This is a genomic window from Legionella rowbothamii (assembly GCF_900639985.1).
In the GTDB taxonomy this organism is placed as follows: domain Bacteria; phylum Pseudomonadota; class Gammaproteobacteria; order Legionellales; family Legionellaceae; genus Legionella; species Legionella rowbothamii.
Genome location: NZ_CAAAIM010000001.1, coordinates 519,045 through 576,715, shown reverse-complemented (window position 1 = coordinate 576,715; position 57,671 = coordinate 519,045). Strand labels below are relative to the sequence as shown.

The following is a 57,671-nucleotide window of genomic DNA, read 5'->3' as shown; positions in this document are numbered from 1 at the left end:
TTAGCCTCGACAGTTAAAATGATAGGTGATAAGGCAATCCAGGCAAGGCAGGGAATGCCCACGGTACCTATAGCCAAAGTTCCCATGACAAATACTTTATTGGTAAACAAGGCCTTGTAATTAGCAAAAACACGCTTAGCTGAAATCTTGGTTTTAGGAGTCAGCTCACCATTTGTCTTTTTTTGTCCAATAGGCTCTGGCATATAACGCCATAATCCCCACAGAGCAATCAAGGCGAATAGAGCAATAGAAATAAAGATATAACGCCAGGACATATAATGGATGACTACAGCCCCCAAAAGCGGTCCTAATAATGGTGCGAGAATCGTGGCATTGGCCATAATAGAAATAAGGCGAATAGCATCCATTTCGTCAAAAATTTCTTGAATGGTTGCATAACCAATAACACCAATAAAACATAGCCCCATGCCTTCAAAGAAACGGGCGGTCATAAATTGGCTCATTGAGTTTGAGCACGCAATAAATAGGGTAAAAATAAAAAATAAGCAGGCGCCAAGCAACATCATCGGGCGACGACCATATGCATCTGATATGGGCCCTAAGAATATTTGTAAGCTGGCTCCACCAAGAATATAAATGGTAAGCGAGGTTGCAACGGCAGATTCAGGCGCGTTAAATGCATGAGTAACACTAATCATACCGGGCATAATCATGTCATTAGCGATATACGTTAAGAACTCATACAGTACGAGAAAACATGCAAAAAGAGTGGCCTGTTTTTTAGTAATCGGAATTAATGGTTGGGACATAAAATAAGCCTTGTTTTGATGCTGCTTTACTGTTTTGATTAAGTCTTGGATGCTTTTATGTTGCGTTATACACTCATTATTTGGTGGTGGATATCAAGACTAAATGATTACTTAATGAACTAAAAGACAGTTTACTCGATTCTTGTCAGTAGATCAATGTGCAAATACTCATTCTCATGGTCTATTAATATCGCAAGGTGGCCTTTGTTGTAATCACCTGCTTCTTTTTTGTATCATTAGAGATTTTTCATCAAAAGGTAATCTCATGAAATGGCTTTTCTTTACCAGCGATAAAGGCGTTAAATATAGACTTAAAACAGGTTTAGCGGCTTATATTCTAAGCTTTCTTGATGCGGAGTCTTTGCAGAATGTATCTGCTATTTCTGAAGAATGGGACGAGTTAGTGATCTTAGCCCAGAACTACATGCGCTTACTTCCTCAAATCAACGAAATTCCCATGTTTTCCCAGCTAACTTTGGATATTTTAAGTCTCAAATTAATGACAGGTGGGATGACCAATGCGACTTACAAGCTTACGGTAGGTACTAATTATGAGTCAGAGAAACGTAAACGATGGGTGGTGCGTTTTCCTGGAGATGTCTCTTTATTTTCTGTTGACAGAAAGCATGAGCAAAATAATGCGCAGCAAACTTCTGAGTTAAAATTGAATGTTCCTGTTGCTTATTTTAATGGGGATTCCGGCGTGCAAGTGACTGAATTTATTGCAGGTGTAAAATCCCTTGATAAAAACAGGTTAGAACGCGCAGAAATATTAAAGACTTTGGCAGAAAAAGCAAAAGTACTGCATCAATCAAAGCAGTTTTTAAATACTACGGATGTATTTATACGTAATGCAGGTTTGTTAGCTACTTTGGAGGAAAAAAAATTTCCTTTTCCAGAGCGAGTAAATTTCATTGCTAAGAAAATGAATGAACTGCAAAAGCTTTTCTCCTCTTACCAAATTAATAAAGTACCTTGCCATAATGACTCAACTCCACTGAATTACATGCTGACCGATTCCGATCAGGGTGAAGTGATTTATCAGATTGACTGGGAATACTCAAGCAATAATGATTTTCTGTGGGATTTAGCTTATTTTGCAATTGAAGGCAAGTTATCGAAAGAACAGGAGCTAATCTATTTAGAGGCTTATTTCGGTGAAGGAATGGTGAACGAATCTTTTCTAGCTTGGTATCAGGTGTATAAACCCGTGATTGAGTGGTGGATTACTTTATGGGCCTGGATGCAATTAGCGTTTGAAGCTACTGCTGTAGATGTAAGTGAATATGCTAATTTAGGTGCGGAGCGTTATTTGCGCACTTTGGAGTATTTGGATAGTTCTGCGTTTTTACGAGCGTTGGAGTTTATTGAGTTAGATCATGCGATGGGTGAGTCGCCTGTCCCCAGATCTTTTTAAGCTAACAGCAAAATTGTAGTGTGAAACGTAGGCTGGGCTGTAAAGCCCAGCAAAAAGAGCTCATGCAAATTCCGAGGCTGGTTTTTACAGCCCAGCCTACATAAGGCAGGTGTAGAACTTTCCGAGATTTTTATGCCATATTCCCCAAAAACTCTTGTAAATGCAGCTTTTCATTCTCCGAACCTAAATATGACTTTAAGCGCTCAATCGAGTTTTGATATTCATCCTGATTAATTACACCACGGATTAATTCAAAGCGTAGAAACACACAAAAAGTATTGAGCACATCCGTTTCACAATAATCACGAATGCTTTTTATGTTTCCAGCAAAATATTGCTCCCATACTTTGGAGCCACTCATGCCCATTTTTCCCGGAAAACCTAACATACTGGATATTTCATCTAAAGGTGCAAAGGCTTTATTTTGATAACCGGCAATAAGGTCCATAAGGTCCATATGACGGTAATGAAAACGACTTAGATAATTATTCCAGCGGAACGCCTGATTATTTTCTCCAGACTCCCAATAGGTCGGGGCGGGAATACCATGGAGTAAGGCACGATAATGCAATACCGGTAAATCAAATCCGCTGCCATTCCAGCTAACTAAGGTAGGTGTGTGCTTATCAATTCCTGCAAAAAAACGAGTAATTAATTCTTTTTCATCCGATTTCTCATCACCTAGTGACCAAACCTTAATATGAGCGCCTTGGCTAAGAACTAAAGAAATAGTGCATATTCGTTGTAAATAGTGGGGAAGAAAATCATTACCTACTTTGGCACGTCTTAGGGCAAACATGGCCTGGGCAGTATCCTCATCAGATAATCCATGTAAATCATATAGCTTACGTCCAGATTCAATGTCCGGAATGGTTTCAATATCAAATACCAGAATGCTCATGGAAATTACTTATTCTTTTAGTGAGTTACAAAGGCAAATAGTATCATGCAAGCTAAAGGAGGCAACAGTCATTTAATTTATATTTGCATAGATTGTACGAATTAAATTTGTTAAAATCTTCCTTTTTCTTATTTGATCGTTTATGGAATCTTTGTTTCAATTTAAGAAGTTAAACCTTATATTGTTGCCTTTATTTGTTACAGTGCTGACTGCTTGTGTCAGTAGACCTCCTTCAGATTTGAATAATGTCTGTAACATATTTAGAGAATATCCAAAATGGTATACTCATGCTAAAGATGTTGAGTATCGATGGAAGGTTCCCGTTCCAGTGCAAATGGCTATTATTCATCAAGAGTCAAAATTTGATGCACATGCAAAGCCACCACGTAAAAAATTACTTGGATTTATTCCTTGGAAGAGACCTACCACAGCTACAGGCTATGCCCAAGCATTGCATGGAACCTGGAATGAATACAAACAGAATAATGGTGGATTATTATCTTCCCGTCATAATTTTTCTGATGGAGTTGATTTTATTGGTTGGTACGCTAATCAGGCTAATCGACGCGCTGGAGTTAATCGAGCAGATGCCTATAATCTTTATCTCGCTTATCATGAGGGAGTAGGGGGTTATATGCGCAAGTCTTATTTGAGAAAAGGATGGTTAATGCCGGTGGCGCGTAAAGTTAAAGCACGCTCACAACTTTATGCAATGCAGCTGCATTCTTGCCGGGGAAGCCTAGAGAGGCGTTCCTGGTTTTAATTTTATGGTAAATTTTGCTTTATTTTTGAAGCAGAATTTAAAAGAGACCCAATATTTCAACTAGTCTTGGGTATAAACGTATAAAAAGTGATGTATACTCAGATGAATCAAACTGAGCTATATCCTAAGGAGTTTTTTGATGCGATTAATGCTTTTGGGTGGTCCAGGGGCCGGAAAAGGGACCCAGGCTTTACGAATAATTGAACGCTATAAAATCCCACAAATTTCAACGGGTGATATGTTGCGTGCAGCTATTGCGCAAGGTACCCCATTAGGTTTAAGCGCTAAAAAAGTTATGGAAGCAGGTGGTCTTGTTTCCGATGACATTATCATTGGTTTAGTCAAAGAGCGTTTAAAGCAGAGTGATTGTAAAAATGGCTTTTTATTTGATGGTTTTCCTAGAACTTTAGTGCAAGCTGATGCGTTAAAGCAAGCAGGGATTCATTTGGATCATGTCATTGAAATTGCGGTAGATGATAATGAAATTATCCGACGAATTAGTGGGCGTCGTATTCATCAACCATCTGGCCGTGTTTACCATGTCGTTAATCAACCACCAAAACAAGAAGGTTTGGACGATGTTACTGGTGAGCCCTTAATTCAGCGTGAAGATGATAAAGAGGAAACCGTAAAAAAACGTTTGGACGTATACCGAAAACAAACAGCGCCGTTAATTAATTATTACAAAACCTGGGCAGAAAGTGGTGATCACGATGCTCCAGCTTTCCATAGCGTTTCTGGTAGTGGTAATGTAGATGATGTATTTCATAAAATTATTAACTCTATTGAAGCTAAGGAAGAGCTATGCCCTGCGAAAATGTAGTTAGTGCTGATTTTGAAGCATTAGTTAATGAAAACAAAATTGTATTTGTTGATTTTTGGGCTGGTTGGTGTGCTCCTTGCAAGCAGTTTGCAACGATTTATGAGCAAGTTTCGAGTCAATATCCACATATTAAATTTGTTAAAGTGAATATCGAAGCAGAGCAAGAGTTAGCAGATTTTTTCGAAATCCGCTCTATTCCACATTTGATGGTGTTTAAAGAAGGTATTGTTATTTACTCTAATGCGGGAAGCATGCCCGCATCAACCTTACATGAGTTAGTTGAGCAGGCTGTTGCTGCGGATGTTAGTGCAATAAAGGCTCAGTTTGAAGAGGATGATAAGCAATAATACTTTCAATATAAGCAGCCAGTTCTTTTTTTCTGGCTGCATTCAGTGTTAAATCAAGCTTAGTTCGACGTATCAAGACGTCCTCACTACTGCGAGCCCATTCTTCCAATATTAGATAATCTACTTCAGCCTGGTACAAACCTGAACCATAGTTTTTTCCTAAAGATTTTTCACTTGTGCTCAATGAGAGAAATTTTTCCATGTGGCTTCCATAGGTATACAAATAGCGCTGTAGTAATTCTTTATCCATCCATGAATATTTCTTTTGTGCATATTGAATGTATTGGGAAAAATCCATGGTTCCAAATGTCGCTCCGGGTAAGGGGGCATTTGCAGTGATGGATGGTTTTAGATTAGGAAAAACAGCGCCAAATTGGTTAATTGCTTCTTCTGCTAATTGCCTGTAAGTGGTTATTTTTCCACCATAAATGGTAATTATAGGAGCAGGTTTAAGTTGAAATTCATAATTATAATCTCGGCTTAAGGAACGAGCTTCCTTACTTTCATTGGCTAATAAAGCGCGAACGCCACTCCAAGTGTAGACTATATCATTTGCGGATATTTTAGTTCTGAAGTGTGTATTCACTAATTTAATTAAATAATCAATTTCTTCATCACTAATGCGAATCTGTTCCAGTGGTTCATCTAGCGGCACGTCCGTCGTGCCTATCATGCTGTACCCATGATAGGGGATGACAAAAATAACCCGCTTATCTTCATGCTGTAAAAAATAAGCGTGCTCACCCTCATATAACTTAGGCACTAGAATATGACTGCCTTTAACTAAGCTAATTTGTTGCTGATCAGGGATATGTGTGAGTTGTTCGACCGATTTAACCCAGGGGCCCGCTGCATTGATTAGTGTTTTAGCCTGGATGGCGTAGGTTGGACCTGATTGCGGTTGTATGGTTACAAGCCATAAATTATTAACCACTTGGGTTTTGATGACAGTGGATTGTGTATGAATGGTTGCGCCGTGCAGTTTGGCTTGAAGTGCATTCGCAATGGTTAGGCGTGCGTCATCCGCCGCGCCGTCATAAAATAAAAAGCCGCGTTCCAGTCCTTCTTTTAAAGGGGAAAAATACAGCGGTTGTTTTTTTCTGTTGATACTTTTGCATTTAGGTAAGCGGTTTTTACTGCTTAAGTGATCATACAAAAATAAACCTAATCGCAAAAACCAAGAGGGCCGCATGTGTTTTTCATAGGGTAAAACCAGTGGCTGAGCACGCACCAAGTGAGGAGCTAAATCAAAAAGGCGCTGCCGTTCGGTCAATGCTTTCCTCACTAGGGTAAATTCGTAATTTTCTAAATATCTTAAGCCGCCATGGACCAATTTGGTACTATTAGAGGAGGTTTTGGACGCCAAATCATCTTGTTCTATAAGAACAACAGACAGGCCTCTTAAGGCCGCATCAGCAGCACAACCGCAACCGTTGATGCCGCCACCAATAATTGCAACATCAAAAACTTGATCCATGTTTTGGTCTCCATAAAAAAAGATTACACTTATTACTATAACTTAGTAATAAAAAACAAGGAATGCCAAGACGATGAACTATTTACTTGCTATTGATCAAGGAACCAGCAGTACACGTGCAATGATTTATACTTTAAGCGGCGAATTAATCGCTTGTAGTCAGTATTCATTAACACAGTATTATCCTGAGGCAGGGTGGGTAGAACATGATCCTGAGGAAATATGGTGTAAAACATTAACCGCATTACGTGATATGGTTGCGCAAGTACCTCTAGATGCTATTCTCGCCTGTGGTATTACTAATCAACGAGAAACAACGGTCATCTGGGATAAAAATACGGGTGCTTGCCTGGCTCCTGCAATTGTTTGGCAAGATCGAAGAACCGCCGAATATTGTCAGGCATTTTCGTCTGAAGCATCAGTGATTCAGGAAAAAACAGGATTGCTTCCAGATCCTTATTTTTCAGCGAGTAAACTTAATTGGTTATTAAAAAATAACTCGCAAGCCAGGCAGCTTGCTGAGAAAGGTGAGTTGGCATTTGGTACCATAGACAGTTTCCTTATTTGGCGATTAACGAAAGAGCATCGCCATTTAACTGATGTCACAAATGCCTCCAGAACCATGCTTTTTAATATTAAAACCGAGCAATGGGATAAGGATTTATTAACGCTATTTTCAATTCCTGAATCAGTGCTTCCAGAGGTTTATGCCAGTGATAGCCATTTTGGAGTAATTGATAAACAATGGCTGGGCATTGAGCTACCGATTACTGGCGTTGCTGGGGACCAACAAGCGGCTTTAGTAGGGCAAGGCTGCTTTACTTCGGGCATGGTCAAAGCAACTTATGGTACTGGTGGTTTTTTGCTATTAAATACAGGACCTAAACCAGTAGCGTCGCAACATAAATTATTAACAACCATTGCGTATAAAATTAAGGGTGAGACCATTTATGGTTTGGAAGGAAGCCTTTATCACGCAGGGACTACGGTAAAGTGGTTACGTGATGAGATGAAGATTATTAGCAATGCTGATGAAACAGAGGCTTTAGCTCGCTCTTTAGAGGGCAATGATGGGGTTTATTTAGTTTCTTCCTTTACAGGCTTAGGTGCACCTCATTGGTTATCAAATCCTGGTGCCGCAATGTTTGGCTTATCTCTTTCCAGTACGCGAGCTCATTTTGCACGAGCAGCGTTAGAGGGGGTCTGTTATCAAACGCGAGATGTCCTTCTCTGTATGCGCGAAGACAGTCACCTAGATTTGTCTTTATTATGTGTTGATGGAGGCATGGCCGCAAATAGCTGGTTTTTGCAGTTTTTAGCTGATCAATGCCAACTGCAAGTGCAAAAGCCTAAAGATATAGAAACTACGGCGAAAGGCGCTGCTTTATTGGCGGCATTAGGTTGTGGGATATTTAGCTCGCTTGATGAAGTACGTGCTACTTGGGCTATTGAACAGTGTTTTTATCCCGAACGTAGGCATGAAATCGTAGAGGCAGATTATCAGGGTTGGCAGCAGGCATTAGCAAAGCTAGGTATGTTAAAGGGATAAATTACCAGAGGGAAGTTAAGGCTATAATGGTCGTACCAATTTATTGATGAGAGTAGGCTGGGCTGTAAAGCACAGCCTACATCCTGGCTATTAATACGACTAAGGAACGTCGCGAGTTTTTTCGCCAGTATAAAGCTGACGTGGTCTGCCAATTCTTGATTTAGTGGCAACCATTTCCATCCAGTGGCTCATCCAACCTACAGTTCTTGCTAAAGCAAAGATTACTGTAAACATGTTTGTTGGAATACCAATAGCGCTTAATGTTAAGCCTGAATAGAAGTCCACGTTTGGATAAAGCTTCTTCTCAATGAAGTAATCATCTTCAAGGGCAATACGCTCTAATTCCATTGCTAGTTTGAATAAAGGCTCGTCTTTTGCTCCAACGGCTTCTAAAACATCATAACAGGTTTGACGCATTACTTTAGCTCTTGGATCATAGCTCTTGTACACGCGATGACCAAAGCCCATTAATCGGAATGAATCGTTTTTATCTTTAGCACGTTTAATGTAGTGCTCAATACGGCTTACATCACCAATTTCTTTAAGCATATTCAAACATGCTTCGTTTGCGCCACCATGAGCGGGGCCCCATAGAGCACCAATACCTGCAGAAATACATGCGAAAGGATTTGCACCAGTTGAACCTGCTAGACGAACAGTCGAAGTAGAGGCATTTTGTTCATGGTCTGCATGCAATATGAAAATAGTATCTAATGCTTTAACTAAAACAGGATCCGGAGTAATTTCTTCGGAAGGAACCCCGAACATCATATGTAAAAAGTTTTCTGCATAAGACATTTTATTTTTCGGGTACATGTAAGGCAAACCAGTGGAGTATTTATAACTCATGGCTGCTAATGTAGGCATCTTAGCAACAAGACGAATTGCAGAAATAAAACGGTCTTGAGCATTATTTAAGTCCATGGTGTCATGATAAAAAGCAGATAAGGCGCCAACCATACCTACCATAATAGCCATTGGATGTGCATCACGTCGGAAACCGTTTAAGAATTGGTACATTTGTTGATGTACCATAGTGTGGTTATTAATCAAACCGACAAAGTCTTTTTTCTCTGCTGTATTGGGTAATTCACCATTCAACAAGAGGTAGCAGACATCAAGGAAATCTTTCTTTTCTGCCAATTGTTCAATTGGATATCCTCTGTACAGCAAAATACCATCATCACCATCGATATAAGTGATTTTAGATTCACAAGATGCTGTAGAAAGAAAACCCTGATCGAAGGTAAAGACACCACTTGACCCTAATTGAGTAATATCGATAACATCATTACCCATAGTAGGTGTATAAATTGGTAACTCTAATGTCTCGTGGCCTTCAATGCTAAGTTTTGCTGTTTTATTAGTCATTGCTTCTCCTGTTTCTAAGCATCGTAATTTTTATTGTGCGCGGCACTATATACAAAATTAACACGTGCAGTCAATTTAAACCTACTCTAATCCACTATTATGGTAGAGTTTTATAAATAATGACAGGGAAAATATGAATTATATTTTACCGAGAAAGGCCCCATTTTTGTTTAAAATTACATTTTTTCAGCGCTTGATTCAATTACCTCCGACGGTATGTTATCCTTTACCGCAGAATTTATCATAAGGATACATCCAGACCATGGTTTATCTAGCTAAAGAAGTCTTGCCAGTTAATATTGAAGACGAATTAAAGCAATCCTATTTGGATTATGCGATGAGCGTTATCGTAGGTCGGGCCTTGCCTGATGTGCGTGATGGATTAAAACCGGTTCACCGACGCGTACTTTATGCGATGAGTGAATTGGGGAATGATTGGAATAAGCCCTATAAGAAATCTGCTCGTGTAGTAGGGGATGTTATCGGTAAATACCACCCCCATGGTGATACAGCAGTATACGATACTATTGTACGTATGGCTCAGCCATTCTCGATGCGTTATCTTTTGGTCGATGGTCAAGGTAACTTTGGGTCGGTCGATGGCGATGCTCCAGCTGCAATGCGTTATACCGAAGTAAGAATGTCAAAGGTAGCACATGCGTTACTCGCCGACTTAGAAAAAGAGACCGTTGATTTTAGTCCAAACTATGATGAGACTGAGTTTGCTCCTGTGGTTTTACCTTCACGAGTACCCAATTTATTAGTAAATGGGTCTTCAGGTATTGCAGTAGGGATGGCAACAAATATTCCCCCACATAACTTAACAGAAGTTGTTAATGCCTGTATCGCCTTAGTTGATAATCCTGAATTAAGTCTGGATGAAATAATGGAAATTATTCCAGGCCCAGATTTTCCTACTGCAGCGATTATTAATGGTAGAGCTGGAATTATCCAAGGTTATCGTACTGGTAAAGGCCGTGTAGTTATTCGTGCTCGCACTGAGATTGAAACGGACGAAGACACCAATCGCCAGGCAATTATTATTCATGAGTTACCTTATCAGGTAAACAAGGCACGCTTAGTTGAGCGTATTGCTGAATTAGTCCGTGATAAGAAAATTGAAGGAATTTCTGGTCTTCGTGATGAGTCGGATAAGCAGGGAATGCGAGTTGTTATCGAATTGAAGCGTAATGAAGTTGCCGACGTGATTCTAAACAACTTGTTTGCCCATACCCAAATGCAAAACGTATTTGGTATTAACATGGTTGCTTTGGTTGATGGTCAGCCACGCACATTGAATTTAAAAGAAATTCTAGAGTACTTCATTAGACACCGTCGTGAAGTAGTTACTCGCAGAACCTTATTTGATTTGAAAAAAGCAAGAGCACGGGCTCATTTATTAGAAGGATTAGGTATTGCCTTGGCTAATATTGATGAGATGATCGCACTGATTAAGCAATCGCCCACACCGCAAGATGCAAAAGTTTCCTTATTAGCTAAGGAGTGGCAGCCAGGTATGGTTAAAGCAATGCTTGAGCGCGCGGGTTCTGATGCATCAAGACCGGACGATTTAGCTGCTGAGTTTGGTTTAGGGGCTACAGGATACAAATTATCTGAAGCACAAGCGCAAGCAATACTTGAGTTACGTTTACATCGTTTGACCGCTTTAGAACAAGACAAGATTCTTGGTGAGTTTGAAGAGTTATTAAAAGTAATTAAAGAATTGCTGGACATTCTGGCTTCACCTGAACGACTGATGCAAGTGATTCGTGATGAGTTAGTTGATATTAAAGTCCAATTTGGAGATGAGCGTCGTACTGAAATTACCGCATCTCAAGAAGACTTAACGATAGAAGATTTAATTACTGAAGAAGATGTTGTGGTTACTTTATCGCATCAAGGCTACGTGAAGTATCAGCCTATAAGTGCTTATCAAGCACAACGTCGCGGCGGCAAAGGTAAGTCAGCAACGAACGTTAAAGACGAAGATTTCGTTTCACGTTTAGTGATTGCAAGTACTCATGATACCTTGTTGTGCTTCTCAAACCACGGCAAATTGTATTGGTTGAAGGCTTATCAGCTACCTTTAGCCAGTCGAATTTCAAGAGGTAGACCGATTATTAACATTCTTCCATTGGCAGAGGGCGAGGAAATTAATGCCATGTTGCCTGTTCGAGTCTATCAGGAAGGATTTTATGTCTTTATGGCTACTCGGAATGGTACGGTGAAAAAGGTTCCTCTCAATGCCTTTAGCAGACCACGTTCTAATGGAATCATCGCAATTGATTTAGAAGAAAATGATCGCTTGGTTGGAGTTGATATTACTGATGGTACCAAGGACATTATGTTGTTTACTGATACGGGCAAGGTTATTCGCTTTGATGAATCAAAAGTAAGATCTACAGGTCGTACTGCTCGTGGTGTACGTGGTATTCGTATTGAAGAAGACCAATCCGTAATCTCATTGATCGTTGCTCATCCTAATGGAACCATCCTAACTGCAACTGAAAATGGCTACGGAAAACGTACTGCAATCGAAGAGTATCGTGTTTCTGGTCGTGGAGGGCAGGGGGTTATCTCTATTCAAGTGACGGAACGTAACGGGAAAGTAGTTCGTTCGGTTCAAGTGAATGATAATGACGAAGCGATGCTGATTACTGATAAAGGAACCTTGGTACGTTTCCGAGTTAATGAATTGTCGATCATTGGACGAAATACTCAGGGGGTTCGCTTAATTAACGTCAGCTCCGGCGAGTCAGTCGTTGGTATGCAAAAAATTGAAGATTTAGGTGAAGGTTCTGAAGAGCTAGAGGATAATCTGGACGAGGAAGGTTCATTAGAAATCGAAAATAACGATGATCATGATGACAACCAGGACCTATAATTTCGGTGCCGGTCCTGCAATGCTTCCTGAGTCTCTGTTAAAAGAGGCCCAGGAAGAGCTTCTTGATTGGAATAATACGGGGATGTCGATTTTAGAGATAGGCCATCGAACCCCGGAGTTTATGTCTCTTTTAGAGCATGCTGAACACACACTAAGATACCTATTAGGTATACCACAAAATTATCAGGTTTTATTCCTAGGTGGTGCTGCTCGTACGCAGTTCGCCATGATTCCCATGAACTTTTTACATCCCGATGAGGAAGCTGGCTATTTGGACACGGGAATTTGGTCTCATATCGCACTTCTTGAAGCACAACGATTAAAAAAAGCTTATTGTGTGGCAAGTGATGAGGCAAATGGCTACAAGTCTATTCCCGACTCTAAGCGATGGGAGTTAAAAGAAAATACTAGTTATTTGTATTACACCCCGAATGAAACGGTTAATGGCGTTCATTTTCCTTTTGTTCCAAAGGCCAAAGGGCTTACTCTAATTGCCGATATGACTTCCTGTTTGTTGAGTGAGCCGATTAATATTCGTGATTACGGTTTGATTTTTGCTGGCGCACAAAAAAATATTGCTAATGCTGGCTTAACGGTGGTGATTGTTCGCGATGATTTATTAACAAAAATTCCAAATCCACCTGTTCCTACTATGTTTGATTATAAATTTCAAACGGAACAGCATTCACTGTATTCAACACCACCTGTTTTTAATTGTTATTTGGCATCCAAAATGTTTGATTGGGTTAAAGCCCAAGGCGGAGTTGATGCTCTGTATGAAGTAAATTGTAAAAAAGCAGCTAAATTATACCAATATTTAGATGCAAATGATTTTTATACTACTCATGTTGATAAAGAAGCACGCTCAATAATGAATGTCTGTTTTTCATTAAAGAATCCTGAGCTTGAGGATCAATTCATACATCAGGCACAATTGCATGGTTTAAGTGCTTTAAAGGGACATCGTTTCGTCGGCGGAATTCGTGCTAGTCTTTATAATGCCATGCCGATGTCTGGCGTTGATGCCTTAATTGAGTTTATGTCTGAATTTGCAAGGAAAAATTGCTCGTGAAAAGAATTAATTTGCTTAGTAAGCCATCGCATTCAATAACCGGTGAAATCCGCGTTCCAGGGGATAAATCAATTTCTCATCGTTCTATTATATTTGGTGCTCTTGCGAAAGGAACTACTGTAATTAACGGGTTTCTTGATGGCGAGGATTGTATGGCTACCCTACAGGCTTTTCGTGCTATGGGGGTGAATATTGAAGGTCCTGATGAGCAACAAGTTGTTATTTATGGTGTAGGCAAGCATGGGTTAAAGAAACCTACTCAACCGATTGACTGTGGTAATTCTGGAACGAGCATGCGTTTGTTGGCTGGATTATTAGCCGCTCAAGATTTTGACAGTGAATTAATCGGGGATGAAAGCCTAATGAGGCGTCCTATGCTGCGTATTAGCAAGCCTTTAATGCAGATGGGAGCTGATATATCTACGGTTAACGGAAAGCCGCCGATTAAAATCAAAGGCGGTAAGAACCTGAAGGGCATTAATTATGTTATGCCTGAAGCAAGTGCTCAAGTAAAATCCTGTGTATTATTAGCTGGTTTGTATGCAGACGGTGAGACGACTGTTACTGAAACGGGTATTAGCCGTAATCACACTGAAGTCATGTTAGAAAGTTTTTCTTATCCTGTATCTCGTAAAGAAAACTCCATTACAGTGGATTCTAAAAGCGAATGCATGGCTACAGAGATTTTCGTTCCTGGAGATATTTCTTCTGCAGCCTTTTTTATTGTTGCGGCTACTATTATTCCTGGTTCTGATATTCTTATCCGTAACGTGGGTATTAATGCTACACGCACTGGGATTTTACATATACTCTTAGAGATGGGTGCTAATATTACTCTATTAAATCAGGGCCAGCAGGGTGAAGAACCGGTTGCTGATATTCGTGTGCAACATGCTTCATTGAAGGGCATTAATATCTCCCCAGATCTTGTTCCACTTGCAATCGATGAGTTTCCTATTATTTTTATTGCTGCAGCATGTGCTGAAGGTCAAACTGCATTACGTGGCGCAAAAGAACTACGTTTCAAAGAGAGTGATCGCATTGCTGCGATGGTTGATGGGTTGAATCAGTTAGGAGTTAAAGCCCAGGCCTTAGAGGATGGGGCTTTGATTGAAGGAGGTAAATTACAAGGCGGGACAGTGGATAGTTTAGGTGATCATCGTATCGCAATGTCTTTTGCAATTGCTGGAGCAGTCGCCTCTGCGCCAGTAACAGTGGAAAATTGTGCCAATGTGGCAACATCATTCCCATTATTTGTTACAACAGCAAAAGAACTTCAACTTCAAGTAGAGGAAGTAGCTGAACATGTACGATAAAAAAATTCCCGTAATTACCCTGGATGGTCCAAGTGGAACTGGTAAAGGGACTTTATGCCATTTACTTGCCAAGCATTTGCAATGGAATATGCTCGATAGTGGCGCAATTTATCGAGTTTTGGCTTATGCCATTAGAAAAAATAATATTGATTTCCAGGACATCAACCAAATTGCAGAACTTGCTCGTACTTTAGACTTGCGTTTTGAATCTTCGGAGGATAATGCTTCCTTAGTCATCTTGAATAATGAAGATGTAAGTATGGCTATTCGCAGCGAGCAATGTGGGCAAGATGCCTCAAAAATTGCAGCAATTCCAGAAGTACGATTAGCTTTATTAGAGCGACAACGTAATTTTGCGCAGTCCCCAGGCTTAGTTACTGATGGGCGTGATATGGGAACTGTGGTGTTTCCTGACGCTGTTTTAAAGATTTTTTTGTATGCAGATGAGCAAGAAAGAGCAAATAGACGTTATTTACAGTTGAAAGAGAAAGGAAATAATGTTAGCCTCGCGCAGGTTGTAGAAGAATTGGTTAAACGTGATACAAGGGATACTGCACGTACTCACGCGCCATTGAAGCCTGCAGATGATGCAGTGAAAATTGATACAACAAGATTAACCATTGTACAAGTGTTCAATACTGTATTAAAATTAATAGAGGAACGCTTGAATAATGTTTAAGTAAAAGTCTGTTTTCATTTTGTTATCTTGGCAAGTTTGATCAAGATGGCAGGGGAGAACGGGCTTTGTTTTAGGGGGGGAGCTGAGTGGGACTCATGCTTTCATTTTTTTACTAAAGAGTTTATTAACATGTCTGAAAGTTTCAAAGAATTGTTTGAGCAAAGTATTGCTGGTGCTCAATTTTATCCTGGTGCCATTATCACTGCTAAAGTTATTGGTATTGATGATGATTATGTCATTTTAAATGCCGGACTTAAGTCCGAAGGTATTGTTGCCGTAGAAGAGTTTTACGACAAAGACGGAGCACTGGAGGTTAGCCTAGGCGATACTGTCGAAGTAGCATTGGATTCAGTTGAAGATGGCTACGGCGAGACGCTCCTTTCAAGAGAAAAAGCAAAACGTCAAGAAGCATGGCGCAAACTATCTAAATCACACGAAAACAATGAAACTGTTACTGGTCTTATCTCTGGTAAAGTTAAAGGTGGTTTCACTGTTGAAATCGGTACAATCCGCGCGTTCTTACCTGGCTCATTAGTTGACGTTAGACCTGTAAGAGATCCTTCTTACTTAGAAGGCAAAGAGCTAGAGTTCAAAGTAATTAAGATGGACTTAAAGCGCAACAATATCGTTGTTTCTCGACGTGCAGTTGTTGAAGAGGAAAGCAGTGCTGACAGACAAGCCTTGCTTGAATCATTACATGATGGCCAAGAGCTTCATGGTATCGTTAAGAACCTTACTGACTACGGTGCATTCATTGACTTGGGTGGCATAGATGGCTTACTCCATATCACTGATATTTCCTGGAAGCGCGTTAAGCATCCAAGTGAAGTATTGTCAGTTGGTCAAGACGTAAAAGTTAAAGTATTAAGCTTTGACAGTGAAAGAAACCGTGTTTCTTTAGGTATGAAACAATTAGGAAACGATCCTTGGGTTGACCTGGTTGAGCGTTATCCTTTACACAAGAAATTACAAGGTAAAGTTACTAACATTACAGATTACGGTTGCTTCGTGGAAATCGAAGAAGGCGTTGAAGGCTTAGTTCACATGTCTGAAATGGATTGGACTAACAAAAACGTTCACCCAAGCAAAGTTGTGTCTATGGGCGATATCGTTGATGTAATGGTTCTTGAAATTGATGAAGAGCGTCGTCGTATTTCTTTAGGTATGAAACAATGTGTTGGCAATCCATGGCAACAATTTGCTTCTACGCACTCTAAAGGCCAAAAAGTAACTGGAAAGATTCGTTCTATTACTGACTTTGGTATTTTCATCGGCTTAGATGGTGAGATTGATGGTCTAGTTCATTTATCTGATATTTCCTGGACTGTTGCTGGCGAAGAAGCTGTGAAACAGTTTAAGAAAGGTCAAGAATTAGAAGCGGTTATTCTTGCAATTGACCCAGAACGTGAGCGTATTTCTTTAGGCTTGAAACAATTAGAAGGTGATAACTTCACGAGCTATGTTGACGAGTTCACTAAAGGTGCGATCGTTAAAGGTAAAGTGACTGCAGTAGATGCAAAAACTGTTACTGTTTCGCTGACTGATGAGATTACTGGTACTATCCGTGCTAGTGAACTGTCTGATGAGCGTGTTGACGATGCAACGACTGTTGTCAAAGAAGGTGATGAAATCGAAGCGAAAATCATCAATGTTGACCGCAAAAACCGTTCAATTTCTCTTTCTGTGAAAGCGAAAGATGCTCAAGATGAAGCTGATGCTATTAAGAAGTACTCTAGAACTGAAGGTGCTTCTACAACTACTTTAGGCGATTTGCTTAAAGAGAAAATGGCAAGCAAAGAAGGCGAATAGTTTCCTTCTTAATTAATGAGTTAAAAAGCGTAGATTTTGTCTACGCTTTTTATTTTATTCTGAAGAGTTAATGTAAGTGTTTACGTAATCGCGTTAACATTATGATACGCTAATACTGCTATAATGCAGATGCCATTACGTAAACACTTACTTATAAAAAGTCCAGCACCATAGTTTGGGTATTCCCCCTAACTATGGTGCGAATAAGTAACGCTGTACTTATTGCAGAAATTGATTGTTGAGCGAAAATGCTCAACCAACAAAAAAGGAACAATTATGCGCATAGTAATGCTGGTTATTTATATACTGCTTATTATTATTGGCGTTAGTTTTGCAGCATTAAATGCTGCTTCTGTGGATGTTAATTTTTATTTTAATACAGTATCTATGCCTATATCGGTTCTAATAACCATTATGTTAGGGATCGGGATCTTGATTGGATTTATTCTCTTTATCGGGCGTTATTGGCGTTTAAAGGCCGAGTGTCTTCGAATAAGAAACCAATTAAAGTTGACAGAAAAAGAAATTAAAAATCTTCGTTCAATACCTTTACAAGATCAACATTAATTTTATTATGATGGAACTTAATAAAAAAGCGAGAGGGGAATATTAAATGATTGATTTGTGGCCATTACTATTGCCTGCTGCTGCATGGTCAGGCTGGTGGGTAGCAAACCGCAATAAATCGAAACCAGATCCCAATCTTTATAATCGCTTGTCTCGTGAATATGTTGTGGGGTTAAATTATTTATTAAATGAGCAATCAGATAAAGCCGTTGATATTTTTATTAAATTATTAGAAGTTGATAGCGATACAGTGGAAACCCATTTGGCACTGGGAAGCTTATTTAGACGTCGTGGTGAGGTTGATCGAGCTATTCGTATTCATCAAAACTTAATTGCCAGACCACAACTTAGTATTCAGCAAAGAAAAGAGTCCTTAATGGCCTTGGGACAAGATTATATGAGTGCAGGACTCTTTGACCGTGCCGAGCGGATTTTTCTAGAAGTTGTTGAATTAGGTGGATCAAAAGAAACGCGTAGTTTGCATGGTTTATTGGCAATATACCAACAAGAAAAAGCCTGGGAAAAGGCGCTAGATATTATTAAAAAACTGGAAATTTCTACAGGTACCAGTTTTCATATGCAAGCAGCACACTATTATTGTGAAATGGCGAATCAAGCTTTAAAAGCTAATTCGATTGATCGCGCGGCCTATTGCATCAAACAAGCAATGAATGTTGATTCAGATTCAGTACGTGCAAGCCTTATGCATGCTGGCTTGGAAATGAAAGAAGGGCGTTATAAACATGCTATTCGTTCTTTAAAACGAGTTCCGCAACAAGACGCAGACTTTTTAACTGAAATTATTGAGCCATTGGTTCGATGCCATATGGAGTTAGACTCCATGGCTGATTGTATTGATTACCTTGAAGACACCTTGGAACATCATCCAAGAGCGTCAGTAATTTTTGTAATTGCAGACTATTTAAGACAACACAAGAACATGGATGCCGCTATTGATTTTGTGGCGGATAATTTGAGCAAACATCCATCCATACGAGGTTTAAACCATTTGATTAATTGGCACCTTGAATCTGCTCATGGAAAAGTGCGCGACAAATTACAAATGCTTTATGATATTACAAGCAAGTTTTTAGATAATAAACCAGTGTATCGATGCAGCCATTGTGGTTTTGGTGGTAAGCATCTGCATTGGCATTGTCCCAGTTGTAAAAACTGGGGAAGAATGAAGCCGGTGCATGGCTTAGAAGGGTATTAGTGGTAACGTTTTGATAACGTAAAGGATAAACCTATCAAGGCGATACGATTAACGTTTATACACTATATGAAGAGATTAAGATGCAATTTATCGATTTGAAAACACAGTATTCCTTAATTGAGAACGAAGTTTTAAATGGCATACGAAATGTATTAAACCATGGTCAATACATCATGGGACCTGAAATCGCCCAATTGGAAGAACAATTAGCGGATTTTGTTGGTGTTAAACATGCTATTGTGAATTCAAGTGGAACAGATGCTTTATTAATGGCATTAATGGCTTTAGAAATTCAACCAGATGATGAAGTTATTACAAGCCCCTTTAGTTTCTTTGCAACATCAGAAGTAATCAGTCTTTGCCATGCGAAACCAGTGTTCGTTGATATTGATCCATTAACTTATAACCTGGATCCCCAAAAGCTGGAAGCGGCGATTACGAGCAAAACTAAAGCAATTATGCCAGTTGGTTTATATGGTCAATGCGCTGACCATGATGCAATTAATGCGATTGCTGATAAATACGGTATTGCGGTAATTGAAGATGCGGCACAAAGCTTTGGTGCTACCTATAAAGGCAAACGCTCTTGTGCTTTATCAACAATTGGCTGCACAAGCTTTTTTCCTTCAAAGCCTTTAGGTGGCTATGGTGATTCTGGGGCTTGCTTTACGAACGACGACATAATAGCTCAGAAATTAATTGAAGTTAGAATTCATGGGCAAAATGCGCGCTACTCCCATAGTCGTATTGGTATCAATGGTCGCATGGATACAATTCAAGCCGCAGTCTTGCTTGAAAAAATGAAATTATTCCCAGATGAAATTATCATGCGTCAAAAAGTAGCTAAGCGCTATGATCAGATGCTTTCTTCATTGGCCAGAACACCATTTATCCATAACCATAACACGAGTGTCTTTGCACAATATACCATTGAAGTGGATAATCGTGATGAGTTCCAACACGCTATGCAGGCGGCGGGTATTCCCACAGCAGTACATTACCCCTCACCCTTACATTTACAAGCAGCAATGGCTTATTTAGGCTATTCAGAAGGTGATTTTCCGCATGCAGAGAGAGCAAGTCGCCGTGTAATTAGCTTACCCATGCATCCTTACTTGCAAGAATCTGAGCAAGTCAAAGTTGTTGAGGCAGTTAAAAAAGCGTTAATGCCTCAAGAAGAAGAGGTTATGGCCTAATGTCATCCCCATTAATTGTTGCACTGGATTTTAATCATGAGCAGGATGCTCTTAATTTAATTGATCAGTTGGATCCAAACGAATGCTCCTTAAAAGTTGGTAGTGAGCTGTTTACCCTTTTGGGAACTCGGTTTGTGCGGCAATTAGTTGATCGGAAGTTTAAGGTTTTTTTAGATTTAAAATTTCATGATATTCCTAATACCGTAGCCAATGCCTGCAAGGCGGCCGCGGATTTAGGGATTTGGATGATGAATGTTCATGCCTCTGGCGGAATGAACATGATGTACTCTGCAAGACAAGCGCTAGAGTCATATGGAGTAAACAGACCTATATTAATTGCAGTAACTGTGTTAACCAGTTTTAGTCAGGAAGACTTGGCTTCAATAGGCATAACTCTTCCTGTAATGGAACATGTTAAGGACTTAGCGCGTCTAACTAAAGAATCTGGTTTAGATGGGGTTGTAAGTTCTGCACATGAGGTAAAAGAAATTAAAAATATCTGCGGATCGGACTTCATCACGGTAACTCCGGGTATTCGACTTGCGACTGATGCTCAAAACGATCAAACACGTGTTATGACGCCTGCAGAAGCAAGAGCGGCGGGTAGTGATTATTTAGTTGTTGGCCGTCCAATTACTAAAGCTAATGAACCCGAAAAAGTAATTGCTGCTATTCTAGCAGGCATATAATTCTCGCCAATTATCTCATAAAGTGTGAGTTGGAACTATGGCTTCATGGTGCTCTAAATGTATTCTTAGCAAATACTTCAGACCAAGAATTATCCTGGCTTAGAGCCAAAAATAGAGGAAAGCGAAGTTTCAGTAAACCCGCTCACCCGAAGCCACATACATTCATATTGAAAATTAAATTAGATTAGTATTTTTTTTTGAGATCATCATGAATAACCTCATCCATAAGTATTGGGGCAGGGATGTTAATTTCTAATTTGTTCCAAATGGTAGCAATACATTTATCAATAAAGCTCAATTCAGTACTATCTATCATTTGAGATAAATTTTGATTAATGTTTGTTAATCTTGTTATTTCTGTGTCTATTCTGGCGCGATGTTGGGCGTTAAATAAACTTACTATGTTAGTCCAATTCTGAAATAGGTATGTGAATGCAACTGGTGTTAAATTCGGAAAAGTATTTTCTCGAGTATTAAGTTTATCGAGTAGCTCTCTTAATGTCGCTTGTATCGAGATGTCATCAAAATTATCACATTTTTCAATCGCATCGGCGTAAATGATAATGGGGCCAGGCATACCCACGTTAACAAAAAATGCTATTCCGGCCGCTTGTAAGGCCGCTAATCTGTCTTGACTTGCATTTAAATTAGATATTTTTTCAAAAAGCATCAATGATGCGGCAAGGTTCACAATATTATACAAATTAGCGTCTATTGAATCGGGTACCTTTGATAGAGGAAAGTCAATGGAAGAATTGTTTAACAGTTGTTTAATAAAACATGATTTTTGTTGCTTAGTAAAACCATCTTTAGTTTTAGGTATCTTAAAATCATAGATTCCTTGGCTTATAGTCTTCACATATTGAATTACCACAGCGGCTAATTTGTCAGTATTTATTGGCTCCGCAGAAATATTTTTTTCCGACTTAAAAAACTTGTCTCTAGACATAGTTGTTTATCCTTTTGTAATAAATATGTTTTTAAAAGCAATATCATAATTTAATTTTAGCATTTTTGTTTTAATTATGGTAATACTGTTTAAAATAATTAACCTTGTTTGCTTTAAAAGCGATTACTATAAGAACTAGCAATTTCTATATTATCCTCTTCGCTAGACGATACGTGAGCTGTCATAGGAAGGGGTTTATTTTTAGCTTCCATGATATATTTTACAATCTCATCTGCTGCAGTAATACTCCATGCATTGCTAATGTGAAAAAAGCTCTCGTTGCAGTTTGGCAATAAATATTTACTTAATTCTTCGCCAGCAGTTTTTCCAGCAAGGAATGTTTGGTGCATCATCCCTTCTTCTTCTGTTATTAAATGCTTTTCATTCTTTTCTTTTTTTGCTGCGTTGAGCATCGCTGTTAATAATCGCATGTGTACTGGTGCCAAATATTCACAATGATCAATACCCAGATATCGAGCTTCTAATATTGAGTAGGAACCAGTTGCCATAGCGTATTTAGCATCATGTAAACCACGCATTAATATTTCCGTAGTTTCAGTACGAGGGATAGGATACAGGGGGAATAAACGTTCATTACAAAGATATTGCCATTCTGTATATGCGCGACTTTCAGTATCTGTCCCTACTAAAATAACCGGCCAGTTTTCTGGAAGCTCGTCAGTTTTATTAAGCTCTTGACTAATCTCTTGCAAGAATAATTTGCCTGCATCCCCAGGCGCATCTTTGCTACAATAAATAACAATCAATTTATCACTTTGTTTCTTACCCGAGGTCCCCGCCTTTTCTTTGAAGTCATTTCCAATATGGTTTAGCCAGGCTTGTCGAGTCTTTGGAGCTAGTATTTCTTCTTTGGCTAATTTGGATATCATGGGAAACCCGCCATTACCTCTAATTCCTGTTTGCAGAACATGTATGTTTCTAAAGTCTGTATGATTTATTAATCCAGTTACAAACTCAAATCCATTGATACTCATCCCAGGAACACAGCTGAGCAATATTCTACATTCTGTTGGTAGCTCAAATTCTCTCTTTAAATGTTTTGCTGTAAATTGATTTTGTAAATGAGCCCATCCGGCAAATACCAATGTATTTAATGAACGGGTTAGTTCCTTGAACTTATACCATTCCTCTATTTGCTCTAATACTTTGGGGGGAAACTGTAAATTGCTTTTGATTTCGTCCATTTCCTCTTTTGTAATCAGGAATTCATCAGGGAGAAATCCAAACTGAGCTTTTAGGTTGCTAATATGAGCGTCAGTTAACTTGAGTATATTATTATTCTTTTTCTCTAGATCTGATACAATACTCTTAATTTTCTTACTGTAGTTTAGTACAGGAAAAATCTCTGGGGACGTAACCCCAATATCATTATAATAAGCTAGTTCTCTTTTGGGATTTTTTTCATCTATCCCTGGCTCTTCTGTAAGCACCAGTAAAGGATAGTCTGCCGGGTTGTTCGATAGCTGCTTAGAGAAAAAACAAGTCTTTGCTGTTAATCTTAGTGAGTTACCTGTTTTAGGTAATTCTAGCTTCTGCTTGCTACCACTTCTGAGTAGATAGTACCTATCACTATCCATCTCATGAATGTACCAATCGATAGAGGGATCTAGTACATTTAGATTGTTTGCATTTACTTTCTTGAATTGTACATATTTGTTTCTTATTCCCGGGATGCTTTTTTCAAGAGAGCGCTCATTCGTCAAAAAGAGCCAGACCTCTCCAGTTAAATTTTTCTTTGATAACTCGTCCAGCCAACTTTTTTTAACTTTCTCTGCTCGTTCTTTTGATATCTCGTCATAAGTTATGCATAAATGAATTTGATGGTGTTGTTCTGTAATATTTTTTAACATATAGTCTTTAAAGACATTTAAGAATGCTTCATCGCCACCGGTGTTGCCTTCAAGTCTTGTATAAAATAATGTCTTCATATTTATGCGTATCCTTAATGACATTAAATAATTGATATATAATTATACACAATGATTATTAAGATTTTCTTATCAAGGCGGTTCAATCACTGAAACATAATGAAAAAATAATTTTCTTGGAAAAAAACACGTGATTAAAACCGTACATTTTGATACTTAAATTGCCAACGAATATTTTGTCTAGTTTGTAAACGAACTTAGACTTTTTTGGTCACCAAAATATGGTACAAAGAATAGTTTGTGTCATCATATTGTTTGTAATGCTAGCGCATAGAGCAAAATACTCCCATTCCAAAAAATGCAGGTAAGATAAGTAATACGGTTTTATTTTTGCATTGGACGGTGGGAAATGGGCAAGCCTTTTGATGCTAATAAATAACTTCAGGTCTAAGAATTAATAAGTTTGACGCATTACATAAAATCATGTTAATTATATTTTATACAGGATATTAGGCATGGGTTAACAAAGATATTCAGGAGAGATGTTTGGGGTTATAAATAAAACGTCTCACAAATAATTCATTATCAGGAGTCAGAGCCAAAAAAATTATCCAGATGTTTATGGAAAGGACTTTCATACTCGGGAGCTAAGCGATGACACCACAACACGTAATAAGTCAATTACTAGAATCGGATACCAAATACCCCAACAATCTGAACTTATTAAAAAAAATTATTATCACTGCTCAATTAGGCCGTTTACAAGTTAATGGATCGCCTCCTGATAATAAAATTTCATTAGCAAGCTATCTGTTTGATAATGAAAACATTATGTTTGATTTTACTCGTTTGAGCGAAGAAAAAAGAAAACAATTTACCCAATGGCTTTTGGGGCCACATCAGAAAGATAAGACACGGGCTCATTTTAGAGGTGCAACAGTTAATGAGTATCGTGGTTTTACGGCAGAAGTTTTTTTGAACTGGTGGGGGGTTGTTAAAAGTTGGATTAATAAACGATATTCAGAGTACTGGAAAATAACGGACTTAAATATTTCCTTAAACTACCAATTAATTGGAGTGGAAATGTGTCATGGTAAGCATGGCATTTTAATAGGTTTTGATCAATTTTTGGTTCCTAACAACGATACCAAATACCGCGATCCAAATGACTCGCAAAAAGATCCATTAGGTAATACGAAACGAGTCTTTATTACTGAACAGCTTGTCGATCAATTAATTCATAAAGATATTCAACACTTAGAATTTGAGTCTATTTGTAAAAATCCACATCCTCATTCTGTCTATGTTTCTAATCTGCAAGAGCGCTTGGCACAGATGTATGATTATCGAAATACACAGCGCTATTTGGCCCATCAGCCTTGGTATGCCCGTCTATGGAATTGGATAGTCCCTGGCTCTTATGAAGTTAACAAAACAAAAAGTAGTGTGGTTAAGGAGAATCATTTAATTTCTTTATACCAAGACGAGACAGTACAAATTGACTATTACAGCAAGACTCATGAAGTTCTGGTTAGGGAAAAAAGACCGGATATCGATAATATTGTTTACTGTGGCGGTGGGGCGAAGATTTATGGACACGTAGGCTTTTGGAAGGCACTCAATGAGGCAAAAATTCATCCCACAAAATTTGCAGGGAGTTCAGCTGGCGCGATTATGGCCTTACTTTGTTATTTAGGCTATACCGCTAACGAAATTACAGAGTTCTTCAAAAATTTTAAACAAGAACATTTAGTTCATTTTGACATAGATATAAATGGCATGTCGGATCCGCGCTCATTAAAGACCGCCGTTGATTATGCGATTACTTATAAATTAAACCAAATTGTTTCTCAATATGGTATTCCGTACCCACAAGGAAAAATTACCTTTGCAACACTTGAAGCAATAAGACAGCGCGCTCCCGATTGCGGATTAGGTCAAGAGCTTGTGGTTACGGCAACCAATAAACGGCTAGGAAAAACACGCTATTTTTCATTGCTACGCTCGCCCGATTTTGAGGTGAGTGAAGCCGTAAAAATTTCTGCGAGCTTTCCAATTGTTTATCGTTCAACTGTATTAGATGGTGATGAGCATAATGATGGAGGAATTTTAACTAACTTTCCAACGGAGGCGTTCTTTGATGATCATTCGACCTTATTGGAATCAGAATATGGCAATAATTTAAAGGTTTTGGCAGTCCAATTTGATAATGGAACTGAACGAACGGCAATTGATCGTATGATGGAGCGGGTTTATAAGGAACATTTCTTCATGAATTGGGGCTATCGCTTAATTACGGGGGTGGATGATCCAGCAAGTGGCTGGGAGCTGGATCGTCTAAAGTTACGTAAATATGCGGCTCAATCCATAGTGATTAATGTAGACAATGTTTCTACTACATCCTTTACAGTTGATGATGATAATAGAAATAAAATGATTCAAGCCGGTTATGATGCAACGATGAGTCATTTAAAGATGCGTTATATCTGTAATGAAGATGAGGAGTATGAAAACTATGAATACATGTATTCTAAATTTACCTGTTTAGGAGATTTATTATCTTATTGTTGTTATCGTGGTGAATTTCAGTGGTTTGAGCGAATTAGGCATATCGCGGTGGAGGCGAACATACCTAATAAAGCTGGAATATTAAGTCAAATTCAGGAATTAAGCACCTTATATTTTCATGCTAAAGCCAAGACCTCCCCAAAAAATAACAAGCCAGTAGACGACAATTCATTAACATTCTTTGGGAATACAATACCTCAAGAGCCACAGCCTATAATTCATAATGAGAATCATAAAGTGTTACTTGCTATGTACCCGGTGTTCTTAATGTTAACCTCCGATTTATTAAAAGATAATGCGGATAAACGGCTTTTTGAGGAAGCAAGGCATGCCCTAGCCTTACAAAATCCTTTTGCTAGCTTAGATTATTTGACAAAGCTAAAACAGCCAATTAATGTCATGCTGCATATAGTGATTAATTTATTTAGCGAATTGCAAGAAAACCCACGGCAAGAGGTTTATGATGCATTTACAGAAGTAGTCGCGGTATTTAAAGCTAATCGTTCTATTTATAAAAATGAATTTTATGCACATTGGGATTTATCGTTTCACCAAAGTTTACGTGTGTTACATGTATTGAATAATTGCCCAGCTCATGTAGCGACTGAATTGCTGAACTCTTTGAGTAGAGGGAATGAGCCTTTGCAAAAAGTCGTTGATGGAGAATACTGTGAGGATTATGAGGATTTTTCTGATGAGATGCCGCATTTAACTGGTTTTAATGTGTGAATGTACTGACTGAGTGTCTATTTCACGATATACTAAATTTTTTGTCTGAGCCTAGTTTATGTACAATAACCTGACGCTTTATTATCTAAATCAAATGGGAATTAGGCCTTGGATTAAGAGAGAGGCACAAGAGCAGTCTCAAGAAGTATCGAAGGCGGTAAAGCTGGTGGTATTTGTTTCATCAACTCTGAGTGCGAAAGCACAATCCCTGTTACAGCAGATGATAGGGTATCTGAATTTGAATGATGGTGAGTATACTGTCCTTCCTGCTCAAAAAAGTGAAGTGCGGAAACGTTATTCAGCCATAACATCTTTTGCAACATTGGTATTTGGTTTAAGCCCTGAGGAATTGTTTTCCAAAGAGCAAGCGCCAGTTTTCAATACATTTGATTTGGATTATTTGCTCAGTAATCCCAGTGAAAAAAGAACGGTTTTTAAGGTTCTTAGTGAAATTAAACAGCTAGTATCCTAAATTTTTGTATTATGAAATTAAAAGGATTTACACTACTTGAATTACTAATCACTATGATGCTATTAGTTAGCTTATCTATGGTTGCAATCGCATCTTACTCCTATTTTTTAAGAAAGAACGAACGGCAAACGCTTATTGATGAACTAAAAAACTCGGTGCAGTATGCGAAATCACAAGCGCTTATTTTAAACAGTAACGTTGTTCTTACTCCCCTAGATGATTCCCTCAATTGGGCTAATGGGTTGCGGCTGATTACTAAAAATAAAAAGACTAATAAAATAGAAACACTCTATCAATGGCAGTGGCATCATCCTCGGTGGCAGCTGTCTTGGAGTGGTGTACACCCGGGAAACAGGATTATTTTTTCTAATAATCCTGCTCACGCGATGTGTAATGGTCGTTTTATCCTGGCTAATCGGGATCAAGATGAACGTGCAGAAATTATTTTAAATCGTCTGGGACGAATAAGGGAATCATAATATAGGCTCGATCTCTTAATTTGTTTATTATCATATAACTGAGCGAGTAATTTGACCTGTTTATAAAAACAGGTTTCTTAATCGTCAAATGAGTAGCTTTTATCGATGATTTCATCTAAGCATTCTCTTAAGAATATACGCTATCATGATATTGTCTTTTTATTGCCCGAGTCTTCCTATTATACCAACTTAGCACTTTATTCCAGTAAGATTTTCCTCTACAGCTCTAACTAAAGAGCTGGTTTTTGTTTCTTTAAAAAACAAAAAGTTATTACCCTTGGTAACTACCAGATTAACAATACCTGCGGCCAGATACACCACGCCAAGTCCAGCAATTGCCAACGCAACATTGGCTAAAATATAGTTAATATTCCTATGATTCGCGAAATCCTCTTTACTGGTATTGATTAAGGTTTGGCAATCAGCAGCATATTGCTCAACGCATTGATTGTAGTTCGTGAGAGACATGTATTTTAGTTGATTCATCTTGGTTTCTAGATCAGTAGCCAGTAGGCTGAGTTTGCCTGCAACATCATCTGAGCCTCTATATATTAAATCACCTGCCTGTGCTCGTAATAGTTTTATCTGAGCCAAAATAGCCTCTATTCGCAGCATACTCTGAGGATGATACCTCGTAAGGATGGCCATATTCTCAATTTTTGGTTCAGTGGTCGCGACCAGATTAACATAGGGAGGATGCTCTCTATTCTTGTCAGGATTTTGTTCCGTGGTAGGGGATAGATTAGCATGTGGAAGGTTCTCTCTATTCCCGTCCGCATTTTGTTCAGCCCTAGGAGATGATAGATTGACATGAGAAAAATACTCTATAGCCTGGTCAATTGACAAACGTTGGTTACTGTTAGCACACAACATTCCTTTAAGAGTTTCTTTAATAATAGATTTATTTTCATTATCTAACTCATCGATACCAGTAAATAAAGTATCTAAACTAACATTGTGGGCATTATCACAGGCATAAGTAAACGAGTTAATCGTCATAAGTGTTGACACAGTCGTATCACGCCATAACTCGGCAATAATTCGTCCCATCGAAAAAACGTCTGCTTTGCTGGATTGCGAAACTCTATCCCAAAGCTCTGGCGCTTGATAAAGGGGAGTCCCGGGATATTCTCCATCAGGTTTGTCCGCGTTTGTACTGAGTCCGAAATCAATAATGTTTACAGTAATTGGAAAAGTACTCATATCAACCAAAATGTTTTCAGGTTTTATGTCTCTATGAATGATACTTTTATCAGTAACCTGCTCTTTAAGCGCTTTTAATAAGGCTTTAGTTAACTCACTACGATTCTCCAAGGTTAAAACGTTTTTACCTAATAAGTCATCTTGAAGAATTTGATCTAAATCTTTGCCTTTTAATTCTCGCATTACCGTATAACTCACCTGACCGGAAAATACAGGCTGTTTAATTGCTAAGTGTGAGGCTCTTTTTGAGAAATTATATTCTTCCCAAGCTGTATATTCAGGGTGATGATAATTATGGTGTTGTATTTTGACTGCCCGAGACTTTCCATTTTGCCCATGTTCTTTAAACCGAAAAGAAGTTTTATCGATTTTAAAGGTACCTTCGATTTCATAAACAATCCCGTAACTTCCTTTTCCAAGCTGACGATCACTTATAAACTCATAACGAACCCCAGTTTTACCTTCTTTAGGTTGACGCATAATTACTTGAGATGAAAATATAAAATCACTCCCATCGGCAAAAGAATAAACGCTTCCGTTTGACCAAACATGAACACCTTTTTGCAGTTGCCCCTCAAAAAATGCATAAAGTTTTTCGGCATTTTGTGGGGAAAGATTTTTTGGATTAATGATTTGGGGCATTGGTTGTCTTTGTGATGTATAGTTGAACACATTTTACATTAAATGATCTTTGATGAAAAGTATTTCACCAAAAAAAACTTAGATAAAAAGATATGCTGTGGCTTAGGGGCAAATAAGAGAAATCAATAGCTTGTCGCTAAATCATTAATTTTGTAAGATGGTGGCGAATCACTTTATCGCTGATCGAATTTCATGCCAATTAATACACGCCTTATTTTTTCACTAAAAGCTGAGTGCTCTAGAACGTTTTTAGAGTGGGTGAATTATAAACAATCACTAACCGATAAATTACGCGATATCCATGGTGATGCTCAGATTGAGCTGTTATCTCAACAATGGGTTAGAACCGACTTTTGGTCTAAAAGCCTGCTTGATGTGCGCGATGTTTCTGTTTTTCAGCGGGAAATTCTCATGAAAAGTCATGATGTCCCTTATTGGTATGCACGGACGATTATTCCGCAGCGTTGTTATGACTTAGACACAGAATTCTTTGGTCGCTTGCGCAAAGAGTCAGTTAAGAATTTGATTTTTAATATGGAGCAGGTGAAGCGTATTAATTCCATCAATTATCCTGTAGATGATCAATGTGTGGAGTTTTATTGGGTAAAAAAATATATTCCATCGATTCGAGATGTACTTTGGGTTCGCATTGCCGAATTTTTATTTAAGGAAAAAGAATCATTTTATTTAGTAGAAATTATGTTTCCTGAGTTAGGAGAAATTACTCCATGAAGTGGACTGCATACTGGCGCCTTATGCGTTTTGATAAGCCGGTGGGAATTTTATTGCTTTGGTTTCCTACAGCCTGGGCCCTCTGGCTGGCAAATAAAGGAATTCCCTCGTTTAAATTATTGGTTTTATTTTTAAGCGGTACATTATTAATGCGTGCGGCAGGCTGTGTGGTTAATGATATTGCAGATCGTAATATTGATAAATATGTAGCACGCACCCAATTACGGCCGTTAACCTCGGGGGAAATCAGCCTAAAAGAGGCTCTGGGCGTATTATTTATTTTACTGCTTGCCGCGTTGTTCATATTACTCAATTTACCTGTGGATTGTTGGTATTTAGGTGTGATTGCCTTATTCATTTCAATTCTTTATCCGTTTTGTAAACGATTTTTAAGCGCTCCTCAATTCGTTCTTGGCTTAGCTTTTTCTATGGGGATTCCCATGGCTTATGTGGCTTCTCATGTACCCTTAAATACTGAATGCACTTTATTATTTCTGCTGAACTTTGCTTGGATTGTGGCTTATGACACGATGTATGCGATGACTGATAAAGAAGACGACTTACGTATAGGCGTAAAATCTACTGCAATTTACTTTGCCAGCTATGATCGTTTTATTATTGGTTTATTACAATGTTTATTACATGGTCTATGGCTATATTGGGCATTAAGTAACAAGGTAAACAGCATCGGTTTTTATGGCTTATGGTTTGCAGCGGGTATGGTTTTGCTGTATCAGCAGAAATTAATTAGTAAACGTGAGCGGGAACAATGTTTCAGAGCATTTATCATTAGTGTTTATTATGGTGCGCTCATGTGGGTTGCAGTGGCATCTGTTTTTTAATCCTACAATTATATCTAAGTAAGTACGTTATGTTAAATACTTAATTGAACAGAAGTAGTCCATATGGTAGGATACCTTCTTTTTTTGAGTATTTATTTATCATGACGTATTATTTTGGTAGTAAAGAACAGATCAATGGCGATATTAAATATAATGAATATAATTTTGCCGAAGCATTAAAGTATTACAAAAAAGGTCTTGAGCACCTGCATAAAATTGCAGCACAAAGAAATTTTACTGCCAACAAACTCTATAACGATGCATTGGCTTATGCGCTTAGCGATGTGGTTATTTGTACGACTGATGTGCTTCGAGCATCACTTAAAGGTAAATTGGATTACTCTCAAATAACTGAAGCTTGGAAGGAGATTACCAGTACTCTTCAAGAGCTGAAGGTCGTTTATAATAGTGACAGTATTCAACGATACTCAGGCTCTCAGACTACTCCTGAACGAATGGATACTGTTTATTCTGCTATTGCTCTGGCAGCAGAAGCCGTTAGTGATCGCTTGGTCGATTGGCTTGACAATAGTAAAAAGAAACCAACTGAAAAACAATTTTTAACGGCCTTAACCTGGTTAACTCGTGCTATAGATAATCAGAGTCAAGCGGGTTTTGATGTTGAGATTGAATTACATATAGGCTATTTAAATCTATTAGAGCGTGCCTTTCATTGCGAAAAAAACAAACAAATTCTTACGCGAATCGCTAACTACATCAAGAACAATTCATTGTATGATTTAGAATTATCACCTGAGGAAAAACTGGAACTTCTAGGATATGAGCTTTTAGTTGCTGTGGAAAATAATGACCCCAGCGCTCATGAGCTTGCTAAGCAGTGTCGTGCACTTATAGATACGGATACGATGATTGACGAAGAGAGCGAGTTAATTACTGACCTTCGTAAATTAATGACTCGTTTACCACTCGTGGATGATGATGAAGATGTGGTAATCATTTGGAAGGAGAAAAAAAGAAAGCGCCGATACATTATCGAAGATGATGAGGAAGAGACTCAAACAGCTACGCCTACAGAAATCCCGGACACGGTAATTGAAAGTAAATCAAAGCATAAAAAAGCAAATGATATTGAATCAGAATGGCAAGCTCTTGTTAGTACAGCGGATGTAGAGGACTCCGAACCTATGTCTGATCTCAATATTCACATTGCAACCGCTAGTGAGTTCCTTGTTACTACCGAACGATTTGCGCCTGCACCAACTACTTCGTTATTAACGATGAGAAATACATTTTTTGCACCTGAGGCTATAACTTCCCAAGTCTCATCATTAGCTCCTATAGGACACCATAAAGCATTTAAGAAGGCGATGTATAGTATTGCTGAAAATTATAATAGTCCTGGATTCCTGGCGAATTTATTATCAGTTTTTGCTGATTTTTATTATAAAACCAGAGATTTACCTTTTAAAAATCTTCCTATAACTGCTTATTCATTATACAGCACGGTTTTAAAATTGAACCCTCAACATGAAGTTGCAATCAGTAGAATGAATGCTATCTATCAAAATAATCCACGAATGATTAATGATAATATGCATTTCGCTGCCTCTGCCCCATCTCTAGCTACAAATCCTCATGATATCTTCATTGATGCAATTAAAGATAATATTCGTGAAATTGAAACTTATCTGAGTGGGAAGCCGAAAGAATTAGATGATCTATTCACTCGGTTTATGCTTTTTGTTACCAAGACCATAAAGGAAGCTCGGATTGCAGGAAATCAATCTGCCTTAATCGCTGAATTGTTGCAGTCAAAATATGATAATTTTATTTTGACAGCGTCGTTAAGTCAGTTTTCCGATACTAGCCGAATGACCTTTTAAAGGCTGTCATTGCGAATAAAGTGAAAGTACGTCATCCCGAGCGAGGGATGACGTATTTTTTACGTAAATAGAAATTAAAACGTTTCGCTACCATTATCAGCAACCACTCGAGTGTGTTTGCCATAAATTACCAAAATCTTTTGCTTATTTTTTAACTTAAGATCTTCAGATTGAACAACCGAAATAATGCCCCCAGACTTTAATTTAATAACGTATTCAACCCCCCGTGTTTGATTGTAGCCATTATCAGCAAAGTCACTGCTTGAGGTGTTTTTTGCAGTGCTGTTTCGGTGCAAATTAACTGTACGTTTGGAAATTACGGTACCTGGAATAACCTTTTTTATTTTCCCTACTTCATTGGCATCATATTCTCCAGGAGGAGTGGTTTTACAACTGCTTAAGGCCAGTCCTAAAAAGGCTACTAAAATGAACTTAAATACGGACGTGTTTTTCATGGTAAATAAACTCCAATAATTGCTCATTGATTGCTTAGGCATTCTAGCGAATTTAGTTGTTTATTGCTATTAAAAGACAGAGAAGCAAGAATTATTAAAGCTGTTTCAGGCATATTAAATGCGTTACAACGGTTTTCGGAAGATGCTACAAGCTATTACTACTTTCAGCAGTACAAGATAATCAGCTCCCTAAGCCCTCCCACACACCCAACGCTTTTTTCTCTGCGTTTGATAAAAAATTGCTTAGGCGAGTCTGAATTATAACAACAGGTAAAGGGATACTGTAATAAATCAGCTTTTACCTCCGGAGGTGATGAATAAAGGCAATCTTATAAAATTTTAGACTATTGGTTTGCAAACAGGAGCTCTTTGCACTGATGGTGAATTGGCGAGAAAATGAAAATCTGATTACAAGTAACCAGACTACGTTGTTTTTCATTACGGTAAAGTAAATCTAGGGCATGAAACGAAATTAAACACAAAAATGGTAATGAGCGATTTATATCCTGGCAAACGAATCGCTTAATTCCGCTAATAAGCTACTTGCTCCAATACGAAACCAACTTTTATCAATCGGCTTTGCTAATACCAACTCTGCTAATTTCGCATAATTGACTGCTTGAGTTGGTGTTTTAACACCGCCCGATATCTTAATACCGCATTGTGAGTGTGAATCTTTTATCGCCGTTAAAATGGTAAATACTGCGGGTAAAGAGGCACCTTGGGGAATTTTTCCTGTGGATGTTTTTAGAAAATTACAACCTAGTTTATTTAACTGATTGCTTACTTCATAAATATTCTGGAGCTCAGAAAAAGCACCAGTTTCCAAAATTATTTTTAAGGTACGATCTTTTTGTTTACACAAATCAATAACTGTTTGGCATTGAGTTAATACATTCTCTTTTCCACCGTTCAAATACAACTTATAGGGAAGGACGTAGTCTATTTCCGTAGCATTTTGTTCTATTGCGGAATGAATTGATTCTAAAACCTGATTAAGCTCCTGGTTTCCTTGTGGAAAATTAACTACGGTGGCTAACTCAATTGCGCCCAGATGCTGGAATAGTGGTAGATGTTTGCTGTAGACACATACAGCTGCAACTTGGTTCTCGCAGGCATTATGTCTTAATTGAGATAAGGAGGCAATTGAAGCCTCCTCGTCTAATAAGGTGAGGTCAAGAGAGTGAATTAATCGCGCAGCGCTAATTACAGGTTGATTCTGGGCGTTAAGTAATAACTCGATAACCTCATTTAATGATGATTCTAAACTCACTTAAGTCCTGCAATATATTCTTTAATTAACTTATTAAGCTGTTTTGCAGCATTTGCAGCCATTTCAACAACCGCATCATGGCTGTGAGCTGTTTGTGTTAATCCTGTCGCATAGTTCGTAATGGTGGCAATAACGGCTACTTGCATGCCGCAGTGATTTGCTACTAATACTTCAGGCACTGTAGACATTCCTACCGCATCAGCTCCCCAAATTTTAAAGGCTTTAATTTCGGCGGCCGTTTCATAGTGGGGTCCTAATACCGAAATATAGACACCCTCTGCAAGCTTAATTGATTGTTTTTGCGCAATCGCAAGCAAGGCTTGGCGCATAGTTTTATCATAAGCATTGTCGAGTGGGTAGAATCGAGGGCCAAACTCATCATCATTTGGACCAATTAACGGGTTGTGTGGCTGTAAATTAATGTGATCGTGGATCAGCATTAACTCACCTGGCCCTACATCTTCTCTTAAGGAGCCGGATGCATTTGTTGCAATAAAATACTTACAGCCTAAGAGCTTTAAGGTGCGAACATAAGTCTTTACGGTTTCATAATTTTCTAAGCCTTCATAAGTATGGGCTCTGCCTTGCAAGCAAACAACCCCCACACCATTCCAATAGCCAAGAATTAAATTTCCGCCATGACCATGCACGGTGATCTTAGGAAAACCAGGCAGATCATCAAAGCTAATGCGAACAGAGTCTTGTAATTCATCAGCAAATTGACCTAAACCTGAGCCTAAAACAACAGCAACGGCTGGTTTAAACGATGGATGCAAATTTTTAATATAGTCCGCTGCTAAATGGGGATAGCTCTGCTTTGCTGCAGTGTTCATCATACAAATTATCCTATTAGGGGTTAAAATCAAAAGCTAATGGCAAGAGTTCTTTAACAGTGATACTACGAATGACCGAATCTTTAGTACACAGGTGTATCATTGTATCAGGAGTTGAAAACTCATAAATTCTTTGTCGGCATGCACCACAAGGAGAGCATAATGTATTCGTCCCAGCAAGTATTACTATACTTTTAATACGTTGCTCACCCGCTGTAACCATCGCTGAAATAGCGGATGTTTCTGCACAGACAGTTAAACTGTACGAACCATTTTCAACATTAGTTCCTGCGTAAAAATTATCATTTTCAGTACGAATACAGCATGCAACAGTAAATTTAGAGTAGGGCGCATACGAGTGCGCAAGCACATCATGTGCTTTGGAAATCATTTTCGCAATTACTGGGTCCATTTTCTCTTGCCTGCATAAAATTGAAAAGGCTAGATTATAGAGCAGAAGTTATTTTATGGCTAGGTTATTTGGCGCCATATTCTCCGCTACTATTGGATTTACACTCTCCTGAACCACAGAAGAAGCATCTTGGAAGAGTTGTTTTGTATGAATTGGCGCATGATTATTAGTGGGGTCATTTTGGGGAGATACGCCAGCGCCCAGACCTTTTTCCATTGCATCAGCTGAGGAGGTAAAAGTTGTGGGATGATCGCCAAAATTGTAGTCTAATAAATACTCGCAAGCTAAAACGCCAAAACCTGCGCAAACAAGGATGCTGAATATGGAAAGAGGCATGGTAATTGGTGGATATATAAACATTATTGTCGCTGAGATGGCGCTGACTACACTGATAATTGATGTAGATGCCGCGTAGGATGTATATGCTTCTTGTTGTGAATAAGAAAAATCTTGATCTTTAGGGGGATTATTTAGTTTATGGTATTCACCTATAGTCCAAAAGGTATTACCAAGAACAAAAAGCCAGGCGGCTGGAGGAAATAGAGCGGGTACAAAAATAGCAGCAACACTTACAACAGTTGCAATAAATCCAGCTAATGATGAAAAAAGAAATTGTTCTTTAATTTGAGCAAATCCGTACCATTCGCTATTAGCTCGTTCATGCTCAGGTTGGTTGTAGCTTGCGGCAAACCAGAAGCTGTAGGCAATAAGATAGAGACCTAATGATGCGAATCGGAAAGCAGCAGCTGCCGCAGCAAAGGGTACGTATTGAAGCTTAGATGCTATAAAGCCGGTAAAGAAAAGAGGGCCACTCGATTTTTCTAAATATTTTGTGTTCGGCATATAGTTCTTGGTCCAATTGTTCTATGTCTTGCATATTGTATCTTAATTGGACAAGGAAATCTAGAGGTTATAAGGACAGTATAGTGTAATTATGTGCGACAAGTATTTGTTTTTTAGGTTTAGTATTTTGAGCGTTTTAAGTAAAACTGGGTTGCGAGTAACCAGGTATGCCTGATGATTTTTAAAATCAAAATTATTGGTTTTTTATTCTTTAGTTTAGTTGTTTACTAGTAAAGCAAGCACCATCCCGGTGCAAGTACTAGGATATGATGTTGAACTATAACCACATTATTGCACTCTAAGTTTTATCCGCACTAACAAACCGCCATCTGAATTATTTTCAGCGCTGATACTTCCTTGATGTAACTGGATTGCACGAAACGCAATGGCTAAGCCTAAACCATAACCCCCCGTTTTTTTTTCGCGAGAGGTATCTACACGATAAAAAGGATTAAATATTTTTTCTAGTTGTTCTTCAGGAACGCCAGGGCCTTTATCACTAATTTCAATATGTATATGTTCTTTGCTTTCATCATAGCGTAGTGATACACGTATTTGTTCTGTGTCAGGGGAGTAGTGTAACGCATTACGCACGATATTCTCTATAGCTCGATGAATTAAGCGCTGATCAACTAATAATTGGCAAGGCTCTAACGTTTCTTCACGTACTCGATTTGTTTCGTGATTACATTCATAATTGGCATCTTGGACAATGCCTTTTAGTAGCGCTGGCATATCCACTAAAGACAGATGTAACTCAGTGGTAGATTTATCCAGTCGAGCGAAATCCAATACTTCAGTAATTAACGCATTTAATCGCGAGCATTCAAGTTCCATTCGTTTAAATTCAGTTTCAGCAAGTTGATTGGTTTTATTTCGTCCTAACTCTATTGCAATTTGCAGGCGTGCAAGCGGGGACCTCAATTCATGAGAAATATCCTGCAATAAGCGCTCTTTCGAGCTAACTAATGCTTCAAGTTGTTCTGCCATGCGATCAAATTCATCACTTAATTGCGCAATTTCATCTTTATGATGGCCTCTTAAATGCCCAACACGCGTATTTAGCTGACCTTTGGCAATAGACTTAGCTGCCATACCTAATGAGCGTAAAGGTTGGGTTAAGTACCGTGAGAGTAAGTAGCAAATCAGACCACTAATGAAGGTTGCCAAGATAAGACGTATTGCAAGACCTGCCCAGGGAATACCTACAAAATGAGAAATAGGTTTTTCACTTACTGCGGCTAAACGATAGAACCTCCCTGAGGTCGATAAGATTTCATGGCTAACAATAAGCTTCTCTGACTTTAAAATTCCTTCACTTAATTGATCTTTAAGTAAATTTTCCGCAACTTTTTTTACATTGTCAGGAGGTGCTTCTGTTCCGATAATTTCGCCTGTACTCGAAATTAAGAACATAGTCATATGCCGAGAAATCCCAATTTTATTTAGCCATTTTAGCAAAGCGGCGTGCTCTCCAGACTCAAAAGTAGCCACGGCAGCATTTGCATAGCTATCCATGAAAAGCTGTTCTTGAGCAGGTAGAGAAGATTTTTGGGCTACATGACTGATAACCCAAGCCGTAGTGATAATAATAAGAATGGTTGCTAACCAGAAAGAAACGAAAATTTTCCAGTATAAACTACGCATTAAATAAATATCCAAAACCTCTTACTGTTTTTACTATGGGTTCGCCTTGCGGGTTATCGCCCAATTTATTTCTTAAATTACTGATATGCACATCGATACTGCGATCATAGGCGGTGTATTTTCTTCCCAGAGCATATTCAGTCAGCTCTTCTTTAGAAAAAGCTTGCCCAGGTGATTTAATTAACATTTCGAGAATATTAAATTCTGCATTGGTTAATTCAAGATAGTGACCAGCCATAGTAACGTGGCGTTTAGAGCAATCAACAACTATATTATGATGCTCAATTATGGGTTTGCTAGCAGGGATTTTTTGGGTGCGTCTTAAAATCGCGCGTAATCTGGCAACCAACTCACGTGGGTTACAGGGTTTTGGTAAATAGTCATCGGCCCCAATTTCTAAGCCTACGATGCGATCAATATCATCGCCTCGTGCGGTTAACATTAGCACAGGAGTTTCAAGATGTTCTCGAATTGATTTTAATACTTCAAAACCGTTTAGTTTTGGGAGCATTACATCCAGAATAATGGCGTCAAAAGGTTGGTTTAATGCTTTTTTTACGCCACTTTCACCATCATGCACACAAACCGCATGATAGCCTTCCGGCTCTAAGTACTGGGCCAGCAAATCAGTTAATTCAGTATCATCATCGATTACAAGTATATTTCCATTCATGATATGCCTTGGTTTAAGAGCGTTTCTCAATGCACTCTATAAGCTTAATTCGGCGTGCATCTGCATTAATGATTTTAAATTCTAAAGAACCAATAGTTATGGTTTCTCCCCGTGTAGGTAAGTAGCCAAAACCATTCATTACAATTCCGCCAATTGTATCATAGGTATCATTGCTAAAATTAGTGTTGAGTTGCTCATTAAATTCGTCAATTGGTGTATGGGCTTTAACAATATAGTGTCCATTGTCATGAGCTTTAATGTAGGCGTCTTCATCGATATCGAATTCGTCCTCAATATCACCAATGATTTGTTCGATTATATCTTCAATGGTGACAAATCCGGAAACCTCTCCATATTCATCGACAACAATTGCCATATGATTTTTATTGCTGCGAAATTCACTAAGCAAACTATCAAGGCGTCTGCTCTCAGGAACAAAAGTGACTTGTCTGCAAATATCAAGTAAATCAAAGGAGTTGCTGTTATCAGCTTGATTGCGTAGCAAGTCTTTGGCATGCAGTATGCCGATGACTTCCTCTCCATTCTCATCAGTTACTGGAAATCGGGAATGCCCGGTTTGGGTCACCGTTTTGATAATCTCGCTGAATTCATCATTTTGCTTGAAGCAAACCATTTGGTTTTTCGGCAACATAATGTCACGAACACGCATTTTCGAAAAAAGAATAGCACCCTCTATCATCGCTAACGTTTCTGAATTGATAAGCGAGCGAATTTGAGCATCTCTTAATAAACTAACTAGCTCTTCTTGATTTTGTGGTTCACCTTGTAAAAAATGTTTTAAGCGCGAAAACCACGAACTACCATCTTCCTCTTTAGTCAAGTTGATTTCCCTCTGCATCGTAAGGATTAGTATAACCCAATTCTGCTAGCAATTTGATTTCAATTGCCTGCATCACGGCTGCATCTTCATCCTTAATATGATCATAGCCTAATAAGTGCAGTATTCCATGAATCAGTATTAAGCTCCAATGAGCATCTAAAGTCTTATTGAGCTCTTTGCATTCTGTAAGTAATACCTGCGGGCAAATAATTACATCGCCTAAAAGAGGGTATTCCAGTTGAATTTCAGGAGGTAACTCACTGGGAAATGACAGAACATTTGTGGGCTTATCTTTTTTCCTATATGCATGGTTTAACTGAGTGATTTCCTCTGGAGTAACAAAGCGAACTGTTAGTTCTGCTTCTTTTTTGTAGTCTCTCAATGCGAGTGATGCCAAACGCGTTATTTGATCCTCATCCATTGCCAGAGGTTCATCTGTTGCATTTTGAATATCTATGTAATAAGTCATAATAAATTATTTAGTTTTTCCTGTTGAGTCACGATCATAGCAATCAACAATTTTTGATACCAGAGGATGTCTGACCACTTCCCGACTTGTGAAGGTATGAATGCTAATCTCTGGAATTTTTTTGAATAATCCTACTGCATGGGCGAGTCCCGAATCAATACCTCGGGGCAAATCCACCTGAGTCATGTCACCAGTAATCACGGTTTTAGAGCCAAAGCCCATACGCGTTAAAAACATTTTCATTTGCATCACAGTAGTATTTTGGGCTTCATCTAGAATGATGAACGATTCATTTAACGTACGTCCACGCATAAATGCTAATGGCAATATTTCAATGATATCACTTTGAATGAGTTTTTGAGTCTCTTTAAAACCAATCATTTCATATAATGCATCGTAAATGGGTCTTAAATAAGGAAGTACTTTTTCTACTAAATCCCCTGGTAGGAAACCAAGTTTTTCACCCGCTTCGACCGCCGGTCTTACAAAGATAAGGCGTTGCACTTCCCCTTTCTCAAAACATTGAATAGCTTTGGATACGGCAAGATAGGTTTTACCGGTTCCAGCAGGGCCGACGGCAAACGTGATGGCATTACGATCAATAGAATCAAGAAATGCGGCTTGCTTGTCGTTTCGTGCGGTGATTAATTTACGCGAGAGCTTGACGTGGTGAGTCATCGCTTGTTGGTCATCCTCAAACATATATCGATAAAAAATAGGTAAATCTAAAACTATAAATATAGTGCAGAAAGCCTATATTTTGCAAGTGGAGAACTTGTTGGCATTATCTTACCCTATAGCTCACTTATTCCTATCCTACCAAAATTCCCACGGATTATCGCGCGAGCTCCATCAGTTGGGCGTGAGACTAGATAAGCCTGGGGCTAGGGCAAAAGGTTCATTGGGTGCAATTGTGAGCTACTGATTTTTGCGAAAAAGTGCATTTATCCCATAACCAATCTCTCTTGATTTCTTCAACGATGAGCGCATAATAATAATCCTTAAAAATCAAGGAGTGAGCGTTAATGGCTGGTTCTATGGGGAAAGCATTCAGGCAGGCAGTGCACGATAATAAGCCGTTACAAGTGCTTGGTACAATCAATGCCTATTCTGCAATGTTAGCGCAATCATCAGGTGCTCAGGCGATTTATCTTTCAGGTGCCGGAGTAGCGAATGCTTCTTATGGAATACCTGATTTGGGAATGACCGGCTTAGCCGAAGTTCTTGAAGATGTTCGCCGAATTACGGAGGCCTGTCCTTTACCACTGCTTGTTGATGTCGATACAGGCTGGGGACATGCATTTAATATTGCACGTACTGTTCAACTCATGGAGAAAACTGGAGTTGCTGCAATCCATATTGAAGATCAGGTGATGGCAAAACGATGTGGACATCGACCGAATAAAGCCATTGTTTCTATGAAAGAGATGGGAGATCGTATTAAGGCTGCCGTGGATGCACGTCAAGATGCTGATTTTGTGATTATGGCGCGAACAGACTCTTATGCAGTTGAAGGCATGAATGCTGCGATTGAACGGGCACAGCTGTGTGTAGAGTTAGGCGCAGACATGATTTTTCCCGAGGCCATGACTACGTTGGAGGAATATAATACCTTTAGTAGCGCAGTTCATGTGCCAATCCTTGCTAATATTACTGAGTTTGGTAAAACCCCATTATTTACTCGTGACGAGCTAGCCGGTGTAGGTGTCTCTTTAATTCTATACCCATTGAGCGCGTTTAGAGCAATGTCTCAGGCTGCTTTAACTACTTATCAAGCAATTATCCAGCAAGGTACACAACAATCCATGCTGGGTAAAATGCAAACTCGTGAAGAATTATATGGAGTTCTTGGTTATCACCTTTACGAACAAAAACTAGACCAATTGATGGAGGAAGAAGACAATGAGTGTTAAAAGTGGCGGTTTAGCCGGGGTTATTGCTGGGGAATCAGCTATTGCTACAGTTGGGCTGGGAAATGGTTTGAATTATAGAGGGTATTCCATCGATGATTTAGCAGAGCATGCAACTTTTGAGGAAGTTGCTTATTTATTACTCTATGGTAAGTTGCCAACGCAGAGTGAGTTGGATGTCTACACAAAAAAAATTGTAGGCTTACGTGCTTTGCCTGATGCATTAAAAACTGTATTAAAAATGATCCCTAAACAAACCCATCCTATGGATGTATTAAGAACAGCCTGTTCTTTCTTAGGAAATATTGAACCCGAACATAATTTTTCTGAGGAACACCAAATCGCAGATCGTCTTCTTGCTTTATTCCCAGGCATAATTTGTTATTGGTATAACTATAATTTTAAAAATAAAGAAATATCCGGTTTAAGTGAAGAGTCCACTACTGGTGGACATTTTCTTGCTTTATTACATGGTCATAAGCCCAGCCAGCTTGATGTCGACATGATGGATGTTTCCTTGATTTTATATGCGGAACATGAGTTTAATGCTTCAACTTTTGCTGCGCGTGTTACAGCCGCCACACTTTCTGATTTTTATTCAGCTATTGTTAGTGCTATTGGTACGTTACGTGGGCCTTTGCACGGCGGAGCGAATGAAGCAGCAATGGGAGTAATCGAGCGTTTTAAAACTCCTGAGGAGGCTGAAGCTGGTTTGAAAAAAATGCTGGAAAATAAAGAATTGGTTATGGGCTTTGGCCATAGAGTTTATACAACCAGTGATCCGCGCTCTGACATTATTAAAAAGTGGTCATTCCGTTTAGGTGAAGAAAAGAAACAACTTGATTTGTATAATGTTTCTGAGCGCATCGAAGAAGTGATGTGGCAAGAGAAGAAACTATTCCCAAATCTCGATTTCTACAGTGCTTCTGCATATCATTACTGTGGAATTCCGACCTTCTTATTCACGCCAATATTTGTGATGTCCCGTATTACCGGATGGGCTGCTCATGTGTTTGAGCAACGTGCGAATAATAAATTAATCCGCCCCTCGTCAAAATACACGGGTCCTGAGCCTAGAGAATTCCCTGAAATTAATACTAGAGGTTAATATGAGCAGTTATGTAGAAGATAATGTGAAGCCTGATTACGATCAGGTGATTATTGATATTGCTGATTATGTGTTAAATAAAAAAATTGATAGCGTTGTCGCTTATGAAACAGCACGTCTGTGTTTAATGGACACTTTAGGCTGCGGCATCTTGGCGCTTAACTTCCCTGAATGCACTAAATTAATGGGACCAATTGTTCCTGGTGCTACTTTGGCGGGAGGCGCACGTGTTCCTGGAACATCTTACGAATTAGATCCTGTTCAAGCGGCGTTTAATATCGGTGCAATGATTCGCTGGTTGGATTTTAACGATACTTGGTTGGCGGCAGAATGGGGACATCCATCAGATAATTTGGGCGCTATTCTTGCTGTAGCTGATTATATGTGTCGACAAAATTGTGCTCAAGGCAAGGCACCGATTTTAATGCAAGATGTTCTGACTGCAATGATTAAGGCACATGAAATTCAAGGTTGCTTAGCTCTTGAAAACAGCTTTAATCGCGTTGGTTTGGATCATGTCATTTTAGTAAAGGTTGCCAGTGCGGCGGTTGCTGCATTGTTATTTGGAGCCGACAGAGACATGATGTTGAGAACTTTGTCTCAAGTTTTTGTTGATGGCCAAAGTTTAAGAACCTACAGACATGCTCCAAATGCTGGCTCACGTAAATCCTGGGCGGCTGGAGATGCAACGTCACGCGCTGTGCGTCTGGCGTTAATTGCCAAGCAAGGTGAAATGGGTTACCCAAGCGCTTTAAGTGTACCTACCTGGGGTTTTTATGATGTTTTATTTGGCAAAAAGCCATTTAAATTCCAGCGTCCTTACGGTAGCTATGTGATGGAAAACGTGCTGTTTAAATTATCTTATCCTGCAGAGTTCCATGCGCAAACAGCAGTGGAATGTGCGGTGGCGTTACATCCTATGGTTAATCAACGGTTTGATGATATTGCACGAGTAGAATTAGTTACTCATGAATCAGCGATTCGTATTATCAGTAAACAAGGCGCGCTTCATAATCCAGCAGATCGCGATCATTGCTTGCAGTATATGGTTGCTATCGGCCTCTTATTTGGTGATTTAACCGCAGAGCATTATGAGGATGATGTTGCCACTGATCCACGTATCGATGCGTTACGCGCGAAGATGCAGGTGACTGAGAATGAGCGTTTTTCACGTGAGTACCATGATCCTGAGAAGCGTTCAATTGCTAACAGCATCAAATTAGTGTTTAAGGATGGTACTGAAAGTGAATTGATCACCGTTGAGTATCCGATTGGTCACAAGCGTCGGCGTGAAGAGGGCATTCCCGTTCTGTTGTCTAAATTCAAAAAGAACTTGAGCACCCAGTTTTCTGCTGATCGTGTGGAAAAAATAACTAAGGCAATGAGCGATACCAATTCTTTAGCCGCTATGAAGGTTGAAGATTTTATGGCAATGTGGGTGCTATAGGTCAAAATTTATGACATGAGGACAATGCAACTCAGGAGTTCAAAGCACTGAACCCTGGGTTGCTTCACGTCGTTTTTGTAGTTGCAGTGGGTTTGAATGGAGGAAGTTTATATATTCCTGTGGGCACATATTAAATCTTACGCTGTAAACCTGCTGAGGCGAGTATTTTTGTCGAAATTTCTTCAATAGAATACTTCGTTGAATTAATATAGGGTATTTTCTCTTTTTGATACATTGCTTCAACTTCAGCTACTTCCAAACGGCATTGATCAGTAGACGCATATTTACTGTTAGGTCTACGTTCTGAACGAATTTGTTGTAGGCGTGGTACGTCGATGGTTAGGCCAAAGAGTTTATCTTTATAAGGCCTCAGTATCTCTGGCAATTTAAAACCGAGCATTTCCTCATCGGTAAATGGATAATTTGCTGCTAAAATCCCATATTGCAATGCCATATATAAGCAACTTGGAGTTTTACCACAACGTGAAACCCCAATGAGAATAATATCGGCTTTTTCATAACCCCGGGTTTTAACGCCATCATCATGAGACAGAGCAAAATCTATGGCTTCTAAGCGATGGAGATACAATTGATTATCAACTACACCATGAGTCCGACCTACGGTATAAGAGGATTTCTCGTTCAACTCATATTCAAGAGGAGCAATAAAGGTATTAAATAAGTCAAAAACACAGGCCTTAGCTTCTTTAAAAAAATGGCTGCGTATTTCTCGATTAACGAGGGTCATAAACACTAGCGGTTTACTACCATGCTCCTGATACGCTTTATTAATTTGTTGCACTACTTTTTCGGCTTTTTCTATCGAATCAATATAGGGGATTGTTAGGCGTTCAAACGAAATATTGTCAAACTGGCTAATCAAGCTGTTTCCAAGCGTTTCTGCAGTGATTCCCGTTCCATCGGAGAGCATAAAAACAAAGCGTTTCATCATTTACCTTTTAAAGCGAGTAGGGGTTAATTCATTTTAAAATGAATTGGTTAATATCTCCAGCAAGTGTACATATTTATATGCATCTGCTATCTTATAAATTAAATGGAGAATTATCTATCAGAAGGTGGTTATGGAACAAAATCGCTTTGGTGGCCACGATAAGTTGTTTATTTTTGGAATGATTTGCCTAACTACAAGTTTGGGCTTGTTATTTTTTAGTTTATACATATTGCCTTATTTTTTATTTGAATGGAGTTACAATATCCCAGATTTTATTTTAGATCTGATGGCAAAGTACCAGGATGATTATCAGTATACCTCTGCAGGAAGTAAGGCCGTCATTTGGCTAATGTTTTTTATACCCTGTCTCATTACTGGCATAATTTCTTATTTTATTTCCCGTTACTTTGATAAACAAATGTATGGTCCTGAAATTAATCCAGAAGAAGAGCAGGAAAAGCAGCCAGGTGAATTGCAAAAACAAATTAAAGAATCTGCAAGCTTGGGGGGCAAAATTCTTGCATTAATGATTGTTATCGTGGTGCTAATATTTTTGCTGCAATATGTTATTCAATCAACTTCCTAGCCGGGGATGACAGGAGTTTTTTATGTTTAATCAATGGAAAATTAAAAGAATAGTAAAAAAGATAAAAGCAATGCAAGCGAACCGGGTCAATAATCAACCGGGCGATGATGTGATAAAAAAGGAAATTGCTTATTATCTTGAGTTAGCCGAAATCTATAAAAAGATGAAGTGCAGTAAGAAGTTTCCTTACGCACGCATCATGTATGAAGAGTGCTTGAGAACGGCAACTAGTATTGATGATGCTCAAGCCAATTATCAATTAGGAAAAATAATTTTAGATGAGGCAAAATTCAGAGAGCAGCTGGAAATTGAAGGCGTTTTCAAAAGCGAATCCAATAGTAAAAGTTGTCAGCGACTTTATGAAGAAGCCCATGCCTATCTATCGGCAGCGGTGAATTTAGGTCATATTGAAGCTAAAAGGTTAAAAGGCTTGTGCTTTATTAATGGCTGGGGAGTAGGGGCCGATAAAAAAGCAGGTTTTGATTTAATTGTAGCGAGCATTGAGCAAGAAGGTTCTTGGGATAGAGTGCCACAAATTTTCGCAGCCATGGGCCTTAATAAGCCGGAATTTTTCTCCGAAATCATGCAACATCGCAAAGGATCATAGGAATCGGTATCACAAGGGCTCATGCTAAAGCATGAGCCCTTGTGATATAATTAAGTAAATCTCATTTTAGGTGATGTGATATGCCCTTAAATCCTCTAGAAGTTATAGATATGCTTAGCAAAATGTATCCTCAGCAAGAGAATGATACTAAAAAGCAGCAGAAAATGGCTGAGCAGCAAGAAATCATGAACCGCATGAAAATTGATAATGATAATTTTTTTGCGCAATTGAATCGATTATTTTTAGAGACGCTGAGCGCAGATCGTCTAAAAGCAGAACTTGAAGAGGCGGCAAAACAGACTGGATTTGACAATCTCCGGCATGCATTAAATTTTGCGCAAAATAAATTTGGGCAAAGCCCGTTACAACAAGCATTCCAACAGCAAGATTTTAGCAAAGCCAACCAGTTGATGGATTATGGGGCAGAAGTTGGCCCTGTTGAACGATCCGCATTTAATGTGGCCTTAGATAGTGAGGCAGCTAGCACATCTGGATTTCAACGTCCTTCTGCCAAAGGACCAGAGGCACTTCATCCTGTTAAAAACTTCGGACTTACTTTAGGGGTTGAGATGATGAGTAAGGATGGTACTTTCTCTCAGCTCGCTGAAATTGGTCCCTCTTACAACATGATGTCACAATCTGTTGCCAAATATGCGGAACGAGATCCAAAATTTAAAGAGATTTCCGAGGCATTCGACTTTTCTAATAAAACAGCTGGTTTTTCTGCGAGCACGGCTCGAAACTCCCCTCAAGCTGGCGAGAAAATAGCCGAGCGTATTAATCAAGGCAAGATTGCAACTATTCCTGTTTCGTGTGAAGGACATGCAATGGGACTATCAGTAGTTCCTGATGGCCCGGGCTCTAAATCGGGATATATGGTTTTTACGAACCGGGGGGTAGGAGCAGAGCAACCTGGAACACAAATTTATCGCATCGATGATTTGAGTAAAGTGGATGGTAAATTTATTAATTCGATGATGAATGGGCATGCCAAGGGGCAATCCCATGATGCCATCATGAAGCAGATTCACGATGTTGCGGGCAATAATCCACCCATACATGAAATTAGTCAAAAAGGGCAAAAATGCGATAACTGTACCATTGCCAATCCTCGATCCAATGTTCATGGTATTCTTTTATGTCAAAAGGCCGTAGAAAAGGGTGGTTTTGATAAATTAGATACGCAGGATCATCAGAATGCCAAAACGGATTATAAAAAATTTAGTAATGGAATGAGATCGGATAAGGTTGATGAGTTAGTTTCTGCCATGGCAAAAAATCCTAAAGATGAAGATTTATCTAATATAGCTAAAGAATATCTAAAACAGCATGCGCACAAGGATAGTGATGCGGCCAAGGAAATTAAAGAGAAACTAGAAGGTGCATTATCTCGTTCTGCTGATTCTAGAGCACAAAACGAAGATCGCTATGAGCCGCCGATGTCAGCTCCACGTTGATGTTGTTCGGCATATGAGTTGCCTACAACCAGTGTTTTCTCAGTATAGTTATTAGGTTGCTGTTCAAGGAAGTTCTGTTGCGAGCAACTATTTTCTGCACGGTACACACGACTCGATTTCTTGAGTTGGATTATATTAATACAAAAAGCACTGATATTTTTCGCCTCCATGGAGAATTTTATCAATTCCCCGTATTTACTACGGGTGCCTGAGTTTTATTTAAATTTATAAAATTCACTTCATTAACTATGAAGAGGGCATTTAATCATGAATATTGTGTTACTAGCAGGTGCGCCAGGCAGTGGTAAAAGCACACAAGGTGCTGCATTGATGAAGATGAACACCAATATTAAACATCTTGCATTAGGTGAAGTAGTACGAGAAATTTTAAAAAATCCGCAGCATCCAATAACCAATAAATATCAGGACCTAATCCGTACTGGCAATTTGCTGCCTGACGAGGTTATTTTTGAGATTTTAGAAAAGGAACTGGAGCAATTTAAGGAACAAAACTGCATTATATTACTGGATGGTTATCCTAGAACTACTGTTCAATATGAACAGTTTAAAACACGATGGGGAATACCCCACGGATTAGTGCATTTGATGTTGATGAAGAGTCTTTAATCCAGCGCATGCAGCATAGAGACGGTACTCGAAGTGATGATAATATTGAAGCAATTACACGACGATTAAATTTTTATCACCAAACCACAAAACCTTTATTAGATACCATAAAAGATGAGCTGCATAAAAAAGCAATTACCGTGGACACAAAAGAGTCGATTGGCACAACCAGCCTTTATCTTTATATTCAATTGCAGCAAATTGCAAAGGTGCATGAGGTCCTTAACTTAAAGTTGAGCCATAAACCAAGTAACAGTGTGATTGAACCGAGTATAAAGCCAGTATGGGCCTATTCTGTTTGTTCAAAATTATGGCAAAGCGGCAGCACTTCTTCGGCAATTGCAGAAGTTCAGAATACTTATGGAACGCAAAATTTCTCCTTCTCGATGCTTGGCAGTAAGAAGATAGCTTATTTAGAAACCCCCGCTGAAGTGAATGCAGTATTAGAGGCGCGCAGTGATCTTGGCCCCGTTTATCGTCATTTTTCTTTAGCCGCAGCATTGAAAAAAGACTTTGTGGCTACTGGAAGTCAGGATGCAAAGTCCTATCATTTACCTCAGAATCAAGTAAATATCTGGAAATTAATCCATAATGCTTTAAATAATTCAATAAAATCAGATCATAATCGTATTGAGAACTTAATTGATAAACATTTAGATGCTACTTTTTTCGCAGAAAAGACTTTTGATTTGGATATAACCTTTGATCATTTTTTCTGTTCATTTTGGTCTGAGTATCTTTTTGGTACTAGAGTACCGGTTGCTAGTTATATGGAAAACCGTGAGCAACTATTAACGGCAATGAAGCATTGTTTTTATAACAATCATTATAAAGGTTTTGATCCTACAGGCCTATCCAGCTATTTCTACAGTTTTGGTGTGCGTGAGGAAATAAAGCAAGCCAAAGAAACTATAAAAACGTTTATGAGTAAATCGACTCCTGGTTCATTGGTGCAGCGTTTTAAAACAGAATTGTGGCGTATTAATGAGATAGAACAATTAGAGTTGGACGAGGATACACTTGAAGAAATTTTGGCCGATAATGTTTTTGATTTAATTTTTGAACCTGATTTTTTAGAAAATGTAATGTATGAAGCTCTAGTTACTGCGGTTAAAGAAAATGCTGATTTGCATGATCCTCAGGCTCGGAGCTATGTGTATTCACAGGGAATAAAACAAGGATTTCTTTTTCCTATCCGTTCTCGTATTCTAGAGGAGCCAGTTACTTTGGCTGATGGGACGGTACTTCCGGAGGGCAGTGCGGTATTTTTAAACCTGAAAAAGGCAGGACTCTATCATTCTACTGGGGCTCGTCGTTGTGTGGGGCAGGCATTCACTCATTACTTTAAAGAGCATTTCTTTGATCGTTTGCAGCCGATTGCATTTAAGGTAAAACAAATTACCCAACCTGCGGAGCGTTGTGGAAATGAAAGTGTACCTATGTCTCCAGAGCGTTATCGAGTAAGTTGGCATTTGAAACGTGATGAAGCAATGCGTCATCTACCCGCTCATGATTATAAGGGCAATTCCTTTTTTGACGTGCTAAGTTTACATCAAAAAACAGGCTTAAATTCTCAGATGGTCCGCCAATGTATGTTAAAAATCCGCCGATTTATGGAAAAGAATAATTTAAATCTAAATGATATGGTTATTGTAACCCCTGAAGTTCGAGGTGTACCCATTGCGGCTCAGGTGGCCCATCAATTGAATTTTCCTCTGTATATTATTCGTAAAAAGGGTGGGTACAAAATGGCTGATCATGAGGTTTATCGGGAAAGCTATGATAAAGGTTACGGGGATCTGGATACAGTTGAATTACCTGTTACCAAGGTTAACGAAATAGCGGGGAAAACTGTTGTGTTTATTGATGATGGTATTGCAAGTGGTCAAAGTGCGATGGCTTGCATCAATTTGTTGAAGAGTCATGGGGGCTCAGATAAAAAAGTAACTAAAGTTCCTATGGTACTGACGTTGTTAAAACATGATTACACTCCAATTATTCCTGCCTTATCACGACATAGTCTGGTTAAAACACTATTTGATTGTAAAAGTAGGAAGATGCAGCAGCTGAATGAGCCAGAAGTTCAAAGCAAGGAAGCTTCAGTGGCGAGCGTATAAAATGAAGAAGAGGTAGGTTGCTGGCAACCTGCCTCTTCTGATAAATAGCAAACCAATATGACCTATACTTTATAAAAGCTACTAACACTATAATACTGAAGACATGAGGAGCTCATGATGAAACGAATGCTGTTAGCTAGTATCGGTCTTTGCATGATAACCCAGGCTTTTGCTGCGGAACCCACAGGCCCAAACAACACCCTATTACCAACGCCTTATCCTGTATACGTTATTAAAGATGCAGGCGTAGTAAATCATTTTTATCCAGGAGCAACTCAAGTTCTTCTACCCACAGATAATACGTACACAGGTAACCCGGGTTGTTATATTGCCTGTTACTCACACTCACCTGGCCTCTATATGGTTTCTCCAACGATTTCCGTAATGGGGCAAATTCGAGTACGTGGTAAGTATATGATTCGTATCTGCAAACCCGAAGGTTATCAAAATATGGACATTAGTAAGTCCGATCAATTAAAAGGGTTGTGTGCAGAAAAAATTAAAGGATGCAGCAATAATTTATGTTGGGCTGGTGGCGATACGGGTGGTTGGTTTGGTATCCAATAGCAGTTTGTTTGATTTGCATACAAGAATAGAAAAGTACTGTTAAGAGCTTCTTCAGGATCTGTTAACAGAATTATCCACAGATTTTGTGGATATCTTTTTATGAAAATAAATAAAGAAATAGTGCACCAATACTTATAAATATAGGGTTTTCATCAGTTATAAACTGTTGGGCAGAAGTATGCCTTGAGAAATTATCCACAAGGATAATTTGAGATATGAAAAGAATTTTTGCCATGGTAACAAAAAATAAAATGAAAGAACAGCTTGATTTTATATTTATTTGTACTATAGAGCAGGACTATGTAAATAGCTCATATTCTCAGAAGGTTCTTTGTCGTACTTCTCTGGATCACCTTGCGAATAAATAGAAATAAATCAATCAGATAGGTTTATGAACAGAAAATCTATTGCAACTTGGCTTTCTATAATAAAGTGCTATCATGAAAAAATAAGCAACTGGAAGCTACCTGAATAATAAGGAAATTTTCATGTTAAGACGCGACATCTCAACAACGAATGTATTAATTGCTGCGGCTGGTGGAATGGTAGGTTCCGGATGGCTATTTAGTCCCTATATTAGTGCGCAAATAGCGGGCAGTAATTCATTGATTTCTTGGATTATTGCTACCTTTTTCATGCTATTTATTGCATTACCACTTTGTGAGTTAGGTACTATGTTCCCCATCTCAGGGGGAATGTCTAATTATCCTACATTTACTCATGGAAATGAGGTTGGCTTTTTATTTGCATGGACCTCATGGCTTTCCTATGTAGTTATGACTCCCATTGAAATACAGGCTATTCTTCAATATGCCAGCCACTTTTTTCCAATATTGGTTGCGGGGCATTCAGTTACTTTGCAGCTTTCAGCTTATGGTTATGTTGCGGCTGTTGCTATTATGCTGTTTGTCGTATTTTTGAATTCCTATGGAATTAAATTACTCGCTGAATGTAATAAATACGCTAGTATTATCAAATTCATATTACCCAGCATTGCTATTGTTTCCTTTTTTCATATTGCTCCCTCAATGAGTAATGTTTCTGTTAATGTATCGGATAAGGCCAGTTGGGTTGCTATTTTTGCTGCTCTTTCAGAAGGCGGGGTTGTTTTTGCATTTACCGGATTTCAAAATGGGCTCGTGCTTGCAGGCGAGGTAAAAAACCCACAACGTAGTATTCCTATTGCTATTTTAGGTGCGGTCCTGATTGGTTTTATCTTATATTTTTTACTGCAATTAAGTTTTCTTGTCGCGATTCCGCAGCAATACCTAAGCCATGGCTGGTCAGGATTATCTTATCCTGGGGACAGTGGTCCTTTGGTCGGATTGGCACTGCTTTTAGGGTTGGGGGTCGTTGCTACCTTACTTATGATTGATGCTTCTTTTTCACCCTTTGGTACGGCTTTAGTCTATGCAGCCGCAACCTCACGTATTCTCTATGGAATGGCACAGAATGGGCATTTGCCAAAGATCTTTTTGAAAGTGAATCGCCATAAAATTCCCTACATCACCTTATATGCGAATTTAATTGTTGGCATGTTGTCCTTTTTACCCTTTCCGGGATGGCAAAAGCTGGTAGCCTTCCTTTCATCTGCCAGTATTCTTTCCTATAGTATTGGACCTATTTGCTTATTAGCCATGCGCAAACTACAGCCGGAAACCTCTCGGCCATTCAAATTATATGGGGCACTGATTTGTTCTCATGTTGCTTTTTATTTTTGTAATTTAATGTTGTACTGGTGTGGCTTTGCAATTATATGGAAACTTGATGTCGCTTTATTGCTAGGCTTAGTCTTGTATTTTATTGCGCATCGTAGAAGCTCTTTTGATAATGGCATACTCATGGGATGGTTCTTCTTGTACATGGGAATCATGCTTTTGATCTCTTATCTTGGATCCTTCGGGGGAATAGGGTTACTTCGCTTTCCTTTTGACTTGCTCTGTATTTTTCCTGTGAGCATATTTATTCTTTGTTTGTCTCAGGCCTTATTAAAGCCTGTTAATCATAAGCATGTAGTGAGTGATCTTGATGGAACAATGGCCCTAAAAAAGAATGAAGTGATGATTTAAGAGAGCATCACTTGCACTTCATTGCAGAATCAGACAAGCTATATGCCCAAATCGTCATGCATTAAAGGGGAATTCCAGTGCGCTATTTTAACTACACATGGATCAGTGCCGTAGCTCTTTTCAATCAGACTCTATTTGCACAGCCATTAACAGCAAAAATTGATGAAATCATAGACCAACAATTGCCAAGAGCAACGGTGGGCGTATTGATTAAAGATGCGCAAACTGGAGAGGTTATTTATAGCCGCAATGCCAATAAATTATTAAGTCCTGCAAGCAGTACCAAGCTTTTTACTGCTGCCGCAGCACTATACTATTTAAAACCTGATTTTCGCTTTTCAACGACCTTAGCCCAGAGGGGACAAGATTACTATCTTACCTTTACAGGTTCTCCTTCACTCACCGCTGAGAATCTCGCTGCTTTAGTGGCAAATTTAAAAAAGAATAATACCAAAGTGATTCAAGGTAATATTATTATTGATGGCAGCCAATATCCTGCACCTTATTACCTGAATGGTGATTCTTACGATGATTTAGGCTGGGGATATACCGCCCCAGATACCGCAGTTGTATTAAATGAAAATGCGGAGCGCTATGAATTAATAAGCGCCCCAACCTTGGGTGGAACTGCCCGGATTAAACCGAAAATCAGTTCAAAATCCAATGCGAAGCCTGCACTCAAAGCATTAACTTTGATTAATGAAGTAGTTACGGTGAGCAAAGAGGAAGAAAAAAATCATTGCAGTATGCATATTGAAATTAAAGGCAATAATACTTTGCGGCTTTATGGTTGCGTGGCTCAAGAGAAAAACCCCAAACTACTTGAATTTGCTATTCCGGATCCTGTTTTGTTTGCAAAGCAAGTCATACAAACAACGTTAAAAAAAGAAGGGATTGTTCTTAAGGGTAAAATTATTACCGGTACGACCCCGGCAGATGCTCGGGTAATTGAAAGTTATCAGTCTGGCGATTTATCTAAACTGCTCAAGCACATGCTGCAAAAATCAGATAATTTGTATGCGAACAACATTAGCCGAAAGCTGGGCTATTTGTTAACCGGAAAAGGCTCTCACAAAGAGGGTATGTTCGCGATGAAAAAAATTATTACCGAACATACTCATTTGGATGTGAAGCAAATGGAGTTAGCTGATGGTGAGGGGACTCGTTATAATTTAATCGCAGCAGAGCAATTTGTTGATTTATTGGCGCAGCTTTACCAGGATAAAAACCTGCAATCAATGTTGATTAAGGCGTTGCCACAAGCCGGGGTTTCAGGAACACTGCAAGGACGGATGAAAGAAAGCATTCTTAATAAAAAGGTATTTGCAAAAACAGGCTCAATGCATGATCTTTCCTCCTTATCTGGTTTTATTATTAATCCGAATGCGAAGTCTTTTGTATTTTCCATTATTAGCAATGGGGTTGGAAAATCTAATGCCAAAGCCAAGGCTCTGGAAGAAAAAATACTATTAACTGTGGATGAATATTATTTAGAACATAGTAGTAGAGAGGTAATCCAATAATGGAAAAGCTATTTTGTTACGGAACACTGCAGTATGAGTCAGTGCAATTGGCTAGTTTTGGCCGTAAATTGGCGGGTGCGCCAGATAGTTTGCTTGAGTTTGAATTGTTTTTGTTAACCATTAGCGATCCAGTGATTGTAGCCATCAGTGGGGAGGCGGATCATCCTGTGATTCGTTATACTGGACGTACCTCAGATAAAGTTGCTGGCATGGTTTTTGAGTTGACTCCTGAAGAGTTAAAACAAGCGGATCTTTATGAGGTTGCTGATTATAAACGAATTAAGGTTCAACTTGAATCAGGAATGTTTGCGTGGGTATATGTTGGAGCGGATGTTGGAGAATAGTGGGATTTGGTTTCTGCCAGGTTATGCTCCAGTATTACGTTGTAATACTGGATATTTTATTGCTGGTCCGTTCTGTTTCGAATTTAGCTCGCATTACTGTGGTTAAACCACAGTAATTCGGCTTTCATTTCTTTCTTCTTTAGTGAGTTGCTCTATTTTCATCTTTCACCCATTTCAACATGAGTGCGCCAATGATTTGGAATAAAGGTAAAACGACTAAAGCAATATGATAGCTGAACAACGAGAAATCATGCGGAGCGCCAGTGGTGCTGAACATATCCAACAAGCTGCCTATTGCGGGCTCAACAATCGCATCTAAAAACGCGTCACTGGCATTAATTAACGAGGTGGCGGTTCCTGCTAAGTGCAATGGATTTAACTCTTTACCAATTACAAACACAATTGGGAATGCGCCCAAACTAAAGCCAAACATAAATAATAGAAAACTGAGTAACCAAATTGGCATAGGATGCGCATAGATTACCAATGTGATGCACAATGCTGAAACCAGCGTGCTGTACATCATAAAGGCACAACGATTACGTACACGATTGGCAAAAAGGGCGAATAAAGGGCATGAAATTGCTAAGCCAATAAACACCATTGAAATGAGACTAGGGGCAACAAGCGCATCCAGATTATATGCTTTTTGCAGAAAGGGATTACCCCATAAACCGCAGAAAATAACAATAGGAGAGAATGCTAAGCCACTGTATGCAGTTAATAACCAGTTTTGTTTGTTTTTTACTATGGAGAGGATGTCACGCCATAAATGTTGGCTTTCTGAGCTTGATGTACTTGCAGTTGCATTATTAGGTTTATCTTTAACGATGAGTAAGAACAGTACTGCTAAAGCAACGCCTATCCAGGCCAAATTCGATAAACTTCCGCGCCAACCAATTTGATTTACCAGCCAGGCAAGCGGCATTTGACCACATACCGCCCCGATCATTCCCGAAGCAACGAGTAGGGATGTAAGCAGAGCATAGTATTTTTTATCAAACCATACTGCTGCGAGTTTGAAATAAGCAATACTGGCAAAAGATACGCCAACGCCAATAAGCGCACGTCCCCAAATAGCACTATTTAAATGTTCTGCTTGAGCAAAAACAAAGGTACCAAGGGCACAGCATAAAATGGCCGCAGAGGTTACCCAACGGGTTCCATAGTGATCCAGAATAATCCCAACAAACAAAGGAACAATGAGATAAGTCCAGAAATAAACTCCGGAAAGTACGCCAAGCCCCAAGCCGTGTAAGTTAAATGCATCCATCAATTGAGGAGCCATGACACTGGGGAAATTTTGCAGTACGTATTTATAAAATAAAAAGGCAGAGCATAAAAGAATAACGAGAACTGCACGGGTTGTATTTGTTTTTGTTTTTCGGGTGTTCAGTGTTTGTGCATCACATGTGGATTCCATGGCGCCTCCTCTAAATAGTTAATCTCTAATTGGTTGATTATTCTGCATCCTCCCTAGAGAGGTCGAATAATCAAGGACATAACTCTAGGGCAGGGAGAGGTAGAGAATGACGACGACCACAGAAATCACAACAGAAGAAATAGCAATAGACAACAACGCAGCGGGGCTGTTTACAAAAACTTGTTGTTGTTGAAGATTGGCCATTTGTTTTTCAGTGTGTAGAATTAATTTGATATTAGGGGATACTACTCTTAATTTGGATGAGATGTCAAATATTCTTTAGGTCCTAGTGC

General features: G+C 38.9%; 52 protein-coding genes (1 of these 52 only partly in view). 32 read left to right on the top strand and 20 right to left on the bottom strand.

Annotated features, from left to right (window positions below; genetic code table 11):
- On the bottom strand, positions 1-770 hold the 5' portion of the coding sequence (locus tag E1P08_RS02360; protein ID WP_133135408.1) for an MFS transporter. Its footprint begins 490 nt before the window's first position; only the first 770 of its 1,260 coding nucleotides appear in the window; the start codon lies at positions 768-770; its stop codon lies off the left edge, out of view.
- Between the two features lie 265 nt (positions 771-1,035).
- Between E1P08_RS02360 and E1P08_RS02355 the strand changes: the two genes are divergently transcribed.
- Entirely contained in the window at positions 1,036-2,187 is a 1,152-nt protein-coding gene (locus E1P08_RS02355) for a phosphotransferase family protein (protein ID WP_133135407.1), read from the top strand.
- Positions 2,188-2,317: 130 nt separating this feature from the next.
- On the opposite strand, the gene E1P08_RS02350 is transcribed toward E1P08_RS02355, so the two are convergent.
- Entirely contained in the window at positions 2,318-3,088 is a 771-nt protein-coding gene (locus tag E1P08_RS02350) for a 3'-5' exonuclease (RefSeq protein WP_133135406.1), read from the bottom strand.
- A gap of 142 nt (positions 3,089-3,230) precedes the next feature.
- On the opposite strand from E1P08_RS02350, the gene E1P08_RS02345 reads away from it, so the two are divergent.
- The 3 genes from E1P08_RS02345 to E1P08_RS02335 all read left to right on the top strand — a co-directional run bounded on the left by E1P08_RS02345 (position 3,231) and on the right by E1P08_RS02335 (position 5,021).
- Positions 3,231-3,851 carry a transglycosylase SLT domain-containing protein gene (locus tag E1P08_RS02345; RefSeq protein WP_133135405.1) on the top strand — a complete coding sequence of 207 codons (621 nt, stop codon included), beginning with the start codon at positions 3,231-3,233 and terminating at the stop codon, positions 3,849-3,851.
- Between the two features lie 139 nt (positions 3,852-3,990).
- The gene (gene adk, locus E1P08_RS02340; protein ID WP_133135404.1) at positions 3,991-4,674 is read left to right on the top strand and encodes an adenylate kinase; all 684 of its coding nucleotides are present in this window, start codon (positions 3,991-3,993) and stop codon (positions 4,672-4,674) included.
- Positions 4,656-5,021 (top strand): thioredoxin family protein, encoded by a 366-nt coding sequence (locus E1P08_RS02335; RefSeq protein ID WP_133135403.1) that lies wholly within the window; start codon positions 4,656-4,658, stop codon positions 5,019-5,021. The genes adk and E1P08_RS02335 overlap by 19 nt, the downstream gene beginning before the upstream one ends.
- On the opposite strand, the gene glpD is transcribed toward E1P08_RS02335, so the two are convergent.
- Entirely contained in the window at positions 4,978-6,498 is a 1,521-nt protein-coding gene (gene glpD / locus E1P08_RS02330; protein WP_133135402.1) for a glycerol-3-phosphate dehydrogenase, read from the bottom strand. The two genes, E1P08_RS02335 and glpD, sit on opposite strands and share 44 nt — an antisense overlap.
- 73 nt (positions 6,499-6,571) lie before the next feature.
- On the opposite strand from glpD, the gene glpK reads away from it, so the two are divergent.
- Positions 6,572-8,047 (top strand): glycerol kinase GlpK, encoded by a 1,476-nt coding sequence (gene glpK / locus E1P08_RS02325; protein ID WP_133135401.1) that lies wholly within the window; start codon positions 6,572-6,574, stop codon positions 8,045-8,047.
- A gap of 99 nt (positions 8,048-8,146) precedes the next feature.
- On the opposite strand, the gene gltA is transcribed toward glpK, so the two are convergent.
- Positions 8,147-9,418, bottom strand: a complete 1,272-nt coding sequence (gene gltA, locus E1P08_RS02320; RefSeq protein ID WP_133135400.1) for a citrate synthase — start codon at positions 9,416-9,418, stop codon at positions 8,147-8,149.
- 262 nt (positions 9,419-9,680) lie between these two features.
- Between gltA and gyrA the strand changes: the two genes are divergently transcribed.
- From gyrA to pyrF, 9 genes are all read left to right on the top strand, one after another.
- Positions 9,681-12,302, top strand: a complete 2,622-nt coding sequence (gene gyrA / locus E1P08_RS02315; protein WP_133135399.1) for a DNA gyrase subunit A — start codon at positions 9,681-9,683, stop codon at positions 12,300-12,302.
- Positions 12,283-13,374 (top strand): 3-phosphoserine/phosphohydroxythreonine transaminase, encoded by a 1,092-nt coding sequence (gene serC / locus E1P08_RS02310; RefSeq protein WP_133135984.1) that lies wholly within the window; start codon positions 12,283-12,285, stop codon positions 13,372-13,374. The genes gyrA and serC overlap by 20 nt, the downstream gene beginning before the upstream one ends.
- A gap of 5 nt (positions 13,375-13,379) precedes the next feature.
- Positions 13,380-14,690: a 3-phosphoshikimate 1-carboxyvinyltransferase gene (gene aroA, locus E1P08_RS02305; RefSeq protein WP_242602372.1), complete on the top strand. Its 1,311-nt coding sequence runs from the start codon at positions 13,380-13,382 to the stop codon at positions 14,688-14,690.
- Positions 14,680-15,369, top strand: coding sequence for a (d)CMP kinase (gene cmk, locus E1P08_RS02300; protein ID WP_165485066.1), 690 nt, complete (start codon positions 14,680-14,682; stop codon positions 15,367-15,369). Before aroA ends, cmk begins: the two co-directional genes overlap by 11 nt.
- Positions 15,370-15,498: 129 nt before the next feature.
- Positions 15,499-17,178 (top strand): 30S ribosomal protein S1, encoded by a 1,680-nt coding sequence (gene rpsA, locus E1P08_RS02295; protein WP_133135396.1) that lies wholly within the window; start codon positions 15,499-15,501, stop codon positions 17,176-17,178.
- Positions 17,179-17,454: 276 nt separating this feature from the next.
- Entirely contained in the window at positions 17,455-17,745 is a 291-nt protein-coding gene (locus E1P08_RS02290; RefSeq protein WP_058535274.1) for a lipopolysaccharide assembly protein LapA domain-containing protein, read from the top strand.
- Between the two features lie 46 nt (positions 17,746-17,791).
- Complete coding sequence (gene lapB, locus E1P08_RS02285) at positions 17,792-18,961, top strand: lipopolysaccharide assembly protein LapB (protein WP_133135395.1); 1,170 nt, start codon at positions 17,792-17,794, stop codon at positions 18,959-18,961.
- A gap of 80 nt (positions 18,962-19,041) precedes the next feature.
- On the top strand, positions 19,042-20,157 hold the full coding sequence (locus tag E1P08_RS02280) for a DegT/DnrJ/EryC1/StrS family aminotransferase (RefSeq protein ID WP_133135394.1): 1,116 nt from the start codon (positions 19,042-19,044) through the stop codon (positions 20,155-20,157).
- Positions 20,157-20,846, top strand: coding sequence for an orotidine-5'-phosphate decarboxylase (gene pyrF, locus E1P08_RS02275; RefSeq protein WP_133135393.1), 690 nt, complete (start codon positions 20,157-20,159; stop codon positions 20,844-20,846). Before E1P08_RS02280 ends, pyrF begins: the two co-directional genes overlap by 1 nt.
- A 184-nt stretch (positions 20,847-21,030) precedes the next feature.
- On the opposite strand, the gene E1P08_RS02270 is transcribed toward pyrF, so the two are convergent.
- Both E1P08_RS02270 and E1P08_RS02265 read right to left on the bottom strand, forming a co-directional pair.
- Positions 21,031-21,795 carry a hypothetical protein gene (locus E1P08_RS02270; protein ID WP_133135392.1) on the bottom strand — a complete coding sequence of 255 codons (765 nt, stop codon included), beginning with the start codon at positions 21,793-21,795 and terminating at the stop codon, positions 21,031-21,033.
- A 113-nt stretch (positions 21,796-21,908) separates the two neighbouring features.
- Entirely contained in the window at positions 21,909-23,744 is a 1,836-nt protein-coding gene (locus E1P08_RS02265) for a hypothetical protein (RefSeq protein WP_133135391.1), read from the bottom strand.
- Between the two features lie 594 nt (positions 23,745-24,338).
- On the opposite strand from E1P08_RS02265, the gene vpdC reads away from it, so the two are divergent.
- The 3 genes from vpdC to E1P08_RS02250 are packed head-to-tail and all read left to right on the top strand — an operon-like array spanning position 24,339 to position 27,932.
- Positions 24,339-26,981 carry a Dot/Icm T4SS effector VpdC gene (gene vpdC / locus E1P08_RS02260; RefSeq protein WP_133135390.1) on the top strand — a complete coding sequence of 881 codons (2,643 nt, stop codon included), beginning with the start codon at positions 24,339-24,341 and terminating at the stop codon, positions 26,979-26,981.
- A 58-nt stretch (positions 26,982-27,039) separates the two neighbouring features.
- The gene (locus E1P08_RS02255; RefSeq protein ID WP_133135389.1) at positions 27,040-27,453 is read left to right on the top strand and encodes a DNA polymerase III subunit psi; all 414 of its coding nucleotides are present in this window, start codon (positions 27,040-27,042) and stop codon (positions 27,451-27,453) included.
- Between the two features lie 11 nt (positions 27,454-27,464).
- Positions 27,465-27,932: a GspH/FimT family pseudopilin gene (locus E1P08_RS02250; protein WP_133135388.1), complete on the top strand. Its 468-nt coding sequence runs from the start codon at positions 27,465-27,467 to the stop codon at positions 27,930-27,932.
- 189 nt (positions 27,933-28,121) lie between these two features.
- Here the strand turns inward: E1P08_RS02250 and E1P08_RS02245 are convergent, their stop codons facing one another.
- Positions 28,122-29,777: a protein kinase domain-containing protein gene (locus E1P08_RS02245; RefSeq protein WP_133135387.1), complete on the bottom strand. Its 1,656-nt coding sequence runs from the start codon at positions 29,775-29,777 to the stop codon at positions 28,122-28,124.
- Positions 29,778-29,969: 192 nt separating this feature from the next.
- Here E1P08_RS02245 and E1P08_RS02240 point away from each other — a divergent pair, with 192 nt between their 5' ends.
- The 3 genes from E1P08_RS02240 to E1P08_RS02230 all read left to right on the top strand — a co-directional run bounded on the left by E1P08_RS02240 (position 29,970) and on the right by E1P08_RS02230 (position 33,195).
- Positions 29,970-30,509: a chorismate--pyruvate lyase family protein gene (locus tag E1P08_RS02240; protein ID WP_133135386.1), complete on the top strand. Its 540-nt coding sequence runs from the start codon at positions 29,970-29,972 to the stop codon at positions 30,507-30,509.
- Positions 30,506-31,351, top strand: a complete 846-nt coding sequence (gene ubiA / locus E1P08_RS02235) for a 4-hydroxybenzoate octaprenyltransferase (protein WP_133135385.1) — start codon at positions 30,506-30,508, stop codon at positions 31,349-31,351. The genes E1P08_RS02240 and ubiA overlap by 4 nt, the downstream gene beginning before the upstream one ends.
- A 101-nt stretch (positions 31,352-31,452) precedes the next feature.
- Positions 31,453-33,195, top strand: coding sequence for a hypothetical protein (locus E1P08_RS02230; RefSeq protein WP_133135384.1), 1,743 nt, complete (start codon positions 31,453-31,455; stop codon positions 33,193-33,195).
- Between the two features lie 74 nt (positions 33,196-33,269).
- On the opposite strand, the gene E1P08_RS02225 is transcribed toward E1P08_RS02230, so the two are convergent.
- The 10 genes from E1P08_RS02225 to E1P08_RS02180 form a co-directional block, all read right to left on the bottom strand.
- Complete coding sequence (locus E1P08_RS02225) at positions 33,270-33,650, bottom strand: hypothetical protein (protein ID WP_133135383.1); 381 nt, start codon at positions 33,648-33,650, stop codon at positions 33,270-33,272.
- 499 nt (positions 33,651-34,149) lie between these two features.
- Entirely contained in the window at positions 34,150-34,923 is a 774-nt protein-coding gene (gene deoC, locus E1P08_RS02220; protein WP_133135382.1) for a deoxyribose-phosphate aldolase, read from the bottom strand.
- Complete coding sequence (locus E1P08_RS02215) at positions 34,920-35,759, bottom strand: purine-nucleoside phosphorylase (protein ID WP_133135381.1); 840 nt, start codon at positions 35,757-35,759, stop codon at positions 34,920-34,922. Before E1P08_RS02215 ends, deoC begins: the two co-directional genes overlap by 4 nt.
- 13 nt (positions 35,760-35,772) lie before the next feature.
- The gene (gene cdd / locus E1P08_RS02210) at positions 35,773-36,168 is read right to left on the bottom strand and encodes a cytidine deaminase (protein WP_133135380.1); all 396 of its coding nucleotides are present in this window, start codon (positions 36,166-36,168) and stop codon (positions 35,773-35,775) included.
- A 48-nt stretch (positions 36,169-36,216) separates the two neighbouring features.
- Positions 36,217-37,011, bottom strand: a complete 795-nt coding sequence (locus tag E1P08_RS02205) for a hypothetical protein (protein WP_133135379.1) — start codon at positions 37,009-37,011, stop codon at positions 36,217-36,219.
- Between the two features lie 288 nt (positions 37,012-37,299).
- Positions 37,300-38,658, bottom strand: a complete 1,359-nt coding sequence (gene cpxA, locus E1P08_RS02200; RefSeq protein WP_133135378.1) for a two-component system sensor histidine kinase CpxA — start codon at positions 38,656-38,658, stop codon at positions 37,300-37,302.
- Entirely contained in the window at positions 38,651-39,331 is a 681-nt protein-coding gene (gene cpxR, locus E1P08_RS02195) for a two-component system response regulator CpxR (RefSeq protein ID WP_133135377.1), read from the bottom strand. Before cpxR ends, cpxA begins: the two co-directional genes overlap by 8 nt.
- A 13-nt stretch (positions 39,332-39,344) precedes the next feature.
- Positions 39,345-40,190 carry an HlyC/CorC family transporter gene (locus E1P08_RS02190; RefSeq protein ID WP_133135376.1) on the bottom strand — a complete coding sequence of 282 codons (846 nt, stop codon included), beginning with the start codon at positions 40,188-40,190 and terminating at the stop codon, positions 39,345-39,347.
- On the bottom strand, positions 40,165-40,641 hold the full coding sequence (gene ybeY / locus E1P08_RS02185) for an rRNA maturation RNase YbeY (RefSeq protein WP_133135375.1): 477 nt from the start codon (positions 40,639-40,641) through the stop codon (positions 40,165-40,167). The genes E1P08_RS02190 and ybeY overlap by 26 nt, the downstream gene beginning before the upstream one ends.
- 6 nt (positions 40,642-40,647) lie before the next feature.
- Positions 40,648-41,343: a PhoH family protein gene (locus tag E1P08_RS02180; protein ID WP_242602346.1), complete on the bottom strand. Its 696-nt coding sequence runs from the start codon at positions 41,341-41,343 to the stop codon at positions 40,648-40,650.
- Between the two features lie 323 nt (positions 41,344-41,666).
- Between E1P08_RS02180 and prpB the strand changes: the two genes are divergently transcribed.
- The 3 genes from prpB to E1P08_RS02165 are packed head-to-tail and all read left to right on the top strand — an operon-like array spanning position 41,667 to position 45,106.
- Positions 41,667-42,554 (top strand): methylisocitrate lyase, encoded by an 888-nt coding sequence (gene prpB / locus E1P08_RS02175; RefSeq protein ID WP_133135374.1) that lies wholly within the window; start codon positions 41,667-41,669, stop codon positions 42,552-42,554.
- On the top strand, positions 42,544-43,659 hold the full coding sequence (prpC, locus tag E1P08_RS02170) for a bifunctional 2-methylcitrate synthase/citrate synthase (RefSeq protein WP_133135373.1): 1,116 nt from the start codon (positions 42,544-42,546) through the stop codon (positions 43,657-43,659). The genes prpB and prpC overlap by 11 nt, the downstream gene beginning before the upstream one ends.
- A 1-nt stretch (position 43,660) precedes the next feature.
- Positions 43,661-45,106: a bifunctional 2-methylcitrate dehydratase/aconitate hydratase gene (locus E1P08_RS02165; RefSeq protein WP_165485064.1), complete on the top strand. Its 1,446-nt coding sequence runs from the start codon at positions 43,661-43,663 to the stop codon at positions 45,104-45,106.
- 130 nt (positions 45,107-45,236) lie between these two features.
- Here E1P08_RS02165 and ppsR read toward each other — a convergent pair whose 3' ends face one another.
- Positions 45,237-46,055 carry a posphoenolpyruvate synthetase regulatory kinase/phosphorylase PpsR gene (ppsR, locus tag E1P08_RS02160; RefSeq protein WP_133135982.1) on the bottom strand — a complete coding sequence of 273 codons (819 nt, stop codon included), beginning with the start codon at positions 46,053-46,055 and terminating at the stop codon, positions 45,237-45,239.
- Positions 46,056-46,188: 133 nt separating this feature from the next.
- Between ppsR and E1P08_RS02155 the strand changes: the two genes are divergently transcribed.
- The 3 genes from E1P08_RS02155 to ankD all read left to right on the top strand — a co-directional run bounded on the left by E1P08_RS02155 (position 46,189) and on the right by ankD (position 48,708).
- Complete coding sequence (locus E1P08_RS02155; protein ID WP_133135371.1) at positions 46,189-46,644, top strand: hypothetical protein; 456 nt, start codon at positions 46,189-46,191, stop codon at positions 46,642-46,644.
- 22 nt (positions 46,645-46,666) lie between these two features.
- Positions 46,667-47,251: a hypothetical protein gene (locus tag E1P08_RS02150; protein ID WP_133135370.1), complete on the top strand. Its 585-nt coding sequence runs from the start codon at positions 46,667-46,669 to the stop codon at positions 47,249-47,251.
- Between the two features lie 80 nt (positions 47,252-47,331).
- Positions 47,332-48,708, top strand: coding sequence for a Dot/Icm T4SS effector AnkD/LegA15 (ankD, locus tag E1P08_RS02145; protein ID WP_133135369.1), 1,377 nt, complete (start codon positions 47,332-47,334; stop codon positions 48,706-48,708).
- Here ankD and E1P08_RS02140 read toward each other — a convergent pair.
- On the bottom strand, positions 48,678-48,878 hold the full coding sequence (locus E1P08_RS02140) for a hypothetical protein (protein ID WP_133135368.1): 201 nt from the start codon (positions 48,876-48,878) through the stop codon (positions 48,678-48,680). The genes ankD and E1P08_RS02140 overlap by 31 nt on opposite strands.
- Before the next feature lie 97 nt (positions 48,879-48,975).
- Here E1P08_RS02140 and E1P08_RS02135 point away from each other — a divergent pair, with 97 nt between their 5' ends.
- The 6 genes from E1P08_RS02135 to E1P08_RS02110 all read left to right on the top strand — a co-directional run bounded on the left by E1P08_RS02135 (position 48,976) and on the right by E1P08_RS02110 (position 55,955).
- Positions 48,976-49,335: an adenylate kinase family protein gene (locus tag E1P08_RS02135; RefSeq protein ID WP_133135367.1), complete on the top strand. Its 360-nt coding sequence runs from the start codon at positions 48,976-48,978 to the stop codon at positions 49,333-49,335.
- Positions 49,284-51,452, top strand: coding sequence for a phosphoribosyltransferase family protein (locus tag E1P08_RS02130; protein WP_133135366.1), 2,169 nt, complete (start codon positions 49,284-49,286; stop codon positions 51,450-51,452). The genes E1P08_RS02135 and E1P08_RS02130 overlap by 52 nt, the downstream gene beginning before the upstream one ends.
- Before the next feature lie 114 nt (positions 51,453-51,566).
- A complete protein-coding gene (locus E1P08_RS02125) occupies positions 51,567-52,019 on the top strand; it encodes a hypothetical protein (RefSeq protein WP_242602345.1) in 453 nt (150 codons plus the stop codon).
- A 488-nt stretch (positions 52,020-52,507) separates the two neighbouring features.
- Positions 52,508-54,088 carry an APC family permease gene (locus E1P08_RS02120; protein WP_133135365.1) on the top strand — a complete coding sequence of 527 codons (1,581 nt, stop codon included), beginning with the start codon at positions 52,508-52,510 and terminating at the stop codon, positions 54,086-54,088.
- A 77-nt stretch (positions 54,089-54,165) separates the two neighbouring features.
- The gene (dacB, locus tag E1P08_RS02115; RefSeq protein WP_133135364.1) at positions 54,166-55,611 is read left to right on the top strand and encodes a D-alanyl-D-alanine carboxypeptidase/D-alanyl-D-alanine endopeptidase; all 1,446 of its coding nucleotides are present in this window, start codon (positions 54,166-54,168) and stop codon (positions 55,609-55,611) included.
- Entirely contained in the window at positions 55,611-55,955 is a 345-nt protein-coding gene (locus E1P08_RS02110; protein WP_133135363.1) for a gamma-glutamylcyclotransferase family protein, read from the top strand. Before dacB ends, E1P08_RS02110 begins: the two co-directional genes overlap by 1 nt.
- Before the next feature lie 139 nt (positions 55,956-56,094).
- Here the strand turns inward: E1P08_RS02110 and E1P08_RS02105 are convergent, their stop codons facing one another.
- Positions 56,095-57,378, bottom strand: a complete 1,284-nt coding sequence (locus tag E1P08_RS02105) for an MFS transporter (RefSeq protein WP_133135362.1) — start codon at positions 57,376-57,378, stop codon at positions 56,095-56,097.
- Positions 57,379-57,671: the final 293 nt, after the last annotated feature.

What these genes read in the sequence shown, in the direction of transcription:
- E1P08_RS02355 (WP_133135407.1), top strand. Translation starts at nt 1,036, where the DNA reads ATGAAATGGCTTTTCTTTACCAGCGATAAAGGCGTTAAATATAGACTT.
- E1P08_RS02350 (WP_133135406.1), bottom strand. Translation starts at nt 3,088, where the DNA reads ATGAGCATTCTGGTATTTGATATTGAAACCATTCCGGACATTGAATCT.
- E1P08_RS02345 (WP_133135405.1), top strand. Translation starts at nt 3,231, where the DNA reads ATGGAATCTTTGTTTCAATTTAAGAAGTTAAACCTTATATTGTTGCCT.
- adk (WP_133135404.1), top strand. Translation starts at nt 3,991, where the DNA reads ATGCGATTAATGCTTTTGGGTGGTCCAGGGGCCGGAAAAGGGACCCAG.
- E1P08_RS02335 (WP_133135403.1), top strand. Translation starts at nt 4,656, where the DNA reads ATGCCCTGCGAAAATGTAGTTAGTGCTGATTTTGAAGCATTAGTTAAT.
- glpD (WP_133135402.1), bottom strand. Translation starts at nt 6,498, where the DNA reads ATGGATCAAGTTTTTGATGTTGCAATTATTGGTGGCGGCATCAACGGT.
- glpK (WP_133135401.1), top strand. Translation starts at nt 6,572, where the DNA reads ATGAACTATTTACTTGCTATTGATCAAGGAACCAGCAGTACACGTGCA.
- gltA (WP_133135400.1), bottom strand. Translation starts at nt 9,418, where the DNA reads ATGACTAATAAAACAGCAAAACTTAGCATTGAAGGCCACGAGACATTA.
- gyrA (WP_133135399.1), top strand. Translation starts at nt 9,681, where the DNA reads ATGGTTTATCTAGCTAAAGAAGTCTTGCCAGTTAATATTGAAGACGAA.
- serC (WP_133135984.1), top strand. Translation starts at nt 12,283, where the DNA reads ATGACAACCAGGACCTATAATTTCGGTGCCGGTCCTGCAATGCTTCCT.
- cmk (WP_165485066.1), top strand. Translation starts at nt 14,680, where the DNA reads ATGTACGATAAAAAAATTCCCGTAATTACCCTGGATGGTCCAAGTGGA.
- rpsA (WP_133135396.1), top strand. Translation starts at nt 15,499, where the DNA reads ATGTCTGAAAGTTTCAAAGAATTGTTTGAGCAAAGTATTGCTGGTGCT.
- E1P08_RS02290 (WP_058535274.1), top strand. Translation starts at nt 17,455, where the DNA reads ATGCGCATAGTAATGCTGGTTATTTATATACTGCTTATTATTATTGGC.
- lapB (WP_133135395.1), top strand. Translation starts at nt 17,792, where the DNA reads ATGATTGATTTGTGGCCATTACTATTGCCTGCTGCTGCATGGTCAGGC.
- E1P08_RS02280 (WP_133135394.1), top strand. Translation starts at nt 19,042, where the DNA reads ATGCAATTTATCGATTTGAAAACACAGTATTCCTTAATTGAGAACGAA.
- pyrF (WP_133135393.1), top strand. Translation starts at nt 20,157, where the DNA reads ATGTCATCCCCATTAATTGTTGCACTGGATTTTAATCATGAGCAGGAT.
- E1P08_RS02270 (WP_133135392.1), bottom strand. Translation starts at nt 21,795, where the DNA reads ATGTCTAGAGACAAGTTTTTTAAGTCGGAAAAAAATATTTCTGCGGAG.
- E1P08_RS02265 (WP_133135391.1), bottom strand. Translation starts at nt 23,744, where the DNA reads ATGAAGACATTATTTTATACAAGACTTGAAGGCAACACCGGTGGCGAT.
- vpdC (WP_133135390.1), top strand. Translation starts at nt 24,339, where the DNA reads ATGACACCACAACACGTAATAAGTCAATTACTAGAATCGGATACCAAA.
- E1P08_RS02255 (WP_133135389.1), top strand. Translation starts at nt 27,040, where the DNA reads ATGTACAATAACCTGACGCTTTATTATCTAAATCAAATGGGAATTAGG.
- E1P08_RS02250 (WP_133135388.1), top strand. Translation starts at nt 27,465, where the DNA reads ATGAAATTAAAAGGATTTACACTACTTGAATTACTAATCACTATGATG.
- E1P08_RS02245 (WP_133135387.1), bottom strand. Translation starts at nt 29,777, where the DNA reads ATGCCCCAAATCATTAATCCAAAAAATCTTTCCCCACAAAATGCCGAA.
- E1P08_RS02240 (WP_133135386.1), top strand. Translation starts at nt 29,970, where the DNA reads ATGCCAATTAATACACGCCTTATTTTTTCACTAAAAGCTGAGTGCTCT.
- ubiA (WP_133135385.1), top strand. Translation starts at nt 30,506, where the DNA reads ATGAAGTGGACTGCATACTGGCGCCTTATGCGTTTTGATAAGCCGGTG.
- E1P08_RS02230 (WP_133135384.1), top strand. Translation starts at nt 31,453, where the DNA reads ATGACGTATTATTTTGGTAGTAAAGAACAGATCAATGGCGATATTAAA.
- E1P08_RS02225 (WP_133135383.1), bottom strand. Translation starts at nt 33,650, where the DNA reads ATGAAAAACACGTCCGTATTTAAGTTCATTTTAGTAGCCTTTTTAGGA.
- E1P08_RS02215 (WP_133135381.1), bottom strand. Translation starts at nt 35,759, where the DNA reads ATGATGAACACTGCAGCAAAGCAGAGCTATCCCCATTTAGCAGCGGAC.
- cdd (WP_133135380.1), bottom strand. Translation starts at nt 36,168, where the DNA reads ATGGACCCAGTAATTGCGAAAATGATTTCCAAAGCACATGATGTGCTT.
- E1P08_RS02205 (WP_133135379.1), bottom strand. Translation starts at nt 37,011, where the DNA reads ATGCCGAACACAAAATATTTAGAAAAATCGAGTGGCCCTCTTTTCTTT.
- cpxA (WP_133135378.1), bottom strand. Translation starts at nt 38,658, where the DNA reads ATGCGTAGTTTATACTGGAAAATTTTCGTTTCTTTCTGGTTAGCAACC.
- cpxR (WP_133135377.1), bottom strand. Translation starts at nt 39,331, where the DNA reads ATGAATGGAAATATACTTGTAATCGATGATGATACTGAATTAACTGAT.
- E1P08_RS02190 (WP_133135376.1), bottom strand. Translation starts at nt 40,190, where the DNA reads ATGCAGAGGGAAATCAACTTGACTAAAGAGGAAGATGGTAGTTCGTGG.
- ybeY (WP_133135375.1), bottom strand. Translation starts at nt 40,641, where the DNA reads ATGACTTATTACATAGATATTCAAAATGCAACAGATGAACCTCTGGCA.
- E1P08_RS02180 (WP_242602346.1), bottom strand. Translation starts at nt 41,343, where the DNA reads ATGTTTGAGGATGACCAACAAGCGATGACTCACCACGTCAAGCTCTCG.
- prpB (WP_133135374.1), top strand. Translation starts at nt 41,667, where the DNA reads ATGGCTGGTTCTATGGGGAAAGCATTCAGGCAGGCAGTGCACGATAAT.
- prpC (WP_133135373.1), top strand. Translation starts at nt 42,544, where the DNA reads ATGAGTGTTAAAAGTGGCGGTTTAGCCGGGGTTATTGCTGGGGAATCA.
- E1P08_RS02165 (WP_165485064.1), top strand. Translation starts at nt 43,661, where the DNA reads ATGAGCAGTTATGTAGAAGATAATGTGAAGCCTGATTACGATCAGGTG.
- ppsR (WP_133135982.1), bottom strand. Translation starts at nt 46,055, where the DNA reads ATGAAACGCTTTGTTTTTATGCTCTCCGATGGAACGGGAATCACTGCA.
- E1P08_RS02155 (WP_133135371.1), top strand. Translation starts at nt 46,189, where the DNA reads ATGGAACAAAATCGCTTTGGTGGCCACGATAAGTTGTTTATTTTTGGA.
- E1P08_RS02150 (WP_133135370.1), top strand. Translation starts at nt 46,667, where the DNA reads ATGTTTAATCAATGGAAAATTAAAAGAATAGTAAAAAAGATAAAAGCA.
- ankD (WP_133135369.1), top strand. Translation starts at nt 47,332, where the DNA reads ATGCCCTTAAATCCTCTAGAAGTTATAGATATGCTTAGCAAAATGTAT.
- E1P08_RS02140 (WP_133135368.1), bottom strand. Translation starts at nt 48,878, where the DNA reads ATGGAGGCGAAAAATATCAGTGCTTTTTGTATTAATATAATCCAACTC.
- E1P08_RS02135 (WP_133135367.1), top strand. Translation starts at nt 48,976, where the DNA reads ATGAATATTGTGTTACTAGCAGGTGCGCCAGGCAGTGGTAAAAGCACA.
- E1P08_RS02130 (WP_133135366.1), top strand. Translation starts at nt 49,284, where the DNA reads ATGGGGAATACCCCACGGATTAGTGCATTTGATGTTGATGAAGAGTCT.
- E1P08_RS02125 (WP_242602345.1), top strand. Translation starts at nt 51,567, where the DNA reads ATGATGAAACGAATGCTGTTAGCTAGTATCGGTCTTTGCATGATAACC.
- E1P08_RS02120 (WP_133135365.1), top strand. Translation starts at nt 52,508, where the DNA reads ATGTTAAGACGCGACATCTCAACAACGAATGTATTAATTGCTGCGGCT.
- E1P08_RS02110 (WP_133135363.1), top strand. Translation starts at nt 55,611, where the DNA reads ATGGAAAAGCTATTTTGTTACGGAACACTGCAGTATGAGTCAGTGCAA.
- E1P08_RS02105 (WP_133135362.1), bottom strand. Translation starts at nt 57,378, where the DNA reads ATGGAATCCACATGTGATGCACAAACACTGAACACCCGAAAAACAAAA.